At 68.8% G+C, this 43481-nt stretch carries 42 protein-coding genes and 1 pseudogene; 13 read left to right on the forward strand and 30 right to left on the reverse strand.

Annotation, left to right across the window (positions count from 1 at the left end):
* Positions 1–323: hypothetical protein (locus tag AB0C84_RS40090; protein WP_361076645.1), on the forward strand; the 323-nt coding region annotated here is incomplete at its 5' end.
* Here AB0C84_RS40090 and AB0C84_RS40095 read toward each other — a convergent pair.
* The 23 genes from AB0C84_RS40095 to AB0C84_RS40205 form a co-directional block, all read right to left on the reverse strand.
* On the reverse strand, positions 205–1188 hold the full coding sequence (locus AB0C84_RS40095; RefSeq protein ID WP_361076533.1) for a site-specific integrase: 984 nt from the start codon (positions 1186–1188) through the stop codon (positions 205–207). The two genes, AB0C84_RS40090 and AB0C84_RS40095, sit on opposite strands and share 119 nt — an antisense overlap.
* Positions 1189–1356: 168 nt before the next feature.
* Positions 1357–1929 (reverse strand): hypothetical protein, encoded by a 573-nt coding sequence (locus AB0C84_RS40100; RefSeq protein ID WP_361076536.1) that lies wholly within the window; start codon positions 1927–1929, stop codon positions 1357–1359.
* 127 nt (positions 1930–2056) lie between these two features.
* Entirely contained in the window at positions 2057–2614 is a 558-nt protein-coding gene (locus AB0C84_RS40105; protein ID WP_361076539.1) for a hypothetical protein, read from the reverse strand.
* Positions 2611–2964, reverse strand: a complete 354-nt coding sequence (locus AB0C84_RS40110) for an SAM-dependent methyltransferase (RefSeq protein ID WP_361076542.1) — start codon at positions 2962–2964, stop codon at positions 2611–2613. Before AB0C84_RS40110 ends, AB0C84_RS40105 begins: the two co-directional genes overlap by 4 nt.
* 297 nt (positions 2965–3261) lie before the next feature.
* Positions 3262–3912 carry a hypothetical protein gene (locus AB0C84_RS40115; RefSeq protein WP_361076545.1) on the reverse strand — a complete coding sequence of 217 codons (651 nt, stop codon included), beginning with the start codon at positions 3910–3912 and terminating at the stop codon, positions 3262–3264.
* Complete coding sequence (locus AB0C84_RS40120; RefSeq protein WP_361076548.1) at positions 3909–4481, reverse strand: hypothetical protein; 573 nt, start codon at positions 4479–4481, stop codon at positions 3909–3911. The genes AB0C84_RS40115 and AB0C84_RS40120 overlap by 4 nt, the downstream gene beginning before the upstream one ends.
* A 161-nt stretch (positions 4482–4642) precedes the next feature.
* On the reverse strand, positions 4643–5914 hold the full coding sequence (locus tag AB0C84_RS40125) for a tetratricopeptide repeat protein (RefSeq protein WP_361076550.1): 1272 nt from the start codon (positions 5912–5914) through the stop codon (positions 4643–4645).
* Positions 5915–6118: 204 nt separating this feature from the next.
* Complete coding sequence (locus AB0C84_RS40130; protein WP_361076553.1) at positions 6119–6547, reverse strand: hypothetical protein; 429 nt, start codon at positions 6545–6547, stop codon at positions 6119–6121.
* A complete protein-coding gene (locus AB0C84_RS40135) occupies positions 6544–7437 on the reverse strand; it encodes a hypothetical protein (RefSeq protein WP_361076556.1) in 894 nt (297 codons plus the stop codon). The genes AB0C84_RS40130 and AB0C84_RS40135 overlap by 4 nt, the downstream gene beginning before the upstream one ends.
* 20 nt (positions 7438–7457) lie before the next feature.
* Positions 7458–8159, reverse strand: coding sequence for a hypothetical protein (locus AB0C84_RS40140; protein ID WP_361076559.1), 702 nt, complete (start codon positions 8157–8159; stop codon positions 7458–7460).
* Positions 8153–8404, reverse strand: coding sequence for a hypothetical protein (locus AB0C84_RS40145; protein WP_361076562.1), 252 nt, complete (start codon positions 8402–8404; stop codon positions 8153–8155). Before AB0C84_RS40145 ends, AB0C84_RS40140 begins: the two co-directional genes overlap by 7 nt.
* A gap of 220 nt (positions 8405–8624) precedes the next feature.
* Positions 8625–9515 carry a hypothetical protein gene (locus tag AB0C84_RS40150; protein WP_361076565.1) on the reverse strand — a complete coding sequence of 297 codons (891 nt, stop codon included), beginning with the start codon at positions 9513–9515 and terminating at the stop codon, positions 8625–8627.
* A 164-nt stretch (positions 9516–9679) separates the two neighbouring features.
* Positions 9680–10495, reverse strand: coding sequence for an SAM-dependent methyltransferase (locus AB0C84_RS40155; protein WP_361076568.1), 816 nt, complete (start codon positions 10493–10495; stop codon positions 9680–9682).
* A gap of 404 nt (positions 10496–10899) precedes the next feature.
* Positions 10900–11118 carry a DUF397 domain-containing protein gene (locus AB0C84_RS40160; protein ID WP_361076571.1) on the reverse strand — a complete coding sequence of 73 codons (219 nt, stop codon included), beginning with the start codon at positions 11116–11118 and terminating at the stop codon, positions 10900–10902.
* Positions 11119–11272: 154 nt separating this feature from the next.
* Positions 11273–12529 carry an acyl-CoA dehydrogenase family protein gene (locus AB0C84_RS40165; RefSeq protein ID WP_361076574.1) on the reverse strand — a complete coding sequence of 419 codons (1257 nt, stop codon included), beginning with the start codon at positions 12527–12529 and terminating at the stop codon, positions 11273–11275.
* Between the two features lie 140 nt (positions 12530–12669).
* Entirely contained in the window at positions 12670–13266 is a 597-nt protein-coding gene (locus tag AB0C84_RS40170; protein ID WP_361076576.1) for a GAF domain-containing protein, read from the reverse strand.
* Positions 13263–13898, reverse strand: a complete 636-nt coding sequence (locus tag AB0C84_RS40175; protein WP_361076579.1) for an ATP/GTP-binding protein — start codon at positions 13896–13898, stop codon at positions 13263–13265. The genes AB0C84_RS40170 and AB0C84_RS40175 overlap by 4 nt, the downstream gene beginning before the upstream one ends.
* Positions 13888–14364: a DUF742 domain-containing protein gene (locus AB0C84_RS40180; RefSeq protein WP_361076582.1), complete on the reverse strand. Its 477-nt coding sequence runs from the start codon at positions 14362–14364 to the stop codon at positions 13888–13890. Before AB0C84_RS40180 ends, AB0C84_RS40175 begins: the two co-directional genes overlap by 11 nt.
* A 1-nt stretch (position 14365) precedes the next feature.
* On the reverse strand, positions 14366–14842 hold the full coding sequence (locus AB0C84_RS40185; RefSeq protein ID WP_361076585.1) for a roadblock/LC7 domain-containing protein: 477 nt from the start codon (positions 14840–14842) through the stop codon (positions 14366–14368).
* A gap of 47 nt (positions 14843–14889) precedes the next feature.
* Complete coding sequence (locus AB0C84_RS40190; protein ID WP_361076588.1) at positions 14890–16701, reverse strand: ATP-binding protein; 1812 nt, start codon at positions 16699–16701, stop codon at positions 14890–14892.
* A gap of 118 nt (positions 16702–16819) precedes the next feature.
* Positions 16820–17674 (reverse strand): SAM-dependent methyltransferase, encoded by an 855-nt coding sequence (locus AB0C84_RS40195; protein ID WP_361076591.1) that lies wholly within the window; start codon positions 17672–17674, stop codon positions 16820–16822.
* Positions 17674–18552: an SAM-dependent methyltransferase gene (locus AB0C84_RS40200; protein WP_361076594.1), complete on the reverse strand. Its 879-nt coding sequence runs from the start codon at positions 18550–18552 to the stop codon at positions 17674–17676. The genes AB0C84_RS40195 and AB0C84_RS40200 overlap by 1 nt, the downstream gene beginning before the upstream one ends.
* Positions 18549–18770 (reverse strand): hypothetical protein, encoded by a 222-nt coding sequence (locus tag AB0C84_RS40205; RefSeq protein WP_361076597.1) that lies wholly within the window; start codon positions 18768–18770, stop codon positions 18549–18551. The genes AB0C84_RS40200 and AB0C84_RS40205 overlap by 4 nt, the downstream gene beginning before the upstream one ends.
* Positions 18771–19439: 669 nt before the next feature.
* On the opposite strand from AB0C84_RS40205, the gene AB0C84_RS40210 reads away from it, so the two are divergent.
* Complete coding sequence (locus AB0C84_RS40210; RefSeq protein WP_361076600.1) at positions 19440–20747, forward strand: helix-turn-helix transcriptional regulator; 1308 nt, start codon at positions 19440–19442, stop codon at positions 20745–20747.
* Here the strand turns inward: AB0C84_RS40210 and AB0C84_RS40215 are convergent.
* The 3 genes and pseudogenes from AB0C84_RS40215 to AB0C84_RS40225 form a co-directional block, all read right to left on the reverse strand.
* Positions 20740–21264: a GNAT family N-acetyltransferase gene (locus AB0C84_RS40215; RefSeq protein ID WP_361076603.1), complete on the reverse strand. Its 525-nt coding sequence runs from the start codon at positions 21262–21264 to the stop codon at positions 20740–20742. The genes AB0C84_RS40210 and AB0C84_RS40215 overlap by 8 nt on opposite strands.
* Positions 21265–21416: 152 nt before the next feature.
* Complete coding sequence (locus AB0C84_RS40220) at positions 21417–22457, reverse strand: hypothetical protein (RefSeq protein WP_361076647.1); 1041 nt, start codon at positions 22455–22457, stop codon at positions 21417–21419.
* A 111-nt stretch (positions 22458–22568) separates the two neighbouring features.
* Positions 22569–22847, reverse strand: a pseudogene (locus AB0C84_RS40225) (helix-turn-helix transcriptional regulator); the annotation flags it as partial.
* A gap of 286 nt (positions 22848–23133) precedes the next feature.
* On the opposite strand from AB0C84_RS40225, the gene fxlM reads away from it, so the two are divergent.
* From fxlM to AB0C84_RS40270, 9 genes are all read left to right on the forward strand, one after another.
* A complete protein-coding gene (gene fxlM / locus AB0C84_RS40230) occupies positions 23134–24399 on the forward strand; it encodes a methyltransferase, FxLD system (protein WP_361076604.1) in 1266 nt (421 codons plus the stop codon).
* Positions 24396–24566 (forward strand): FxLD family lanthipeptide, encoded by a 171-nt coding sequence (locus AB0C84_RS40235; RefSeq protein WP_361076607.1) that lies wholly within the window; start codon positions 24396–24398, stop codon positions 24564–24566. The genes fxlM and AB0C84_RS40235 overlap by 4 nt, the downstream gene beginning before the upstream one ends.
* A gap of 131 nt (positions 24567–24697) precedes the next feature.
* Entirely contained in the window at positions 24698–27622 is a 2925-nt protein-coding gene (locus tag AB0C84_RS40240; protein ID WP_361076609.1) for a lantibiotic dehydratase, read from the forward strand.
* On the forward strand, positions 27619–28695 hold the full coding sequence (locus AB0C84_RS40245) for a lanthionine synthetase C family protein (protein ID WP_361076612.1): 1077 nt from the start codon (positions 27619–27621) through the stop codon (positions 28693–28695). The genes AB0C84_RS40240 and AB0C84_RS40245 overlap by 4 nt, the downstream gene beginning before the upstream one ends.
* A gap of 14 nt (positions 28696–28709) precedes the next feature.
* The gene (locus tag AB0C84_RS40250) at positions 28710–29483 is read left to right on the forward strand and encodes a thiopeptide-type bacteriocin biosynthesis protein (protein WP_361076615.1); all 774 of its coding nucleotides are present in this window, start codon (positions 28710–28712) and stop codon (positions 29481–29483) included.
* A gap of 579 nt (positions 29484–30062) precedes the next feature.
* Positions 30063–31586, forward strand: coding sequence for a DUF3375 family protein (locus AB0C84_RS40255; protein ID WP_361076617.1), 1524 nt, complete (start codon positions 30063–30065; stop codon positions 31584–31586).
* Positions 31583–32368: a DUF4194 domain-containing protein gene (locus AB0C84_RS40260; RefSeq protein WP_361076620.1), complete on the forward strand. Its 786-nt coding sequence runs from the start codon at positions 31583–31585 to the stop codon at positions 32366–32368. The genes AB0C84_RS40255 and AB0C84_RS40260 overlap by 4 nt, the downstream gene beginning before the upstream one ends.
* The gene (locus AB0C84_RS40265; RefSeq protein WP_361076623.1) at positions 32365–35742 is read left to right on the forward strand and encodes an SbcC/MukB-like Walker B domain-containing protein; all 3378 of its coding nucleotides are present in this window, start codon (positions 32365–32367) and stop codon (positions 35740–35742) included. The genes AB0C84_RS40260 and AB0C84_RS40265 overlap by 4 nt, the downstream gene beginning before the upstream one ends.
* Before the next feature lie 43 nt (positions 35743–35785).
* The gene (locus AB0C84_RS40270; RefSeq protein WP_361076626.1) at positions 35786–36961 is read left to right on the forward strand and encodes a Wadjet anti-phage system protein JetD domain-containing protein; all 1176 of its coding nucleotides are present in this window, start codon (positions 35786–35788) and stop codon (positions 36959–36961) included.
* Positions 36962–37010: 49 nt separating this feature from the next.
* Here AB0C84_RS40270 and AB0C84_RS40275 read toward each other — a convergent pair whose 3' ends face one another.
* Positions 37011–37433 carry a phosphotransferase gene (locus AB0C84_RS40275; RefSeq protein ID WP_361076629.1) on the reverse strand — a complete coding sequence of 141 codons (423 nt, stop codon included), beginning with the start codon at positions 37431–37433 and terminating at the stop codon, positions 37011–37013.
* Positions 37434–37585: 152 nt separating this feature from the next.
* The gene (locus tag AB0C84_RS40280; protein ID WP_361076632.1) at positions 37586–37855 is read right to left on the reverse strand and encodes a hypothetical protein; all 270 of its coding nucleotides are present in this window, start codon (positions 37853–37855) and stop codon (positions 37586–37588) included.
* A gap of 1205 nt (positions 37856–39060) precedes the next feature.
* Here AB0C84_RS40280 and AB0C84_RS40285 point away from each other — a divergent pair.
* Both AB0C84_RS40285 and AB0C84_RS40290 read left to right on the forward strand, forming a co-directional pair.
* A complete protein-coding gene (locus tag AB0C84_RS40285) occupies positions 39061–39576 on the forward strand; it encodes a hypothetical protein (protein WP_361076635.1) in 516 nt (171 codons plus the stop codon).
* Positions 39577–39813: 237 nt separating this feature from the next.
* Positions 39814–39969, forward strand: a complete 156-nt coding sequence (locus AB0C84_RS40290; protein WP_361076638.1) for a hypothetical protein — start codon at positions 39814–39816, stop codon at positions 39967–39969.
* 178 nt (positions 39970–40147) lie between these two features.
* On the opposite strand, the gene AB0C84_RS40295 is transcribed toward AB0C84_RS40290, so the two are convergent.
* Positions 40148–41047 carry a septum formation family protein gene (locus AB0C84_RS40295; protein ID WP_361076641.1) on the reverse strand — a complete coding sequence of 300 codons (900 nt, stop codon included), beginning with the start codon at positions 41045–41047 and terminating at the stop codon, positions 40148–40150.
* A gap of 184 nt (positions 41048–41231) precedes the next feature.
* Positions 41232–42938, reverse strand: a complete 1707-nt coding sequence (locus AB0C84_RS40300) for a hypothetical protein (protein WP_361076642.1) — start codon at positions 42936–42938, stop codon at positions 41232–41234.
* Between the last annotated feature and the right edge of the window lie 543 nt (positions 42939–43481).

Raw genomic sequence — 43481 nt, forward strand, 5'->3', positions numbered from 1 at the left:
TGGTAGATCACCTGGACGCCGACACTGGCCCTGATCGTGGTGTGTTTGCACTGCACCACGACCCGGGTGCCGGTAGCGGCGTGTTCGCCGATGACGTCGGCCGCCTGGTCGTCTTCTCTGAACTAGCGTTTTTCCAGTTCAGAATTTGTGCGGGTTCTGGCGGGCTGCCTGCTGACCCTGCGTTTGATCATGGTGACCTGGTGGTCACGATACGGCCGACGATCTCGGGGAAGGCTGGAAGACCGAGGTTGATGGTGGTGCTGCGGCGGCTCCGTCGGTCGAGGTCCGCGAGCTTGTCATGTGCGGCGGCGCGGGTCGCATGAAGGTGTTCGACTTCGCCGAGCCAGCCGTGCTCCTCTGCTTCGGCGATGCGGTCGGTGAGGTTGTCTCGGATCCGTTCAAGGCGGGGACGTTCGTCGGGGTCAACTCGGAAGCGGGCAACGGACGCAAGCGTGCTCGTGTTGGCAACTGGTGCCGTAGGCGCGTCCGCAGTCGCCCAGGGCCAGTTTGCGTCGTTCGAAGTGGCCGAGGAACTCGTTCCACTCCTCGTCGGTGGGGGTGCGGTATTCCCTCGCTGGGCCGCAAGGCCCGACGGCGGGCGATGAAGGCGCGGTGACCGTTGATGGCCTCCTCGGGATAGATCGCCTTGTAGCCCATCGTCGTGTTTATGTCTTTGTGTCCGAGTAGCAGTTGAGCGATGTGCGGAGGCATCCCGTTCTGGATGGCTTCGGTCGTGAAGAACCTTCGGAAATCGTGGGGCGTGTGACGCAGCGACTGCCCTGAGGCATCGGTCAGACCCGAGGCCAGCAAGATCTCGTTGATCGCTTTGCGGATCGTGTTCACCGAGACGGCCCGACGCTGCCCGCCGCTGGTCCACTGGAAGAGCAGCGGAGCGGGGGCGCTCCAGATCTTCTCGAGACCGTCGTAGAAGGGGACCAGAGGGACTGCTCCGTCGGCGCCCCGGATGCGGTTGACGACCGCGCTGAGGACATCGGCGAGTTCGGGGCTGATGACCAGAAGTCGTTCTTCGTCGGTCTTGGAGGGTGCGATGTGCAGGAGAGGATGAACTCGCCGGTGGTCGGCAGCGTGTATTGGGTGATGCTGTGGTGGCTGGCCTCGAGCATCTCCTCGATCCGGACCCCGGTGTGGCGGAGGAACTCGATCGCGGCCCAGCCCCAGAACGCACAATTCTCGTCAAGGGTGAGGTTGCGGCGGACGCCAGCTTCGTCGAAAGCGCAGGTCGCGCCGTCGCTGTCGGGGTGGCCTGGTCATCTCACCCATGGGCTAGGCGCCGAGGAGCAGGTCGTGGCCTGCCCCGGGCGCATCGCGTAGCTCATCAGAAGGCTTCCCCGTTCATCACCGCGGCTCTGGCCGTAGCCGCTGCAGGGCCTCCAGCATCGGGAGGTCACACGGCAGGACGTTGTCGCGGTACTCCGTTATCGCCTCGTCCAGCACGTCGGGCATGTGGTGCGCTTCGGACGCCTTGTCCGCCGCGAGCCGAGGGAGCAGCTCGCCAGCGGAGAGGAAGTCGTCGGCGACCGCGGCGACGTGCGGATGGACGTAAACGCGGACCAAAGCGCCGCGGTACTCCAGTTCGTCGGCCCGGTACTTGGAGTTCGGCGGCGCCACCACGATGATCGTCGTCCCGAACAGGGCGGCGGCCGACATCTCCACGCCGATGCCGATCCCGCGCCTGTCCCGGGCGTCCACGATGGCCGCCGTGGCGACCACGACCTGGTACATGTCGCGGCCGAATTGGCCGAGCGTGTTGCCCGGATCCGTGATCGGATCGTCCGGGTTCAGGAACACCACCTCCGCGGGCGCCGCCCCCTTCGCGACCTCCAGCCGCTCGACGTCCGACCAGCAGAGCTTCTTCTCGTCCGAGGCCCTTTTGGCGATCGAGCCGGAGCAGTACACGGAGATGATCATGGATTGGTTTTCTGTGCAGGGTCGTTGTGGGGCATCGTGCCGGCGGCGCCGTGCGCGTGGTGGCGCCGCCGGGGAGGGAGAACGTCGACGCGACCGGCAGGGACGGTGTGGACAGCCGGGGCGGCCATCACGGAGGGTTGTCACGGTGCCTCGGGCGCACTCTCGGCTGTCCTGCGCGTCGCTGAGGGTTGACGCCGCCGCGGGCGCCTGACGCGGCGCCACCTTGGCGATGCGTCCCCGTGGCGGCGGGGATGGGGGTGGTCCATCCGGCTTCCAGCAGTGCGTATAGCTCGGCGCCGTCGCAGACCAGGTCTTGCACTTGGCGGCCGTGGTGCCGTAGCTGGTCGGAGATACCGTCCGGGGCGCCGGGGTGCCGACTGTAGGCCTGCAGCAGGCCCACGATCGCCACGGCGGCCAGCCGGGGCGTGGTGATGGTCACCTGGTCGTCGGGAGTGTGACCGCGGCCGAACATCCTCGCCAGCCGGGTCCCTTCTGTTTCCAGCAGTGTCCGCATCACCGAGGTGGTGTCGGGAAGGGCGCCCGCAGACCGCAGGCCGTTGCCGACGGCCGCGGCGATGAAGGCGGGGAGGGTGAAGGCGACCGAAGGTTTGCCCACCCACCGCCGCATGCTTTGGTCCAGCAGCGTGTGGGCGTGCGCCGCGGAGGAACCGGCGGCCGGTGTCATCGCCGCCCGCCCTGGGTGCGCGCTATGACCTGTGGGTCGCCGTCGAAGTAGAGGACTCGGGCGGCGGCGTTGGCGCGATGGGCGTTCTGGTGGGTGTTGTTGGTGGTGGGCAGGCCGGTGCCGATGTCGATGAATTGGTCCAGGTGGCGGTTGTGGGTCAAGCAGCGCACCGCGCGGGAAATGAAGTGCCGGGCCGCCGGCGCCACGTCGACCAGCTCGGGGACGGCCTGCTGGAGGTCATCGCCCGCCTGGTGGTCCACCTCGTGGCGGTCTTCTCCGTCGGGCGGGTAGTCCCGTATGCGGGCCGCGTGCGGAACGGTCTGGTCGACATTGCTGTCGGGCGTGCTCACGACAGATTCCTCCTGGGGTGTGTGGGGCGGCCCAGGGCGGGCGACCGGGCCGCCTCGGGCTGATTCGACATGGGTTGCTGGGCGTTGCCCCGGGTGCGGAGTGTCTTCCACTCTGATCAGGCACGCGCCAGGTTCTGGCGTTTGGGCTTTAGTTGTGGACTCTGCCTCCGATGGCGATGTCGGCGTGGACGGGTCGGTTGAAGGACAAAGGTTGGGCTTCTTGGACGACCTTGTATCCGGTCACCCAGCCGGGTGGAAGGTTGGTGTGGATCCGGGCGCTCCGGTATGCCAGCGGGTTCAGTGTGCGGTGCCCCACGGTCGGGCGGCTGTCGCGGTCCGCGCCGATGTCGACAGTCCGGCGGCGGCGAGTTCTTTGGCCGGTCGGTAATCCAGGTGGCGAGTGACCGTAGAGGTGTCGACGCCGGTCACGTCCGGGTGCTCGCCGAGCGCAGGCGCGCTGAAGTCGCAGGCGTAGATGACGGGAAGGTGCTGGTATTCAGCCATCATTTCGGCCTCGGCGAGCCGCATGGTCGGGCTGGACGGTGCGTGGCCGACCATGAAGTGCAGGCGGGGCGGGTGGCAGGGAACCTTCAACTGGATGTGGACATGAGCGTGGACCCAGGGCGGCCCGCCAAGGGCCCGTTGTTTGGTGACCGAGAGCTGGTCGTTTTGGCGGACGAACACCGCGATGTTGCAGCCGTAGAACGGTGAGTGGGCGAGAGTCCAGTAGTTCATGCCGAGTTCCTGCGCGACGTCTTCCACGCGCCTCTTTCGGTTCACACCCCATGTTGCCCCCTGCAGGCCGAGAAGGTCGACGTTGAGGGCTTTGATCAGGTCGATCTGCTTGATCAGCCTGGAGTCGCCGTCGCCGTCGCCGTCGTCGTGGCCGTTGAGTCCGCCGCCGAGGTTGTAGGTGGCCACGCGGATGGTGAGGGAATCGGGTTTCATCTCTGGGGTCCTTTGCGGTTCCGGAGGATGTTCGAAGGCCTGGGGGCTGGCCGCCGTGTAGCGCCGCCGGTGGTGCGGCGAACCGCCAGTCGTGCCGTCAGCACTGCTGCGGGCACGGCGAACAGGGAGTGGAGCGCGAGGTCGAGTTCATAGAGCGCGGTGGCGGGGCCGGAATTATCGGGATCTTGTCCCAGCTTGCGGAGCACGACGCCTTCGGCGAGGAAGTCGGCGTGCCCGGTCTGGGCCGCTAGCGCGATCAGAAACCTGCGGCGATCGACTACCGCGTGGCTGGTCCCGTTGACCACGGCGCCGGCCAGCAGGGCTACGACAGGGACTCGGTAGCCCAGCAAGCGCAGCACGACGGCCGCGGCCGCTACTTGCCCGACCGCGTAGGTCGTAGCGTGGCGGGCGGCGGCGCGGCGGCCGAGCTGGCTGACGGTCAGGTCTTTGGTGTTGGGGCCGCGCGGGACGATCCTCTGGCCGTGCTTCTCCTTGTCGATGGAGTCCTCACGGCGCTGCAGCCACAGGTCGCAAAAGGGATGCAGCAGCGCGAACACGACGGCGGTCACCGAGAACACCCCCATCCTCTCCGCCGTCGGTCCCGCTGCCGCCGTCGTCGGCTTACCAGAGGTCGACGTGCGACCTATAGCGTTCTTGATCAGTAGGGATGCCGTCGTGACAGCCGCCGTCCTCAGCCCCCGCGGATGCTGGCCGTGTGGGTTCCTGCGCCTCACTCCGTGGTCCCAGGCGAGTGGTTGGTCAGGGTCTGGATGAGCAGGGCGATGGGATGGTTGCGGGGGAGTTGTTGAGCCAGGGGGATGGCAGCGGCGCGGGCGCGGGCGGCGGTGTCCTGGTCGCCTGCGAGGGTGTGTGCGGCGGCGCTCAGGTAGAGCAGGCGGGCTCGGTCGGGATCCGACCAGCCCGAGAACCGCTGCTCGGCCTGGGCGAGGTGTCCCAGGGCGCTGGCGGGGTCCTCGGCGTCGAGCGCCACCTGCGCCCGGTCCAGGCCCAGTCGGGCGCACAGGTAGAGCTCGTCGTACGCCCCGAAGACGGTCTCGACGGCGCGGAAGTGTTCTTTGGCTTGGTCGCCTTCCCCTAGCTTGGCCAGAGCGATGGCGAGTTGGCGTTCCAGCAGCGCCTGGCCGCGCTGGTGGGGGATGGTGGCCGCTTGGTACAGGGCGAGCCCGCGCTGCAGAACCTCCAGGGCCTTCTGGGGCTGGTTCAAGCGGAGCAGGGTCGCGCCCTGGTGTTCGGCGGCGGCGGCTTGGGTCAGGGTGTCGCCAGCGTCCAAGACTCGGCGTTCGGTCTGGTTGTGGTGGTCGAGGGCACGCCTGAAGAATCCGCAGTGCCGGCCCAGCAGGCCGGAGAGACTGTGCCAAAGGGCCAGCGCAGTCGGGTCCTTGAGGTAGTGGGCGCTGTGATCTCCCACCCTGCAGACCTTCCGCCAGGCGCGGTAATTGTGCTGGCGGGTCAGGTAGCCCCACAGCGCATCGAGGTACTGCCAGGCCAGGTGGTGGAGGCCGGCGTCTGCGGCCTGGGCTTGAGCGGCGACCAGCGTCGGTGCCCGGGTGTGCAGGAGCGCGAGCGCTTGCTCCGCGGTGGCAGCGGCCGGGGGAGTCTCGGGATGCCAGGTGAAGACGGCGGCGACGCGGCGGCGGCCCGGCGCGATCAGCCGGTCCAGGCCCGCCGCCCAGAGCAGGTAGTGGCGCGCGATACGGGCGACGATCCTCGCTCGTTCGGCCTCCGGGACGTCCTCCAGGAGGGTGTGACCGTAGGTGCGCACGGGTTTCGGCATTCGCCACTGGTCGGGTTCAGGCTGTTCCAGCAGATGCGCGGCCTGAAGTCGATTGAGTGTGGTGCGGGTGATCTCCGGGGCGGCCTGTAGCGTGTCTGCCGCCGCGGCGGTGCTGAAGGCCGGGTCGGGCATCAGCGTCAGATCCTGGCAGGCGCGTTGGAGGGGCTCGGGTAGGGCTCTGAAGGCGGCCAGGTTCACGTTGCTCAAGATGAGGTCCTTGTTGGTGGTCGTCGTGGGTCTGGTGCGTGACCGAGGTCTGCGGCGATGTAAGGCGGCTGAGCGAGCCGGCGGCCGGTCCCGAGGCCGGTCGGTGCACTGGCCCACGCCTGAGTGCGCCCTTCCGATGAGGCTCGAACGGTCCGCAGACAGGTCACCCGCCTACCGGCATCACCCGGACAGCCGCGTCTCCGGTCAGAAGACCGATGACCAGATGGGGGGCGCCGGAAGTCGAGCGGACCTGCAAGTATTCGGCTTGTTCCCAGCCGCACGATTCATCGCTTTCACTCCTGACTCCAGCTGTTTCAGCACCGTCTTCATCGCCTCCCCGGCATGGGTGAGATGGCCTAGTGCGTTGTTCAGCGCGGCCGCAGGCGAGCCGAGTTCGGTCTGGTCCAGGGCCCGCGTCGTCTGAGCGGTCGTGACCCCCAGGAGGCAGTTGAGCCGGCCGGCGATAAACACCAGGGGCTCCAGCGTCCTTGCGATCTCTGCCGGCGTGCCGGTGGCGGGGTATGTGCCGCGTCCCACGAGGTCAGCCAGGTCGGCCAGGCAGTCCAGTGCCACGCTCAAGCTGGTCTGGTCGGCGGCGCACGGCCGAGCGTTCGGAGGAAGTTCCCGCGTCATGGCCGTTCCCTCCGGGCGAGCCGCTCGAGGATCTGTTGGTCGACCGGACCGATAGCCAGGGACGCAGAAGTGCGTGGAAGTCCAGCGTTGATATCCAGGGCCGCTTCGAGCTGGGTGGGCTGGCCTTCGATGAGGCGGGTGGCGCCGCTGGTCAGCAGCGCCCAGGAAGCCAGGACGGTCGCGGTCAGTCCGAAGAGTTGAGCAATGTCGTGGGGGAGCGGTGGCTCATCTGGGGGAACAACTCGCTGTTCCGTGGAGGCGTCGGCGGGTGTGCCGAGGCGGAGGGTCGTAGCGATCCGGGTGGAGGCAAGTGGCCCAAACTCTTGCAGCGCGGTCCGGGCTTGGTGGCGTTCCCACCCGTCCAGGACAACGTCGTTGCGGACCGCGACGCGGTTGTCGGCCCACCAGGCCAGCCATATCCCCTCCGGGATTCTGCCCCAGTGACAAGCGATCAGAGGCACCCCTGCCGGATTGTACCCGACCCCGTCGGCCCACCTCAGGACGCCGACCTCGGCGGGCGGTTCAGCGCGCGGAGTCAGCGCACGGTAGGCGTCCGGTGTGGTGTTCGCAGGAGTGTGGTCGACCATTCGACTTCCGAGGGTCACGGCTGCGGCGGTGACCTCCTCGTCGAACCCGTACAGGGTGGCGGCGGCGAACCGCGCGGCCTCGTCAACCGCCAGCGCCCGGGGCTGACAGTCGGCGGGGAGCCGCAAGATGCAGGGTGGGGCGTTGAGGCTGCCGCATAGGTTTTGTTCTCCTGCGAAGAGCGCTTCTCCGTATTTGACGAGGCAGCGGTGGGTCGCATGACGCAAACCGAACAGCGCCCTAACCCGCTTCGCTGGGTCGGGTACGGCGAATGGGTCCGCTGCAAGAAAGTCGGGTGAGCTCATTTCTCTGGTCCTCGCGGTCATCAAACGGGCTTTTCAACTTCGGTCGAACAATTACGGGGGCTCTTTTTGGTCATCCACCGCGGCGCGATGTCGGGAGTGAGGGCAAGGAGCACGACCGCGAACACGGGAGCGAGCAGTTGCACGGGGAATCCGACCGGCCCCATCAGGGCGAGCTTGAACAGCATGTGGCCGACGATGACCGGGCCGATGCGCCCGGTGGCCCGGTACATCCACCACCCCACGGCGGCGAAGACGGCGGAAGCGAGGCAGGGAAGGCCGAGGTATGCGTGCGGTATCACCCGCGAGGCGCACACGACCATCAAAATCTGCCAGGCGGGGCGGCGGGCGGCAGCCATCACAGCGGCGGGCAGCAGCAGGAGAGGAACCTCCTCCCGTAGCCCGGAAGCCAGTGCCTGGACCGCGAGCAGAACCGGGTCCTGAAGGCCCGTGACGTCGACCTGCTCGGCCCGGCTCCTCAAAGCCGGACCGAACCCGAGGATCCCGGTTTCCAGACGCGCCGCGACAATGTGGCCTCCGAGCACCACGGCACAGGCCACGCTCGTGTTCCGGTTCCAGCGTCGCGTGACCTCGCGAGCCAGTCGCCCCTGCCAGAGTGGAGTGCCGGCGTCCGCTGCGACCTGGTTGCACAGCCACGCGCCCGCCGCCGCCAGCAGCACCGTCGCGACGGTGTCGGCGAACTGCCCCAAGACCGGCATCAGCACGGCCCCACGATCGCGACCCCCGCCGCACGCCACTGCGCGCCGACACGTGCGCGGTGGTGCGCCCGCAAGAGCAGCCAGACCCCGGCAGCGGTGAGGCTGAGGGCCGGGACGTTCAATCTGAGCGGGATCCCGGGCCAGTCGACGCCGACTCCAGTCAGCTCGGCGACATCGTAGAGAGCCGTCACCATGGTGGGCCCGAACAGCACCGCTACGGCGGCCGCGCCGCGCAGTGAGGACTGCGTCATCCTTGGGTCTCAATCCTGGTCGAGGTGGAAAAGGCGTCGCGCCGCAGGCCACCGGGCAGCAGCGAGCCCACTGCGCGGTTTAGCCGGCGGTGGGGTGAGCTCGCCCGGCCGCAGCGCGGAGGTTTGGGCCGGTGGCCGGGGGGCGACGCACCGGCCCGGGGCTGAGGCCGAGCGAGGCCTGGGGAGGGGAGCAGCAGTGCCGGTGGGCGGTGGGGAGGTGTCAGTCGGATCTGACCAGCGTGGCGACAGGGCCGGATGGCCCGTCGTGGTCGGGTGAAGCGGGTCGACTGTGGGTGCGCGCGGCGAGTGCCGCTCGCAGCAGGCCGGGCGGTCGTTGAATTCGCAGCCGGGCGATCATGTGGAGGGACGGCCTGGTGAGATTGCTGTGGTGGATCTGACGCACGCGGCGCCAATGCTGTGGGGCCGCGGCCGGTCCGACCGCCCGGCTGGCGGCGGCGTCGGCTCGGAGTTCATCGACCCAGTACAGGGCCCCAGTGATCAGCAACAAGGCGGGCACGGCCAAGAGCAGGAATCGCGGCGGGACGGCCAGCCCCAGAGCGAGCCACCCGGCCACGAGTGGACCGTTGGGAAGTACGTGCAGGAGCCGTGATGTGAATCCTGTGCGGGAGGCCGCGTGTGACAAGAGAAACGAAAGCGACTTGGGCTGCTCCAAGACTTTGTCGCCGATCGCCAGCACCACCCGGCGCCGACCGGGCATCAGGGTGACCTCAGCCCGCAGCGGCCGACACGAGCAATAACCCGAGTCGAAGGTGCACTGCCTCGCGTGGCCGGGGTCGGGACGCACGACGTAGGGGTGCACCCCCTCCACGCGCGGCATGTGGCCGCGGACCGTGCGCTGGGCGTCCTTCAGCGCAATGCGGACATTGGGGTGCGCGGCCTCAACGAGGTCGCGCTCGTAGTCGTCTGCGGTCGCCCAGTCCACGTTCTTGATCGGGCCCCGGTGGTACGCGGCGAAGCTTTTCAGTAGTTCCCCGACGACGATCGCAAGCGCCGTGGCGAGGGGAAGCCTGGTCGCCAGCGGCGAGGACAGCAGATCCATTCCGGCGCGGGCACCGAGACCGAGTCCGGTGAGCAGCAGCGTCAGGACCACCCCTGGGGGTTTGCGTAGCCTGCTGCGTTTGGTCTCTGCGCGCATGGCGGCCTGGAAGTCACGTGAAGGGCCCGTTCGGAAGGGCGACCGGAGTGGGCGGATTCGCATCGTCGGCTCTTTCGAGGTCAAAGGGGTCCGGTGAGGCAGGGCGCGGCCTGGACGTGTTACGGCTTGCGTCCCACGCCGCAGTACTGGAGCACCGCGGCAGCCCGGTCCGGGGAGGGGATGGGGCGCCAGCGCGAGCAGGTCACGACCCCCGGTTCCAGGAGATCCAGGTCCTGGAAGAACTCGGCGATCTGCTGGGGGGTTCGGGCGGTGGCCGGCGGCCCGCCCATCTCCCCGACGAGGTCTATGGCCTTGCGCAGGGCGTCACCATGCAGCTCGGCGGTGGGGTGGGCGATCACCAGATGGCTGCCCGGCGCCAGTGCGGCCACCAGGCCCCGGACCGTCTCGCGCGCCTCCCTGTCATCGGTGATGTGGTCGAGCAGGCCCAGCATCAGCAGCCCAACAGGCCGGTTGAGGTCGAGGGTCTGAGCCGCCCCGGTCAGGATGCGGGAGGTGTCGCGCGCGTCGGCGTCCACGTGGGCGCACGTGTCCTCGGGCTCGGAGGTGAGCAGGGCGCGGGCGTGCGCCAGAACGAGCGGGTCGTTGTCGACGTACACGGTCCGCGCCTCGGGCGCGGCCTGCTGCGCCAGCTCGTGGGTGTTGTCGACGGTGGGCAGCCCGGTTCCGATGTCCACGAACTGCCGTATCCCTGCGTCACCGGCCAGGTACCGAATGGCGCGGGCCAGGAAGAAGCGGCTCTGGAGGGCCGCGTCGACAATGGGAACGAGTTTGGCCACTTGGTCCCCGGCCCATTGGTCGACACGGTAATGGTCTTTTCCGCCCAGCCAGTAGTTCCACATACGAGCAGAATTGGGGCGATCGATGTTCACCTGCGGTGCTGCGGATGCCTGGGTTTCTATGTAGCGGCGGAGCATGAGGGGCTTTCGTGGTCGAGGGTGGCTGGGCGCGGCTATGGCAGAGGCGGGGCATTTTCGGAGGGCTGGGCGACCCGCGCTGCTCGTGCGGTCAAGACCTCGTCCAGGAGGCCCAAATTTCAACTAAAGTGATCATTTCGTGAAGTTCTGTGGCCGTATCGGCGTCTATCGAAACGAAACGATCAAATCCCCGTAAGGGTCCGATCGTCGCCATTTCGCGCTGGGCCCACCAGCGGCCCTCATCCGACTGAAAGATCGTCCATCTCGGAAAATCCTTCTTGAACTGAGCCTTGATTTGTTGGGGCTCGCAGGGTGTGTTCACGGTGGGCTTCCCTGGTGGGTTTAGGGCGAGACGTGGCGGCGGGAGCCTCGTGCGGGAGTGCAGGCTCGCCGCCGCCACGGCGCTACTTCAACCTGGCGATCAGGTTCTTCAGGGCCCCTGGGTCGAGACGGAGCACGGCTCCCTGCGGGTCGGTGGAGTCGCGGATCGCGTGTCCGGCGTCACCGACCGCGGCGACCTCGACACAGACATGCTTGTCACTGGCGTCCGATCCGGACGAGTAACTGCTTTTCTGCCATTCCGCGTCGGGGAAGTTCGGGTGCGGAGGCTGGGCGGTTCTCATGGTTTCCTTTCTGATTTCTCGATCTGTGGAGGGAGCCGGGTGTCGGCGAGAGCAGCGTCCGCTCGCCGAGGATTTTCAGTGCCACTTGGGACAGCGGGCGGCGGCCATTGCTGCGCCAGCGGGGTGCGCATGGGTGTGGGTGGGGACCTGGCGTTTATGCGGCGGGCTCCTCGGTGGTGGCGGGTTCCTCGGGAGTAGTGGGCGGGTACAGGGCGGTCAGGGGCGCGAGCCGCACCGACCACGGGGGGCCGTGGTTGATGCCCAGGGCGCTTTCGGCGAGGCGGTGAATCTGGATGTCGCCGGTGCCGGCGGGTGCTTCGAGGTGGAACGAGTCCCGCAGCAGGCGTTGTATGGGGCGGTCGCGGCGGAGTCCGGCCGCCGCGTGGATCTTCATCGCAGCCCGAGCCGAGTCCCACACCGCTTCGACGCCGTACTCCTTGGCGCTCATCAGCTCGTCGTCGCAGGGCTGGCCGTGGTCGAGCATGTGGACGGCCTGGTAGGCCAGTGCCCGGGCGGTCATCAGCCGCTGTTTGATCTGCCCGATCCGCTCGCGAACCTTGGGAAGCTCGGCCAGCGGTGCGCCGCGGCGTTGGTGGAGCGGGTCGGTGGTGAAGGCGATGGTCTCCTCGAGGAGGGCCTGGTGGATGCCGAGCGCGACGGCGGTGAGATTGGGACGCCCGTACAGGACCGAGGAGCTGTAGGCGACGTCGAGGCCTTCGCCCAGACCGCCGATCATGTTGGTGGCCGGCACCCGGACGTTGTGCATGACCAGGTCGCCGAAGGAGAAGCCGTGCAGCCCCAGCGGCGCCTCGTACGGGAGGAGGGTCAGGCCTGGCCGGTCGGCCTCGACCAGGAACGCCGACAGGCTCTTGGAGCGGCGGGTGTCGCCGCCGCCGGTGCGGACGACGACGCCGTGCAGATGACCGATATGGGAGTTGCCGACGTAGACTTTGCGGCCGTTGAGCACCCATTCCTCGCCGTCGCGGCGGGCAGTGGCGCGCATGTCCAGCACGTTCCCGCCCGACTCCTGTTCGGTCACCGCGATCGTCGGCAGGCACTGGCCCGCCGCGATCGCCGGCAGCCACCGCTGCTTCTGCCTCTCGGTCCCGAAATGCAGGATCTTGGCGGCACCGAGCGCAGAGGCCTGGAACATGGCGCCCATAGCCCCCGACTTCCGCGCCAGTTCCTCGATCACGATGGTCTTGGCGAGGTGCCCGGCGCCCATCCCGCCCCACTTCTTGGGGATGGTCACCCCGAGCCACCCCTGCCGGGCGATCGACATGGAGGTTTCGACATCGACGGTTTGGGTGAACTCCATCTGCTCCACCTGCGGCGCGATCTCGCGCTCGGCGAAGCGGCGGACGGTCTTGCGCAGATCCTGGTGATCGTCGGTCTCGAACACAGACACCATCCCCTTCTCACTCGGTGGGGCTACTGCTGGGCGGTCGGCTCCCGGCAGACGTCTTTCGCTACGGCATCGACCGACCGTCCCGGCCGACCTGTGCGCAGGTCGGCCGGCAGCCGGTCGGGGGCTGGGGCGTCGGGTGCTGGTCACCCAGTCCGATAGCTGGCGCTGTGTCGGCCGCCGCCCGGGCTGGCGCGGCGGGCGAGCAGTTCCAACAGGTCGTCTCGGGCTTGCTTGATGAGCGTGAGCGAGGTCTGGCGGGTCTCTTTGGGCATGGGGTTGGTGCCGACGACGCAGACGCTGCCGACCACGGTGTGGTCGGGGCCGAGGGTGAGGGGGGCTCCGGCGTAGGTGTGTATGCCGAGCCGGTCGACGACCGGGTTGGATCGGAACTGCGGTTTGCGGAACACGTTGTCCAAGACCAACGCCTTGGTGCGGTCGAGCATCTCCGGGCAGAACCCGTGGTCGGGTGGCATGGTCCGGGGCGCCGGCCGGGCGCCCGGCGGATTGTGCAGACCGGCGAACGTCTGCTCCCGGGGCAGGAACAGGTTCACCATCGAGTACAACCCTTCACCGGGGCTGCCGAGCCTGGCGGCGAAGCGGAACGACACCTCGGTGGCCAACCGGTCGAGTTCGGGGAGCGGAGAGCCGTCGAGCCCGATCTCGGTCAGCAGTTTCTTGCGCTGCTCGGCGGTGTCGTGCCAGTTGTTGATGGGCAGGCCGGACTCGTCGTCATACCTCATGCGGGTGCTCCATGGGCGCGTGTTTCCTGGAGGATGGGGGCGCGGGGCCGCTGGCGTTCGCGGGCGAGAGCGTGGTTGACCAGGGTGAGCAGCACGGTGACGGCCGAGCGCTCATCGCGGGCGTCGCAGCACACAACCGGGACATGGGCGGGGACTTCGAGGGCGTCGCGGACCTCGCCGGGGGAGTAGCGGTAGGCGGCGCCGGCGAATTCGTTGACCGCCACGATGAACGGCATCTGGGCCCGCTCGAAGTAGCCGACCGCGGTGAACGCGTCGGCCAAGCGGCGGGTGTCGACCAGCACCACGGCGCCGACCGCGCCGACGATCAGGTCGTCCCAGGTGAACCAGAACCGGTCCTGGCCGGGCGTCCCGAACAGGTACAGCCGCTGCTGGCTGAAGGTGAGGCGGCCGAAGTCCAGAGCGACGGTGGTGGTGGTTTTGCCCTCCACACCTGCGAGGGAGTCGACGCCGTCGCTGGCCACGGTCAGGTGCTCCTCGGTGTTCAGCGGTTCGATCTCGCTGGCCGCGCTGATCAGGGTGGTTTTACCGACGCCGAACCCGCCGCTGACGATGATCTTCACCGCGGTCCGCGCCGAGTTGCCGTGCTCGACGGCCAGGAAGTCAGGCGACACCGGACAGCCTCGTTTCCAGGCCGGCCAGAAGCCCTTCCAGCAGTTGCAGATGGTCGCCGGTACCGGGTGCCGGACGCGCCATGACCAGCGCCTCGCAGTCGATGAGATCACTGAGGATGATCTTTGTGACGTGGACCGGCTGGCCGATCAGCGCGGCGATCTCGACGACCGAGCACGGCTGGAGACGGCAGGCCTCCACCGCCTGGGCGGCTTCGGGCGCCAGACTCTGCGCGCGGGCGACGCCGGTGGTGCCGACGGCCTCCAGCAGGGTGACCAGCCGCATCGGATACTTCGGTCGGGTCCGCCCCCGGGTGAGCGCGTAGGGGCGGATCTCCTCGACGTCGTAGGCCGCCCATGCCTCGTCCTGCTGCGGGTGATCTACTGGGTGTCCTGCCGGATCGCCTGCGGGTTGGCCTGTGCAGGCCTGGGGCGGCCGTCGCGGGTCCCGGCTGGATGCGCCCGCCATGTCACTGGCCGCCGCGCGTCGGGGTGGTCAGGTGGTCACAGACGCTCTTGACCAGCAGGCCCATCTGGAACCCGATGGTGTCGGGGTCGGCGTCCGGGGTGGCCAGGACGCCCAGCACACTGCCAACCAGGCGGGACTCGGCTGGTGGTCCGGTGCCCGCGCCCATGGCGTGGTCGGCGCCGGTCACGAACACCAGGACGGCAGCGTCCTCAACGATGACCTGCCGGAACCCGCCGGACGGCGACCCGCTGATGGAGGCGGCGGCCCGCGCCAGCGAATGCAGGCTGCCCATCCAGGCCGCCGCCTGGTCCGCCTGGTCGGTGCCCAGCCCCGACACCGCTATCTTGATGCCGTCCCGCGACACCAGCAAAGCGCCGGTGACTCCGGTCGTCGTCCGCACGAACCTGTCCAGCAGCCAGTCCAGCCTTTCATCGACCAAGACCGAAGCGGCCGGGAACGGCGTCGTGGGGTGGGTCATGTCTGCCTCTACTTCGTATGTGGTGGACACCGCGGGGCGAGCCGTGCTCAGTTCGCCGCAGGATCGTCGGGGCGGTCCCGGCCGGTCAGCTCTGGACCGGGGAGACCTGCGCTGGGAGTGCCTGGGTCGGTCAGATCCGAGCGGGGGGTTTGACCGGGCCGGTCGTGTCGCTGGTCGTCCCTCACGCTGCGCGCGTCGCGCAGTCCGGAGGTGAACTTCGACAGCAGGCCGGTGGTCGGCGGCTGCCCCTGCTGCGGCGCCGGGCTCGCCGGTTCAGCGGCCGGGACCTGGGGGCCCTCGCTCTGGCTGCGGCGCGGCAGCGGCGGCCTTCCCGCGCTTCCCTCAGGCGGTGGCGTGGCCGGCCCGGGTGCCGCCGTCGATGCGGAGGTCGGCGCAGCCGAGGGAAGATCGACCGGGGGAGGCGTGGCTGGACCAGGGGCAGCCGCGGCGGCCGTGTCCGAGCCGTCGAGGCCGCAGGTGTCGAAGGCCGACCCGTCCAGTACGGCACTGGCCGGAACGGCAACCGACTGACTGGCCGGAGCGACGGCCGAGACGGCGGCGGGGGGACCGGCGGGGGTCGTCGCGCGGCGGCGCGGCAACTCGGGCACCGAGGTCATCGGCGCGCCCAGCGTCGCGGCTGAGGCCGACAGGAGCGTGTGTGGCACCACGACCACAGCCCGCGTCCCGGAACCGTCCGGATGCAATCCGATCCGCAGGTTGTGCCGGGCGGCCAGCCGCGCGGCCACCAGAATGCCGATCTGCCCCCGCCGGACCTGTTCTCGCGGGCTGATCAGCTCCGGGGCGGCCAGGATCCGCCGCAACTCCTCCAGCTTCTCCCCCTTCAGTCCCAGGCCCTCGTCACGGATCTCCACGGCCAAGCCGCCAGCCATCGAGCGCGTGGACATCAGCACGGCCGTGCCCGGGCGGGAGAACTTGGTCGCGTTCTCCAGGAGCTCGGCCAGCACATGGATGACGTCCGGACCCGCCAACCCCGCGACCCTGGGATCGTCATCGGGAAGCGTCAGCTGGACCCGGTCGTAGTCCTCGATCTCAGTCACCGCCTGGCGCAGCAGCGTGGAGACCGGCACCGGCTCATGGGCCCGCCGGGCGGTGCGGCCGCCCAGCACCGCCAGCCGCGCCGCCGCGCGACGCAACTGAACCGCCAGATGATCCAGCTCATACAGCGCATCGAGGCGGTCGGGGTCCTCCTCCTCCCGCTCGGCGGCTTTGAACCCCGCCAGCTGCCGGCTCACCAGCGAATGCACCCGATGCCCGACGTAGACCAGCACTTCCCGGTCAGGCTCGTCACCGGCCCCCCGCTCACCAGCGTCGACGCCGCCCGAAGCGAGCGCCGGCGGCAGGTGCGCCGGTTGCAGGTGCGTCAGCTGCTCCAGGTGCCTGGCGATGGCGCCCAGGTGCTCATCGGTCCGGCCCAGGCACCCGGCCAACTCGCCCGTCCCCGGATGGGCTCCGGATCCCTCCAGATGGCTGATCAATCGGGCGAAACCGCTGTCGATGTGTTGGCGCCACGAGGACATCTGCTCGATCGCGGTGGCGTGACCGGCGACCTGGTGCCGCAGCAACTGATCGGCCACGGCCCGGCGGTGCCGGTGATACCGGTCGGACTCGTGCCGACGCATCACAATGCCCATCACCACCAGCGCCGCCCCGGCCAGCGACACCGCCACGGTGGTCAGCTGCAGGCCCTGCGCATCGGAGCGATCGATGAGGGCGTAGACCACGACGGGATAAATGACCATGCAGGCCAGCAACAACGCCCCGACCCACCACGGCCACCTGCCCGGGGCAGAGGGCGCCGCATGCGCCGGACCCGGCGGCGTCGGGTTCGAGGAGGTCATATCTCGGCCTTCGTCACGGTGAGGAGGGAAAGGCAGATGGCGGTCCGTCGCCACTGAGGTCCAGGTCTGGGCCACAGCCAGGAACGCAGCCCGGGCGAGGGTGTCGGGGATGTCCGCTTCACAACGCTCGCCGCCGCCGCTGCTGGCCGCAGACCTCGCCGACGCCGCACCGCAGGTCCACGTCGGTGGGGACCGGCCACGGGCCGGGGTCTGGACGCCACGCCGGCGCCGACACCAACCCGGGCGGGACCATCACCATCCCGGCGCACAATCTCTCAAGACTTGCGAGGTCACGGACGCGCGGCGGGCCGGGGCTGGTATCAGCGCACACGTCCCCGAGCGCGGCCAGGCCACGGTCGTGCTCGGCGGTCAGATGGCAGAACGCGACGTAACTGCCGGCTGCCAGGATGGCCCGGAAGGCGGCCAGGGCCGCGACCGCCTGGGGCTCGGGCAGAAGGTCCAAGCTGTTGATCAACAGCACCGCGACCGGCCGATCCAGGTCCAGGGTCTCGGCGGCCCCCTCCAGCATCGCGCCGGGATCGTCCAGCCCCGCCCTGACGAAACCACAGGCGCCGGGGGACTCGCCGGCGAACATGGCCTCGGCGTAAGTCATCACCAGAACATCGGCGTCGCAGTACACCACGCGGGCACGCGGGTTGATCGACTGGGCGACGGCGTGCACCTCGTCGATTTGCGGCATGTCGACACCGGCGACCAGGAACTGGTCGATCCCGTGCCCGCCGGCCAGGGCCCGAACCACCCGGCTGCGGAACGCCAGCCGCTGCCGGGCGATCGAGGTGACCTGCGGGAAATGCGCCTTGACCTTGTCGCCGAGAGCCTTGTCGGCGGGGTTGTAGTCCTTCCCACCGCCCCACCGGACCCAAAGCCGCGCCATTGCCGGCCGGGAGTGGTCGTAGGCGACAGGGTCGCACTCGGCGGTGCACGAGCCGGCCGCCATGTCACCGCCGGTCATCAGCAACCCCCCGCCGTGTGGTCTCGCTCCGGCTGGTGGTCGGGCAGGACCGCGGCCATTCCCACGACACGGACCGTCTCGTGGACCTCGCCCTCATAGCTGCCGTCCGGCGACCACAACTGCACATCGACCAGACCAGGCGGCGCCAGGTCCCAGCCGTCCGCCAAAGCGGCGATCTCTTCCTCGTCGCGGAAGATGATGGGACGGCTGGCCCGGTCGTAGGCCCGGGTCATCCCGCTCACGCGTTCCTGGCTGGTGCGGGACTTGGTCGCGTGGGACACGACGACCACGCTGCCCGGAGCCAGACGGTCCCGCAGACCTGCCATCACGGCGGCGGGATCGTCAACGAAGTGCAGGACCGCGGCCAACACGACCACTGCGGGCTTGCTCAGGTCGATACGACCGGCCAGTTTGGGATGGCTGTGAAGGTCGGGGTGGTCGAAGATGCTGTCCAGGTCGGTGACGTCGCCGCGCAACACGTGGCCGTAGTTCTCGCGCAGCGCACGGGCGTGGGCGAGCACCACCTCGTCGTTGTCATAAGCGATCACGACGGCTCCAGGGTCGACGTTGCGGACGCAGGTCTCCACCGAGTCGAGCGGGACGCTGCCGACGACGCCGTCAATGCCGATGCCGACGACCAGCCCGACACCGATGTCGAACACCTGCCGGATGCCGTACTCGGCCACCGCCCACGCGGCGACGCGTCCGGCGAACCTGAAGTTCTCCTTGGCGACCTCCGGCGCTTGCGGCGAGGTCCCGATGACCGCCAGGGCGGCCTCCCGGTCGATCGCCGTCCAGTTCTTCCCGCCCAGCAGGAAGTTGTAGACGCCGGCAGCGGAGGCCTTGGTGAAGGCGAGGCCCTGACCAGGCCGGGTCATGATTCCGCCGCCGTGAGCAGCTCGTGCAGCCGCTCGGCCGTATCGGCGTCCACGTCGGTGGTCCGGGCGACCGACCCGTCCTTCGTGCGCGCTCTCGTATCGAGGAACCCCCACCACCGGTCCTGATCGGAGTGCACGATGCTCCAGCTCGGGTGAGCAGCTTTCAGCCAGGCCTTGGCCTGCTCGGTGGGGTCGGCGGCGCCGGTCGTTGCTTCCATGGCGGGGTTTTCCTCGTGTGTTTCGCGCGGGTTCATTAGCCAAAACCGGGTCGTCTGCCGCAGGCCGAGAGGGCACCGGGGGATCACAGGCCGTGTCCCCCGGGAACATCGGGATGGGGAAGGTGGGTGACCTCCGTGACCACTGACGACGCGCGGCGTCCGTGGGGGCCGGGCCGCCGGCGGTGAGAGCGGACACGGCGGCCGCAGGCTCCGGGAGGTTGCGGTGCGGTACCCCCCATCAGGAAGGCGAGTCGATCGGCGATTGCATCCTGGTCTTCGACCTGGGCGAGCAGGTTCGGGGTGGACGCCCAGAAATCTCGGACGCGCCCGCCGCACCAGGCGATGAGGCCTTTGGGCGAGTGGGCGGTGGGCTCCCCGCATCGCGTCAGGGTTCTCCAGCCATGAAGGCGCGTCGATCGAAAATGCTGATTGCCCGGCTGCTCCTGTCTTACGCTACTCACTGCCAGGACTCCTACTCCTGGAGGGCACCGGAGTTCCCTATCTATCCGTACAGAGGAACCGGAGCCGATCTGTTTCTGACGTGTCGATCAATTGTTTCCCGATCGAGGGTTACTGTGGAACTATTGAGATGATGGGGAGGTGTTGGGGAGGTGTTGAGTCAACATCTCCGCGATGCTCCGCAGGGATAAGAATGTTCAAGGAGGGGCGATGACCTCAACGACCTTCGGCGATCGGCTGCGCCACATGCTGCGCGAGCGCGGCATGTCTCAGAACGCGCTGGCAAGAGAAACCAACTACGGCCCCAGCTACCTGTCGAAAGTCGTCAACGGCCATTCGTCGCTTACACTGGAGATGGCCCAGAAGATCGATGCCGTACTCAAGACAGGCGGTGAGTTCGCCGACACCTACTGCCGCCCTGCTCCGATCGACCTCACCGACCCTCCAAGGGGTGAGGAGCATGAGGACGCCGAGGAAATGGAACGACGCCGACTTTTCCAAGCGCTAGCCGTGCTGGGCATCGCCATGACGCCCGCCGCCACCGCGCTCGAACACATACGTGATGCGGCGGACCGCACGCTTGGCCGCGACGACTCCCTCCATGTCGAAGACTGGGAGAACACCCTGGTCGAGTACGGCTACGCCTACATGGAGCACTCGCCGTCCCGCCTGCTGCGCGACCTTGCGCTGGATCTGGTCCTCGTGCAGCAGGCCACCCGGGTGGCCCGTTCCAACGGACGCAGCTACAACGCCTGGTGCCGTATTACTGGAGGCCTCGCCGTTCTTATCGCCAAGACGCTGTGCAACCTCGGTGAACACCGCCAGGCTCGTGGCTGGTGGAACACCGCCTCTCGCGCTACCGCACGTGCGGGTGACCACGACCTCGAACTGTGGGTGCGTGGCGAGCAACTAATCCATGGCCTCTACCAGGGCCGCCCTACTCAGATCCTGCTGCGCGAGGCCGACCTAGTCCGCCGAGCCGCCAGCACACACCGCCCAAGTCGTGGCATGGCCAAGGTCCACACCGCCAGCGCCCAACTACACGCGCTCAGCGGCGATGTCGACAGCGCCAACAGTGAACTGGCCGCGTGCCGCACTGTTTACGAAATGCTCCCAACGGCTGTCACCGAAGACGTGTCTTCAGTCAACGGCTGGGCGAGGGACCGCCTGACCTACACCGAAACCTGGGTGCATGCCTATCTCGGCGCCGCCGCAGAGATGGAACGTGCCGCCGCTCAGACTCTCAGCCTGTTGCCTCCCGGACCCGTGAGCGTGCGTGCGCATACCCAGATCGCCCTCATGCGGGGGGTCGGCCACGTCCGCGCCGGCGACGTCGCCACGGGCATCTCGCTAGCCGAACGCGCCTATGCCAATCACCCCGCCGACCAGCGCACCACGCTCATCACCGCGCTCGCCTCACAAGTCCTGACCGATGTCCCCATCCGGGAAGCGCAACGCCCGGCCGTCGGTGCCTATCGGGAACTCCTCGGGCCGTCAGGGTTGCCCGCGCTCACCTGAGGTCCAGCACGTACAGGTCGAACTCGGTCTGCGTCTCGCCGGGAGTCCCGGGCACCCGACCGATCTTTCGCCATCCCCATCGCTCATACATCTGCTGCACGTCCCGTTTGGCCGGGCTAGTCGCCAACGTCGCCCGCTGCTCGGCCCGCCTTTCGAGCAGGTCGTTCACGAGCCGCCGACCAAGTCCCTGGCCCCCCGCTTCTGGGAGGACGGCCAGGTCGATTAGCGCGAACGTCCGCCATCCGTCCTCGACGGTGAACGCCGGGTCGGATGGCACCGGGTCCAGTCCGGACCACCACCCAGCGCTGTGGAGCGGCAACCCGTAGACAAAGCCCACCAATCGGTCATCATCCTCCGCCAAGAGCGCCTCAAAACCAGGCACAGTTGCCTGGCGAGCCGTTCGGTCGCGATGGTCGCCAAGGTCGTAACCTGGGAACGCCACCGCGTACACCTCCTGGATTTCTCGCAGCCGTGCCACAGTCTGCTCACCGTCGAGACGGATGACCCTCAACACCATGCGGGAAGGGTACGTCCCCTCGCAGGTGCAGGCCGACCGCTTCGGCAGCTGAGATAATCGCCTGGACCTGGTGCCGAAGCGTGTTCGGGACGGCCCAGTGGGTTCACGCTTTGGTGACCCCAGCGCCTCAATTAAGAGATCACGCCTGGATGTCAGTTGGCGGTGTTGAGCCATTGGGCGGCCAGAGCGTCGGTGCGCGCGAGGGCAGCGCCGCCGCGGTGGCGATGTGGTGTGAGCATTCCGCGACATTGGGCGACGGCTTTGCGGGCGCGCGCGGATGTGATGCCTTGGAGGAGTTCGAGCGCCTCTATCACCGCCTCGCATGCGGGTTCGGTGGCGCCGCGTTTGGCGTGGTAGCCGGCGAGGTCGCACAGGTTGAGTGCGCGGACGCGGGGGTAGAGGTCGGGGTCCCATCGGCTGACGGCAGCGGCGAGGTGTCGTTCGGCGGCTGGGTCGCCGAGGTCGGCGAGGACTTTGGCTGTGTGGGTGGTCAGCAGGGGTTGTGGGGCGCCCATGGCCGAGGCCCACCAGGGCCGGTCAGCGCCGGTGGTGTGGGTGTTGATGGAGCGTTCTGCGTTGTTGAGTGCCGTGCGGGCGGCGCGGGCGTTGCCGGCGGCGGCGTGGGCGCGGGCTTCGGCGAGGTGCAGTTGCCCGAGGGTGGTGGTGTCGGTTCGGCCGCGGGCTGCGGCTCGGGCGGATTCGGCGATGTGGACGGCGTGGCGGCCGTGTTCAAGGTCGATTGCCTGGTGGGCCATCAGCCGCAGGATGAAGGCGCCGTGCGCGGGGTCGGCTTCGCGGGCGAGCTGCCAGGCGTGCAGGTAGTACCGCTGCGCGAGGCCGTCGCGCCCCTGGTCGTGTGCCTTCCATCCGCACAGGCGGGCTACTTCGGCGACGGCTCCGTACATCTGTGCGCGTACGCGGGAGTTGGCTGGGCGGGCCTGGAGGTAGGCGGTGGCGTCGGTTGCCAGGTATTCGGCGATGGCGGTTCGTCCGGAGCCGCCGCCGAGGCGTTCGTCGGCACGCGTGAACGCGTTGATGACCTCGCGGACCGTGGTGACCTCGGCGTGGCCGACGGTGCCGATACGGCCGGCGTCCACGGGTCGGTGCGGGGGCGGGGCCGCGCTTGCGTGGGTGGGGAGGGCGACGGCGAGCGGTAGGGAGAAGGCGGAGGTGATGAATCCTCTGCGGTCCACGTCGCTCCTCCCCAGGTGTGCCAGGTCCGTCACCGGGTCGCCCGTGGGGTCCGGAACGTGTTCCGGCGAGCCTAGCCCCAGCAGTTGCGGTGGAATCCCCCCGAGCGCAGCGGCGAAGCACCGGCGGGCGTCCAGGCTCAACTCCGATAAGCCCCGCTCGTACCGGGACACCTGGGAGGGGGAATAGCGGCACCTGGCGGCTAGATCCGACAGCGTCCATCCCCGGGCGTTGCGGACCGCGCGGATGACGGCCCCGGCGTCGCCGCGGGCGGCGGCGTCGCGCACCGCGGGGGAGTCCCATACCGCAGAAGTGCCCATGGCCTGTTCCGCTCTCACGTGCCGAGTGCCAGCCTTCCACAGTAACAAAACCCCATCGGGCAACTCCATCATGGTTGCATGAAATGCAAACGGTTTGCACGAATTGCAAGAGACCTGGCCCCGGCGCAGCGGGCGCGCTTTTGTGGGCGGTGAACTCCCGAATCGCTGGAGTCGTTGACATCACCGGTGTCGGCCGCACCAATCCGCCAGACTGAACCGGCCGCCCGGCCCAGCTCCCCGAAGCCATTCTGAGCGGCCGAAATGCGACGAATCAGACATCTCAAGGAGGCTTTCCCTCGATGACACCGCACAGTGACCGGCTCACCGCCCTGGCCGCGCGTATCGCAGGAGGCGCGTCTTGAGCGTCGACACTGCGAGCCGTGCCGACCGGGCCGAGGAACTCCGCAACGCCCTGGTCGACATCATCGTCGCCGACCACGAGGACAAGGGCCTGAGGATGCCCGCCGAGGTGGAGCGGGCGATGCGGACCGTTCCCCGCGAGGCCTTCACCCCGGGCGTGTCGTTGGAGGAGGCGTACGAGAACACGGCGGTCATCACCAACCGGCGCGGCGCGGAGGCCACCAGTTCGGTGTCGGCGCCGTACCTGATCGCCGAGATGCTCGGCCAGGCGTTCGACGCGCTCGGCGGCCTGGCGGGCCGCGATGTCCTGGAGATCGGAAGCGGCGGCTACAACGCCTCGCTGCTGCGCGAGCTCGTGGGCTCGGCGGGGTCGGTCACGACCGTCGACATCGACCCCCAGGTGACCGACCGGGCCAGCTCCTGCCTGGAGAAGGCGGGCTACGACGATGTCACGGTCGTGTGCGCGGACGCCGAGCACCCGGTCGAGCCGGGCCGCCGCTTCGACCTGGTCATCGTCACAGCGGGGGCGTGGGACATCTCGCCGGCCTGGCGTGAGCAGCTCATCGACTCCGGTGTGATCGTCGTCCCGCTGCGCACGTTCGGGATGACCCGGTCGTGGGCGCTGCGGCGCTGCGGGGACCGGCTGGTCAGCCACAGCCATCGCCAGTGCGGCTTCGTCTCGATGCAGGGCGACGGTGCCCACCAGATGCGGTACGTCGACATCGCCGATGGTGTCCACCTGCGGCTCGACGAGGACCAGCGGACCGCCCCCGACGTCCTGGCCGGTCTGGTCGCCGACATCCTCGCCAGCCCCCGCGATGAGGCCTGGGCGGGGGTGAGCCTGCCGCCCCCCACCGTGCTGGCCGACCTGGACCTGTGGCTGGCGACCCGCCTCAGCCGCGAGGCGGGCGAATTCGTGATCCTCACGGCGCAGGAGGCGGCCGTCGAGTCCGGCACCGTCGCTCCCTCATGGCGGTTCGGAGCCCCCGCCACCCTCGATGAGGGCACGTTCTCCTACCGGTCGGCGCTGCGCTGGACCGGCAGGAAGTTTGATCTCGGCGCATACGCCCACGGGCCCGAGGCCGCCGCGGCGGCCGGGCGGATGGTCGAGCACATGCGCGCGTGGCTGGAGGCCGGCAGTCCGGCGCCGGCCCTGCAGATCCTGCCCGCGCGCACCCCCGACGGCGACCTGCCGGACGGGACCGTCCTGGACAAGCGGCACAGCCGCATCGTCCTCACCTTCCCCACCATCACCTCTCGATGAAAGGACCCCTCCTGATGGACAACGGCGACTACGAGCTGGACGTCCGCCTGGTCGACTCCGGGGACACCGCGAGCGGCCACGCCACCAGCACCGACGACAACTGCGGCTCGGGCAACACCGGCTCGAGCGCCTGCACCACCAACGCCAACATCGGCGCCGTGCACTAGCACCCCGCCCGCCGGGCCCGGCACTTTCCCTCCTCACGGTGAGCCGGTGCCGGGCCCGGCACCCGGTTCCACGGCCACCATTCCCCCTCCTGCCTGGGCGGTGAGCGATGTTCCACGCGACAAGTGCGGCGTTGATCAGAGCCGCCGCCTACCCCGAAGGCCTGGTCCTGCCGCCTTGGCCCGACCTCACCACCGACCGGCCAGGGGAGTGGGTGCAGTGGCTGCGGCAGGCCTGGACGCTGCCGGAGTTCGCGGCTACCCTCACCCCCGCCGCCCCCGACTTGGCCGCCCAGATCACCCGCGCATTGGACGGAGAACCGTTCCAGACGCGACGGCTCCGGCGCCTGGTGGAAGCCACGATCCGGTATCTGCTGCGATGGACGACCCGCGCAACACCGTTCGGCCACTTCGCCGGTGTCGCGCCGGTCGAACTCGGCGCGCACGCGGCGGTCAACTGGAGCGGGCGGCACGAGGCCGCGGAGCGTCCCGACGACCGCTTCGTCGCCGAGCACACCGCACAGGCGGAACAGGATCTCGCGGTATTGCGCACGGTCTCGGTGATGACCAACACCCTCGGATACGCTCGCGGCGGCCGGTGGGTACTGCCGTGCGCCCGCACCGAACACGACCGGATCTGCGACGTCGAAATCACCCTGACCGATCCGGTGCGGGTGGCGGTCGAGACGGCCGCCACCCCGATCGCGTTCGGAGACCTCGCCGCCAAGGTCGCCGGCACCTTCACCGGCCGCGCCGCCCACCGCGACGCAGGCAGGGGGGCTGAGGTCGAGCAGGAGGCCGAACAACTGCTGGTCGCGCTGGTGAAGGCGGGTGCGCTGCTGTCGGCGCTCCGGCCGCCGATGACCGTGACCGACCCGGCCGCCCACCTGGCCCGCCACCTGAAGCATCACCCAGACCAGCACGTCGGCGCCCCGGGCCAGCGCCGCGGCCTGCCCGACCCGGCCGACCACATCGCCGTCGACCTGCGGGTCGGATGCTCGGTGACGCTGCCCCCGGCGGTGGTCGCCGCAGCCGAGGACGCGGCCGCCACACTGACGGCTGTGGCGCCGCACCTGCCCGGCTGGGCCGCCTACCATCGCGCGTTCATCGAACGATGGGGCCCCGGCGCCGCCGTGCCCATCCGCGAGGTGGTGAACGTCCTTGGATTCCCCGCCGGGTACCGGGGCTCACCTCACCGCGACCCGGCGGGCTTCACCACCCGCGACGCGCTGCTGGCCGAGCTCGCCCAACGGTCGACCCTGGACGGCTGCGCCGAAATCGTGCTCGATGACGCACTGATCGCCGCGCTGCGCGGCGACGATGACCGGCCCCCGATCCCACACACTGAACTGCGGTTCACCCTCGCCGCACACACACCACGCGACCTGGACCGGGGCGCGTTCACGTTGACCGTGACCAGTGGCTCCCGCCACGCGGGCGTTGCCGCCGCACGGTTCCTGCACCTGCTCACCCCCGGCGAACTGGACCGCTTCCGCGACGTCTACGAGAGCCTTCCGACCGCGATGCCCGGCGCTGACACCGTGCAGTTGTCCGCGCCCCCGCTTCAGACCCGCCTGGCCACTCTGGCCCGCGGACCCGAACTGCTGCCCGTGCTGCCGGTCGGCGACTTCCACCCCGATCCCCAGTGGCGCATCGCGGACCTGACCGTGGCCGGCGACGGCGAGCGGCTGTGGCTGGTCTCGGCCAGCACCGGACGGCCGGTCGAGCCGCTGCTGCTCAACTGCGTGCTCCTGCCGACCGCCCAGCAGCCGCTCGCGCGGTTCCTCGCCGAGATCTGGACGGCGTGGACGGCCCCGTGTTCCCGGTTCAGCTGGGGGCATGCCGCAGGTCTACCGTTCCTGCCCAGGGTCCGGCGGGGCCGTACCGTCCTACACCCGGCCCGCTGGATCATCTCCGCCGATACGTTGCCCGGCCGCGCCGGGTCGTGGCCGCAGTGGCGAGACGCCTGGCAGCGGCACCAAGAACGGCACCGGGTGCCGCGTGAGGTACTGATCAGCCAGGGCCGCGGGTTCGACGATGTGCGGTTGCGTCTGGACCTTGACGAGCCCACCCACCTGGCGGTGCTGCGCAGCCACCTCGACCGGTTCGGCGCCGCCACTGTCACCGAGGCCGACGGCCCGTCCGGCTGGATCGGCGGCAGGCCCGCTGAACTTCTGCTCACTCTCACCGCCCCGCCCCAGCACCCGCAGCGCCCGGCCCTGCCAGCCCGCCCCGTCTGCACTGTGCAGCACCGGCCCGGACGGTCACGGTGGCTGGACGCCCGCCTGTTCGGCCGCTCCCCGGGCATCCTCACCGACATCCTCACCCGCCTTCCCGAGCTCCCCGCCGGCTGGTGGTTCCTTCGCTACCCCGACCCCCACCACCACCTTCGGCTTCGGATCCCGCTGCGCGATCCCGCCGAGTTCGCCGACGCCGCCCACGACCTCGCGGGGTGGGCGGAAAGGCTGCACGACGACGGCCTGGTGACCGACTGCACCCTGGCGACCTACCAGCCTGAGACCCGCCACGGAATCGGCCCGACCCTGACCGCAGCAGAGGAGGTCTTCGCCGCCGACTCCCGCGCCGCCCTCGGGCGACCGGCGGGCGACCGGGAGGCCGCCACAGCCGCCGGGATGATCGCCATCGCCGACGGGTTCACCCGCGGCGACGGTCTGCGGTGGCTCATCGTCCACGTGCCGCACCGCAGCGGACCGCGCCTGGATCCCGCGCAGCTCGCCCGCGCCCGAGCTCAAGCCGACACCCGCAACCCGGGCAGCAGCTCGGGCGCCACCCCAGCGTGGACGGGGGACCTGGCCGAAGCGCTGGCCACGTACCGGGCCCTGGCCGACCAGGACGGGTTGGACACTGATCAGGTCCTGGCGGACCTGCTGCACCTGCACCACGCCCGCATGATCGGTGTCGACACCGCATCCGAAAGGCACTGCCTACGCCTGGCCCGCACCATCGCCCACACCCACCTGCACGCCCGCCCCGGGTCTCGCCGCAGAAGCCAAGACCGAGCCGCCCTCGCCAAGAGCCCCTCAAGCGGGACACCATGACCAGGGAGCAGAACCTCGCCGAAGGAGCCGCCGGCATCGCCCTGCTCCACCTGGAGACCGGCAACTCCCAGGCCGCGCACACCGCACTTCGGGCAGCCGCCTCCGAAGGTGTCAGCGTCGCCAGCGGGGCCAGCCTCTACTACGGGGCTCCCGCGCTCGCGTTCGTCCTGGCCGCAGCCGACCACCCAGGGCTCGACCGCGCCAAGGCCGTCACCGCCGCAGGGACCATGGCCGTGACGCGCCAACGCCTGCAGGCCGCGCACCGGCGTATCGACCAACACCGACGCCCGGCCTACGCCGAGTTCGATCTCATCCGCGGGCTGACCGGCCTCGGCGTCGCCCTGCGCCGCATCGGCGCCGTCGATCTGCTCCGCGACGTGCTGACCTACCTGGTCCGGCTCACCGAACCGCTCGACGGTCTCCCCGGCTGGTGGTGCCCGACCAGTCCACACTGGAACGAGCCCAGCCTCGCTGGAGGCCATAGCAACCACGGAATGGCCCACGGGATCACCGGGCCCCTCGCCCTGCTGGCGGTGACGATGAACGACGGCGTCAGCACCGACGGGCAACCAGCGGCGATCGCCCGCATCTGCCAGTGGCTCGACCACTGGGAACGCCGGACCGACGACGGCCACGCATGGTGGCCGCAGATCATCACACTGAACGAGCTGCACCTGAGGGGCGAAGGGCAGTCCGAACCGTGGCGGCCGTCCTGGTGCTACGGGACCCCAGGCATCGCCCGCGCGCAACAGCTCGCCGCCCGCGCCCTCGGCGACCCCACTCGCCAGATGAAGGCCGAGGCGGCGTTCGCGGCATGCGCGAGCGACCCTCAGCAGTTGGCGCGCCTCACCTGCCGCGGCCTGTGCCACGGAACCGGCGGTCTCCTGGCCGCCGGACGCAGGATCGCCGCCGACGCCCTCACCCCCATCCCCGTCCCGGAACTGCTGCGCCTGCACGACAAAGCCCCCGCCGCTCCCAATGAGCCGCCCGGCCTCCTTGACGGAACCGCTGGCGCAACCCTGACCGCCACCGGGGTCGCCACCTCCTGGGACGCCTGCCTCCTGCTGTGCTGACGAAAGGCCAGAGCATGGACGAAACCTCCCCGGCGGCCCCTTGGGCGCAGGTGAACATCGACTTCCCCGGTCCAGACCCCCGAGCGCGCGAACGGCGAGCCATCGCCCACCTCGCCCCCCTGCCCGCCGCCGAGGCCAACAGCCTCATCACCTCATGGTTCTTCATCCGCAAGGGCCGCTGGCGCGTCCGCTACCTGCCCACCGAACCGAGCGCCCGCGACCGCTGCACCCTCCACTCCCAACTCACCCAAGACGTCGCCTGGACCGGCGACATCTACGAGCCCGAAGTCCATGCCTTCGGCGGCCACGCCGGCATGAACACCGCACACGAGCTGTTCCACGCCGACAGCCATCACCTGCTCACCTACCTCAATGGCGCCGCCACCGACCGCAGAGAACGTTCACTGGTCCTGTGCGCGGCACTCATGCGCGCCGCCGGTCTGGAACTCGAAGAGCAAGGCGACGTATGGGCCCAAGTCGCCGAAAAGCGCGCCGCTCTCCGCCGTGAACCACCCGACCCCGCAACATGGAGGTCCTTCACCGACGACGTGCGCAGGCTCCTGCTCGGCGCAGCCCGGCCGGACGACATCGGAAACACCTGGCTCACCGCGTTCGAGCAAGCGGGCGCCCAGCTGAAGACTCTGCGCGAAAGTGGCCGCCTCACACGGGGGATCCGCGCCGTGACCGCCCTTCACGTGATCTTCCACTGGAACCGAGTCGGCATCACCGGCTCTACACAGGCCACACTCGCCTACGCCGCCAGAGAAGCGATCTTCGCTTCCGCCTGATCGAGACGGCGGCGCCGCGGCGGTCTCAAGGTTGGTTCCGGCACGAACGTGTGGCGTGGAGTGTTCGCGGACCGCCCGGGTGATCGAAGGGTGCGGCGGAGGTGACCGGCCTAGATGAGCCGTGGTCATCACGGCGGCGCGCAGTTCTACGGGCTCGGCGGTTGCGGGGACGGCGGATTCTGTGGTGGCGAGGTTGGAAATGGCGGGGCGGATGTGACCGGTGTACGCGACCGCCGACCGGTCTTGGTGAACACGCCTGCTGCTCGCGGACTGAAATGATCTTCCAGTTGTGGCGCTGATCGCGAGGCCGAGGCATTCGGCCTTACGAAATGCTGGACTACTTCTCGGCCTGCGGGTGGAGGATCTTCAAGGCTGGCGAGAACGTCGTCCAAGAGCGCATGGAATGCGGCGATGTTGCGGACGAAGGGTTCGGCGTAGGTGTCCGGGTGGAATGCCTGTGGTTTCGTCGAACAGGGGGCGCTGGACGACGCAGCGCACGGTGCGATCAGAGGCCGCGAAATGTCGCCGCGGCGTTGTACCTTCATCCCGCGACAGCACCGGACGTTAGGGCGCATTGCTGTGAGTGACATCGCTGGGGAGCTTGCCCGGGTGCAGGAGGCGTTCGAGAAGCCGACGCTGAGACTGCTGGAGCGCAGGTGGGCGCCGTTCATCATCGCCGTGTTCAACTCGTCTTTCGGCCGGGACCAGCAGAGCGTTCCCGCCGAGCGGCTGCACATGCGGGTGGACGGTTTCCTGGCCGAGCTGCGGTCCATCGGCCGCGACGTCCCCGACGGCAGCGGCCGGGACCTGTGCCTGAAATGGACGCACAGCAGCTGGCTGGCGCGCTCCGACAATCCCGCGGGGGGATACGAGTATTCGCTCACCTCGAACGCTATGGAGGCGATGGCGCTGGTCGACAGCCTGACCCGCGACCGTGCGCTCATCAGCGAGTCGAGACTGAAGATGATTCTGCAGACTGTGCGGCAGTGGGCGGCAGAGGCGAACGCTGTCCGCGAAGACCGCATCCGCCGTCTCGACGAGCAGATCGACACCTTGTCCAAGGAGCGGGACCGTCTCGCTGCCGGCGGAGAGATCTACGCCGCCTCCGACGACCGGATGATCGACGGCTACTCCAACCTCATCGACCTGATCTCCCAGCTGCCAAGCGACTTTCGACGTGTCGAAGAAGCTGTCGGCGCGATGCATCGCGCGATCGTCGCCGATTTCCGGGACGATCTGCGGCCGATCGGGCAAGTGCTGGACGAGTACCTGGCGCGCTCGGACGACCTCATGACCTCCACCGCTGAAGGCCGCGCGTTCGAAGGAGCTCTGGAGTTGCTGCGTGACGATGCGCTTTTGCTTGATCTGCGCAACGACCTGCAGACGATCCTCGATCATCCGTTCGCCGCCGCTCTGACGCCCAGCGAGCAGCGCGACTTTCGGGCAACCGTCACCGTCATCCGCCAGGGCACCTATGAGGTGCTCGAACGGCGGGCCCACCTGACCACGACGCTGCGGGAGCACATCGTCAACCACGACCGGGTGAAGGAGCGCGAACTCGAAGAACTGCTGCGCGGTCTGCAGCGGGAAGTCGGCGTGTGGATGCAGACGGCGCGGCCGCGCACCACCGTGCCGATCGAGCTGATCCCGCCCGGTCTGGACATCAGTCACCTGCGGGAACGCTTCTACGATCCCGGCGGTGAGGTCGCGCTTCCCCCAGTTCGGGACGTGTCGCAGGCAGCACCGCCCCCGCCCAGCCTGGACGAGCTGCGCCGCCAAGGCGGCCCCCGGCTCCAGGAGACCAGACAGGCGGTCGTCGACGCGGCGACCGGCGAGCAGGCCGGTTCGCTGGGGGAGGCGTTCAACACCTTGGAGACCTCGTTGCGGCGCCCGGTGGAGATCCTCGGGCTGCTGCACCTGGCGACCCAGGCAGGCATCCTGCCCGCCGCCGACACATCCGGCGGGTCCCGAACGGGCGATGTTGAGGCCTTCGAGGCGGTGCGGCCCGACGGAACGCGCCGGACCTTCGACACCACGCGAGTCCCGCTCGACGCCGAATCCACCGCCGCGCTCGCGGCCCTGCCGATCGGACCAGAGGCATGAGCGACCAAGACGCGCGCCCCGCACCGACCGGCCACCAGCATCAGGGAACTGGGACGATCCAGGACGCTGGCGCCCACGAGGCTTCCCACGAGGATCTGGAGGAGATCTTCGACGAGACGAGCACATCGCTGTTCGAGGGAGACCAGGGAACGCTCACCTTCGAGCAGCGCAAGACGCTGGTCGCGGTGTTGAAGAACCGCTACATCTCCGCGGCCGAGCAGCCGCGGGACTGGCGAACGCTGCTGGAGGCCAGGGAGAAGATCACCGCGGCGCTGCACAACCTGTTTCTCGACCTGCACATCGACGAGCAGTACCAGGTGGCGTTCAAACGGCAGGCCCAACCCGAGGCAGACGGACGCTTCCCGACGCTGCTGCACGATGTCGCCTACGGTCGCGAGGACACGATCCTGCTGATCTTCCTGCGGCAGCGGTTCAGCAGCGAACGCGCCGCCGGCCGCGACACCGTCGTGGTCGCCCACAGGGAACTGGCCGACGCGATCGCCCAGTTCCGGCCGCCGCACGCGACCGACCACGCCGGCGACGCGCGCAGGGCCGAGCAGGCGATCGAACGGATCCGCAAGGCCGGCCTGCTGGCCCGGACACCCGACCCCGAGCAGTTGCGGATCTCGCCGGTGATCGAGGTGCTGCTGCCGGTCAACCGGCTGGCGGAGCTGATGGACTGGTTCATCGACCAGAACCACCCCCGCGGCGCTGCCCCGGCAACCGATGCGACCCCTGACACCGCGGAGGCCGACAGGGCAGATGCGGGGGAGGAGCAGTGACCCAGGATCCGCTGCTGCACGTCGACGGCGCGACCGAAGGGACCACCCAGTGGCGGGCCGAGACACTCCAGGTACTGAACTGGGGCGGGTTCGAAGGCCATCACACCATCGACCTGTCCGCCGGTGCCACCCTGCTGTCGGGCGCGTCCGGCACCGGCAAAAGCACACTGCTGGACAGCTACATCGCGTTGATGATGCCCTCCGACACCCCGTTCAACGGCGCCTCCAACGACGCGACCGTCGGCCGAGCCCGCGGCGAAGCGCAGCGCAACCTGCTGTCGTATGTGCGGGGCAAGACCGACACCGGCCGCGACGCCAGCACCAACACCCGGCGTGACGCCGTCCTGCGCGGCGGCGACGGCCCCACCTGGTCCGCCCTGGCCATGACGTTCGTCGACGACAACAACCGGCGCCTGACGGTCCTGCGGACCTACCGCGCACCCCGGGGCGCCACCAAGACCGGCGACATGATCATGAAGATGGCCACCGTCGACGGCGCCTTGGACCTGCGGGACCTGCAGCCGCTCGCGGCCAAGGACTTCGACCAAGCCGACCTGAAGGCGCGCTTTCCCGGGCTGACCCCGCACGGCACCTACACCGAACTGGCCGAGACGCTGTACGCCAGGCTCGGTATCGGTGCCGGCGGCGACGGTGAGAAGGCGCTGCGGCTGCTGGCCCGCATCCAGACCGGCGAGCAGGTGAAAACGGTCGACCAGCTGTACAAGACCGCAGTGCTCGAGCGGCCCGCCACCTACATGCACGCCGACCGGGCCAGCGACCACTTCGCGGACCTGGACCTGGCGTATGAGGCGATGGTCACCGAAGGGCACAAGGCCGACGTGCTGCGCCCGATCGTCGGCCTCCACGATGACCTGCAGGCCGCGCAGGGCACCGTCGCTCGGATCGATCAACTGGGCCTCGACCGGGCAGGCGCCTCCCCGTTCCGTCGGTGGCAGCTCACCACCCAGACCTCCCTGCTCAGCCAAGCGATCGACGCCAATCGGGTCGAGCACACGGCCAAGGCAGCCGACGCCGAGGACGCGCGCCTGCAGGTGAACGACCTGGAACAGCGTCGCGACGACCTCAGCCGACAGATCGGCCAGAGCGGCGGCGACACCCTCATCCAGCTTGAGAAGAAGATCAACGAACTTCGCCGCGACCTCGACGAGGCCCACCGGGCGCGCAGCCGATTCGATGAGCACACCGCGATGATCGATGGCCCCGCCGCCCGCGACAAGGCCGCGTTCGACCAGCTGGTGACCGACGCAGAAAAGTTCCTCACCGGCTCCGACGAAGCTGAGGAACAAATCGAAGCCGACAAACGCAAGCTCTACAAGCAAGGAGCCCCCCTCCAGGACAAGATCGACAGCCTTGTCAAGGAGAAGACCTACCTGGCCGGCCGTGATGGGCTCATCCCTCAGCACCTACATCTGGCTCGCCTGCAGATGGCCCAAGCCGCCGGGATCGCGCCCACCGATCTGCCGTTCGTCGCCGAGCTGATCGACCTGGCACCGAACGAGGAGGCCTGGCGAAAAGCCGCCGAGGTCACCCTCGCCTCCATCACCCGCGTCCTTCTCGTCGACGACGAGAAACTGGAGCAGCTCAGCCGCAGCATCGACGCCCTGCACCTTCCGATCCGGGTCAACTTCCAAGGCGTCCCGCTCAAACCCCACGAGCCCACCCGGGGGCACGGTGACCCGCGCTGGATCTCCGGCAAGCTCGTGCACAAGCCGTCGCCGTTCACCCACTGGATCCGCGACCGGGTTCAGGCCAACGGCATCGACGCGCTCTGCGTCGACACACCACACGACCTGTCCGGCGGCGGCCGCCGCGTCACCCGCAACGGGCAGACCAGGCAGGGCCGGCGCGGCGCCCACGGCGACCTCGGCGACCGCAACGTCATCGGTTTCTCCAACCAGGCCCGCATCAACGAGATCAAAATCGAGCTCGCTGAGCTGCACGGCCGGCTCGCCGACCTTCGCGAACTGGAAGGCAAGCTCAGCGACCGAACCCGCGACCTGAACAAACGCCGCAGCGCCTACCAGTACCTGAGCAGCATCGCCTGGCGGTCGATCGACACCGGCGGCATCCAGACCCTGATCGACACCACGCAGGGCCGGATCGACGAGATCCTCCAAGACAACGACCAGCTCCAGACCCTCCAGGCCGCCGCCGCGGCCGTTGACACCGAACTGAAGAAGACGCGGCGAACCCAGTTCGCAGCCGAGAACGACCGCGACGCCCTCCAGACCGAGCACGAGCACCTCACCAAGCAACTCGGCAAGGTCACCGCGGAACTGACCGCGACCGGCGACACCGACACGGTCGCCAACGACGTCGCCGCCTGGCTGAACAAGGAGTTCGCGGCCGTCGGCGACCCCACCGACCTCAAACGCTTCCCAGCCGGCATCGAACGGCTGCGCGGGCAGCTCATCCGCGCACGCGAGGACGCCCGCGGGAAGACCAACAAAGCGACCACCGGCATCGAGGGGATCTTCCGCACCTACAAGAACCAGTGGGACGACCCGAACCTGGGCACCACCCTGCGGTCTTACCAGGCCTACCGAGACATCTACGACAACATCGTCCAGACGGGCCTGCACGAGCGGCGCGACGAGTGGAAGAGGCGCCTGGCCAGATGGAGCGGCGAGGACCTGGTGCCGCTGAACGGCGCCTTCGACACCGCGATCGACCTGATCGAAGAACGACTGCAGCCGGTCAACGCCATCATCGCGTCCCTTCCGTTCGGTTCTCGCCGGGAACGCCTGGAAATACGCCTCGACCGCAAGCACAGCGACCCCAACGTCGCCGCGTTCCGCCGAGAACTCAAACAGCTGTCCTCCGGCCTCACCCAGCAGATGTCCGACGACGAGGCCGAGCAGCGGTTCACGCGCCTACGCGCCTTCATGCAGCGGATCGGCAAACCAGACGACCCCTCCAGGTCAACCGCGCAACGCGACCGTCTCCTCGACGTCCGCAAGCACATCGAGATCACCGCGGTGTGCCTCACACCCGACGGCGTCGAACGCTGCATCTACAGAGAACTCGGAGGCAAGAGCGGCGGCGAGTCCCAAGAACTCGTCGCGTTCATCGTCGGCGCCGCGCTGCGATTCCAACTCGGTGACGAAAGCCGCACCCGACCACGGTTCGCTCCCGTCGTCCTGGACGAGGCGTTCATCAAGTCCGACAGCGAGTACGCCGGCCGCGGAGTCCGAGCATGGAAGGCACTGGGCTTCCAACTGATCGTCGGCGCACCCTTCGACAAGGTCACAGCCCTCGAACCACACATGGACCGGCTGCTCGCCACCACCAAGGACCCGGCGACGGAGTACTCCTACGTCACCACCCTGACCGACCGGCAGGACCAACCATGACCCGCCCGCGACGCCGGACCGACACCAGGCCAGGGACGGGCCAGTGCTGAAGGACATCAACGAGATCGTCACGGCCGTGACCGCACGCCTCACGCGAACCTGGCATACCGAGATCGCCGACGCCGAACGGTCATGGCCCCGCACCTTCCCGCTCGGCTCGGTCACCCGAACCGAACTCGAAACCCGGTTCCCCGCGCTCCAACAGCAGGCCCTGGCCTGGCAGGAATGGGCACAGGCCAACCACCTCGACCTGACGTGGACCTCACGCCGCGTCCACGCAAGCACGCAGCAGATCCCCACCCACGTGACCGTCGCCGACGTCGACACCGCCGCCGCCCTCGCGGGCGGAGACTGGCCAGCACGGCTGCGGCGCGGACGGCAGCGCGCCCACCGCCTGCACGACACCTTCCCGACCGGGCCCACCCCGAAGATCCTGCGGGAGACCGACCACTACACACCGACGGACTTCGACCTCCTGGTCGCCGCCGCCTGCTGGTTCCGTGACCACGACGCCGCCGGCCTCACCCCCAGACAGGTGCCCATCCCCGGCCTTCACGCCAAATGGCTCAACACCAGCAGGCACCTGATCGCCTCACTCACCGAACGCGCCGACCTGGGGCTGCTGCCCCCGCACCCGCCCAGAATCCACTTCACCTACCTCGACCCCGACCACCGCTCAGCCGGAGGCCGCCGACACGACTCCGCCACCGTCGGCGACACCATGACGCCCGCCTACCCACCACACGTGATCGTCATCTCCGAAAACAAGGACACCGCCATCCACTTCCCGCCCCTGCCCAACGCGGTCTCGGTCGAGGGAGAGGGGTTCGGAGCCGCGGCACTCGCCCGCATCCCCTGGATCGCCGCAACACCGCACCTGATCTACTGGGGCGACATGGACGCCTACGGGCTCGAGATCGTCGACAACTTCCGACGCGAAGGCCTCCCGGTCCGCACCATCCTCATGGACGAAACCGCCTACCAGCAGTACGAGAAATACGGCTCATCCACCGACGCGCAGGGAAAACCCCTCAAACACGCCCCCCGCAAACCCCTGCAACACCTCACAGCCTCCGAAAGAACCCTGTACGAACGCCTGACCGACCCCGACTGGACGGGGTTCCTGCGCATCGAACAAGAACGGATCCCGCTGCAGATCGCCGCCGAAGCCGTCGGTCGAGCGATCACCCAGGCAGACATCTATCGATGTCCGGCTTGAGGATGGCTGGAGCATGGAGATCTCCAGGACGTCCAGGCGCCGCAGTCGGTCAGACGCGAGCGCGTGCGAGGTGGCCGAGGGCGTCGCGGCCGCGGTCGATGAGGACTGGTTCGCCTCGGGCGATGCCGGAGTTCAGGTAGGAGACGGCCAAGCGGGTGGTGAGCAGGAGCAGTGCCCGGTGTTCGTCGGCGGTGAGCGCGCGGCCGTATCCGGCCAGGAACACTTCCCGCAGGTCGGGGCGGATGGGCCAGATCGCGCCGAACAGCCAGACCAGGTCCTGGACCGCGGGGGCGTGGGTGGCGCTCTCGAAATCGATCAGCCCGAGGGTTCGGCGCTGGGGGTCCCACACCCAGTTGCGTGGGGAGAAGTCACCGTGGGTGCAGATCCCGCGGCTGATCGCCGCCGACGCAGCCCTGCGCGCCGTCCTGACCACGGCCCTGCCCGGAACCGTCGTCAGGAGCCTGCACCTCACCCCGACGACGGCGAACCGCGTTCACCGGCTCGCCGGGAACCTGCTGCGTTGCTGGCACGACCACCCTGCACCCGCTCCCCCACAGGCCAGGGCCGCCGTGGCGACCGCCCTGGCCGGGCAGGCCCGTGAAGCCGCCGAATGCCTGGCCAGCCTCAGCGGCCACTTGACCGCCGGCGCGCGTGGCCCGGCCCCAGGGCGGTGGCCGCCTGCCGGTAGGCGCGGGTCTCGCGCCCGTAGCTGGGCTGCGAGGGGCTGACCTTGAGGTAGGCGGTCCCGGTGGGGGGTTTGGTCTCCAGGCGCCAGACTCTTGATTCTTTGCGCGGCCAGGACGCGTCGGTGATGGCTGCGACGTCGGGCAGCTGGCCTGCCAGCCATCGGCGCAGGCCGGCAGGCAGAAATGCGGTATCGGCATCGGGTGTCATGACGCTTTCCCAGTATCACATGTGAGCTGTTGGAGGGACGGTCACGGGGCTATCGCGGAGAATGGCCGCTTCGGAGGATGGCCGCTTCGGTCGGTGAGGGTGGCGGGTCAGAAGTGCTGGGGAAGCCAGGGTTCGCGTTCCGCGGTGGCGTTCAGGGGCATGCCGATCGTCGCCGGGTCTGCGGCCCGCCAGCTTCGCGGCACCTTACCCCGCGTTATACTGGAAAGCGCGTAAGCCTCTCTTAATCGCGGCGGACTAGTCACCCGTCGGCAGGGGCGCGCGGGAAACGGCGGATCGGCCTTAGTGGCGAAGGTGTCCATTGAGGACTCCCCAACCCGGTGCACGGGCTGCTCCGTCGTTTCCCATTGCGCGAACGGCAGAGATATTGCCTCAGTGTCAGGCGATGGAGGCCAACACCTTCCAGATCATGCCGGGCGGGACTCCCACATCACGACCAGGTGGTCTCTCTACCGGGCCGGCGAACGTGGCCGCTATCACCGGGACGGGCCTTTCAGGGCAGTGAAGGGATGTCGGCGTAGGTGGTGGTGTCCGGCCAGATCAAGACGGTGTGGTCAATGGGTTGGCCGGCCCGGGTGTGAAGGGTGGTCGCGCGGACGAGGACGCTGGCGCCGGGCGGCAGGTGAAGGGCGGCCCCTTCCCAGCAGGTGGGGGATCGCGCGTTGATCCGGATGGTTGAGGTCGCGGGCCGGCGCCCGGTGTAGGCGGCGATGTTCCTCAGCCAAGCGCCCGGTACGCCGGTGGGGGATGTCCGCAAGCTGCTCAAGGCTGGCCAAGCGCAGTGGAGTTATGTCCGAATGGCCCGGCGATGGCGGCACGCAGTCCAGGCCGACGTGTGCCACGAGCCGCACTGATCATGGGCGTCGCCCCTCGCCCCGGCGCGTTTGCGCTGGTCAAGTGGCACCTGGCCACTCAACTGAGTGGAATTCGCAGGAAGCTGCCGGGTCGGCACCCCACACAGCAGTCGGAACTGGTTTTTAGCAGCATCACTGGGTGACATCTCCACTGACATTCTCTTCTCTAGAATGACGGAAGTCTCACCAGGAGAAGGTTGAAGCCGGACGAGTCGACAACTCATCCCTTCCTGAGATCTATAAAGCCAGCTCTTTTTAGCGAATAACTGACACCGAACGTGAAGGGGTAATGTGTTGCGGCTTCGCACCGCCGTCATCGCTCGACTGGCCGCCATGACCGCTGTCGCCCTGGCGACGACGACAGTCACCGCGGTCTCCTCCAGCGCTTGCCCCTCGCCCGACCAGGTGTTCGGGCAGCCTGACGGACTGGGCTTCGTCGTCACAGATCCTGCGCCCGTGCGCGAGCAACTACGGGACGCGGTCGGGCTGGATCTGCAGCCCCCGAAGACGGTGTCCGTCTCCGTCCGACTCACCGACGGGATAACTCGGACGGTCAGGCTGAGCGCGTCCACCACGCGAGCTGACCAACCCTCGACGGAGATCGTGCAGGCCCAGCCGAGCATCGGCCCCTGGACCACCGCGCCTGACCACGCGACCCCGTTCCTGTCGTACTCGGTCAGCGACATGGCCAGAGCGGGAATGCTACTGCGCCGGGCTGGTTTCAACCGCATAGCGGAAAGCGCTCAATTCGTCTTCTGGCAGGGACTGGGGGCGTCCTCATCCGACTGGTGGATGAAGGGACGCCCACGGGATCGCCCAACGACGATGCGCCACGTCCTGCGGCGCTGACCCTGTACCCATGTGATGTTGTTGGAATGCAGAAGCAGCTCGCCGACGGGCTCGGGGTGGCGTGGTCGGGCCCGCAGACGTTCACGCTGCCGTGGACGCTCGCCGACGGCAGCGTGCGGCTACACACCTCCACGTCAACGACCACGCAGGACGGCCAGCCGTTCCTGGCGATCGAGGCGCCTCATGGATTCCCGGGGGAGGACCCCTGCTCCGAGCAGCTATACCCCCTACTATTTGGTGGCCGCTGCACAGAATGTCGCCCAGGCCGAGGACCGAGCCGCCGGCGCCGGAATGCACCTGATCGCACGCGTCCCCGACCAGATCGCCGCCTACCACGGGGCCAATGGCCTGTCCCTGGAGATCGTCAACCCCGCCTTCCTGCCGCAGCAGTAGCCGCGCCCGCCCAAGGCGGTTGCGCGCCGGATTGCCGTTCAATCGGAACAGTGGGACACCGGCCGACCCGACCCCTGGTGCTCCGTCTCGTTGACCAGCGCTCTAACAGAAGATTGCCCGGGGGCCAGGAAGGCGACCAGCAGCACGGCCAGTGCCAGGCCGGCCCCCTTCTCTGCGGTCACGATCGCTTGAGCTCGGGCACCAGTGAGCGGGACAGTCGTCCCTTCCGGCTGGTGACCAGGCAGACGGCATCCCGTTGGCCGCGCGCCCATTCCAGCTCGTCCGGCCCCGCGTAACGCAGCAGGAGGTCCTTCGGCGGGGCAGTGCCGAAGACCTTCCGCGCCCGGTCCGCGCAGAGGGTGAGCACCTGGGCGTCGTTCGGGTATTTCTCCTGCTTCAGCGTTACTCTCGCGAACACCTGGACCTCGTGCTTCTGATCGCAGTCGACGAGTTCCACGCTGCCGGAGTCACTCCATGTCCCGACGCAGTCACCGGCGGCGAGTTCCGAGGTCATTCGCGGAGCGTTAGACAGGATGTACATCTTGGCTCCGTCCGAGTAGCGCAGAAGGCACCTCACCGCATGATCGCCGCCCTCCCACGCCCTCCGGTCGGGGCGGTCGACCACCAGCGTGAACTCCTCGCCGCGTCCGGCCTCGTACAGGGGCGCGGCCTCGCGCCGGCAGGCGCCTTGCGCATCGGCCGCCAGGCGCTCCTCACCGGGGTACCGAACAGCGGGCAGAACGGGCACGGCCAGGACCTCGCCCTGGTGGAGCTTCTCGCACGGTGCCGCCTGCGCGAAGACCTTCGCTCCCTCTCGCCGGAAATTGATGAAGCAGTCTCCCGCCGACAACGCGGACGCCCGCGGCCCTCCGGTCTCCGGGCCGCGGTTTTCCCCGTTCCCCGCCGCCACACTCAGAAGCACTGCGCCCGCCGTGAGCCAGGCACCGGACATCACCAGAGCGGCGACCGCCAGACCCCGGCCCTTCCCGCCGCGTCGGCGCGTCTGGACCAGAGCGGCGACGGCCAGCCCGATCGCGGGCACCGCCAGCCCCACCGCTCCGGCGATCAGTGCGGTCACGGCCCACCGGTTCGTGCGGCCCCGGTCGGGCCGGGAGGGGACCGGGGGCTCTGCAACGTTCTCACTCTCCGGCGGCTGCGTCACGGGAGGAACCTACGGCAGCAAGATCACAAAAAGGGCGCACCGTATCGAACTCGACGGCGCTCCGGAGAAAGGAGCCGCTGAGCGGCCAGACGGGCTGGTGTTATTGCAGGTCAGCGCGGGCAACGGCCGTGACGGTCATTGCTGGGTCCGAGCCGGGGATGAGTGTGATGGTGTCGCCGCGGGGTGCGGTGCCGGCGGCGCTGGAGTCTTGGACGCGGGCGCTCTTGCGGATGACGTACTGGTCCATGTCGAGCCGGATCTTCCTGCCGTTGATGTCGATCAGCAGGGGGAGAGTCATGGTGACGGCGAACTCGTCGTCGGCGGGAAGCAGATTCCTCGGCACCGGGAGCCTCGTCCAGGTGCCGGTGAGTTGTTCGCCGTTCAGGATCCGCGCGATGTCCAACGTCCGGCCCCACCACTGGGCGAAGGACGGTCCCGCAGGCAGGTGGGGGACTTCGATGCGTTCGTAGGTGTGGGCCTGGATGGTCTGCAGCGATTCCAGCGCCTGGACGTGCACTTTGGCCTGGGATGTCAGCGGGGACTTCAGGTCCTGCCACACCGGGCCGATGGGTTTTCCTCCGCCGCGGACCGCCAGCACGAGGGCATTGCCGTCCTCCAGGGAGGCGAGCAGCCTCATCGCGGGCAGTACCTCGGCCGGGGCGCGCCCCGCCAGGTGCATCGGAGTGATATCCAGCGTGTCTCTGTCGGACCCGTTGAGGCGCAGCTCCAGCCGGAACGCCCCACCCTGGTCCTGCGCGGCGATCCAGACGCCGGGACCGGCGGTAGCGCGGCCGTTCTCCACCTCGACCATGTCGAGGGTCTGAGGAATCGAGCCGTCGGGAGCCAGCGCCCGTACTTCGAGGTCGGGCATGTTTTGCACCGGCCGCGGCCAGATGCTGATGCGGCCCTCCCCGGGCAGCGCGGTGATTCCCGGTGGTCCGGTGACGTCGGTGATCCTGGCCGGCATGGCCTGCAAGGGCGCCCCGAATTCGCGGAAGTCGGCGAGTGCTTGGGCCTGGGGGGTGCCGGGAGTGGCGGTCAACTCGCTGGACATCACGATCGGGCGCAGCCGGGTGGATTCGGCGCTCAACGCGATCAGCCTCATCACCAGGTAGGTGACGGCATCGAGCTGCTGATACTGCACGAGCACGATCATGGGATCGCTTTGGGTGTCGGCATCCCACGGCTGGTCACTGACCTTGCCGGTCCGGACTTCGACTTCATAGCGATAGAAGGGGTCGAGTTCGTTGAGAGCAGCGGTGAGCGCCTGATGCCGCCCGATCACGGCGGCAAGCAGGTCGTCCCCCGCCTTCTGCGCGGGGACCTCCGTGCCCGCGTGCAAGGCCGCGGTCATAAGGCGCTGCAGACGCTCACCACCGTCGCCGAAGAAGTACTCCACCAGTGACGGCCGTCGCGCCGCCATCCCGTCCAGGATGCGGCCCCCCATCCACTCGACGCGGATGCCGTGGCCGGCGGTGAGCTCGGCCAGCCATTCCAACCGCTCGTGGGTGGGTTCCCAGGGCATGACCAACGTCCACGACCGCACCGGAAGGACGCGAAGGGTCTTGTCGACGAAGGTGCGCCAGGAGCGTTCGATGTCGTTGGCCTGCTTGGCGGTCAACTTCCCGGCGTATCGTTTGACCTGGTAGACGTCGAAACCGTCGGGATGTCGCACACAGATGTCCACTCCCCGATCCCCCCGGGAGGGGGTGATCTGGTTCCCGTGAGGGTGATCGAGCAGCAGCATCGCGGCGACGAACTCCTCAACGATCTCACCCGGCTCCCGTTCCCAGTTCACCTTCGCCATACGGCAATCTGAGCACGGACAAGCCGCACGAAAACGCCGCCACGTTGCCATCCACAGGGCCGGATCCGGTCGCCGACCACACCGCCCCACCCATCAACCACTCAGTTGACCGATCCCGCGGGGCACCGCCGCGTACCGACCTGCGGCGGGCACACCCGCCGCGCGCCCCGGATGGAAACAACTCCCCGCGCAAGCTGCGCGACAGCCTGGTCAACCGCCAACGCCGCATCGAGGCACTGAAGAGGGAGACGGGAGGCTCACGCCCAGCATGGCCGCCCGCCTCCAGCTCCGATGACGTCGGCGAGGTACCCGTAAGGTCGGACAACTCCACACTGCCAAGCACGGCGCGAGCCTGGGCTGGACACCGCCACTCCTGCAGGTCGCCCGGAACATCCCTCATTGCGGCACCGGCAACAGTTGCTCCCACCTGCCGAGCGGTCAGATGACGCCGGCTTCGGTCAGCCAGCGCCACAGTTCGTCTTGCTGCACGACCGTGACGCCGAGCTTCTCGGCCTTGCCGGTCTTGGCGGCTCCGACGTTGTC

The sequence above is a fragment of the Actinomadura sp. NPDC048955 genome (assembly GCF_040649435.1).
In the GTDB taxonomy this organism is placed as follows: domain Bacteria; phylum Actinomycetota; class Actinomycetes; order Streptosporangiales; family Streptosporangiaceae; genus Spirillospora; species Spirillospora luteofluorescens.

Excerpts from the sequence above, each read along its gene's own strand:
- AB0C84_RS40190 (WP_361076588.1), bottom strand. The coding sequence starts at position 16,701 with ATGACCTCCTCGAACCCGACGCCGCCGGGTCCGGCGCATGCGGCGCCC.
- AB0C84_RS40210 (WP_361076600.1), top strand. The coding sequence starts at position 19,440 with ATGACCTCAACGACCTTCGGCGATCGGCTGCGCCACATGCTGCGCGAG.
- AB0C84_RS40195 (WP_361076591.1), bottom strand. The coding sequence starts at position 17,674 with ATGACCGGCGGTGACATGGCGGCCGGCTCGTGCACCGCCGAGTGCGAC.
- AB0C84_RS40135 (WP_361076556.1), bottom strand. The coding sequence starts at position 7,437 with ATGAGCTCACCCGACTTTCTTGCAGCGGACCCATTCGCCGTACCCGAC.
- AB0C84_RS40165 (WP_361076574.1), bottom strand. The coding sequence starts at position 12,529 with ATGGTGTCTGTGTTCGAGACCGACGATCACCAGGATCTGCGCAAGACC.
- AB0C84_RS40185 (WP_361076585.1), bottom strand. The coding sequence starts at position 14,842 with ATGACCCACCCCACGACGCCGTTCCCGGCCGCTTCGGTCTTGGTCGAT.
- AB0C84_RS40250 (WP_361076615.1), top strand. The coding sequence starts at position 28,710 with ATGGACGAAACCTCCCCGGCGGCCCCTTGGGCGCAGGTGAACATCGAC.
- AB0C84_RS40145 (WP_361076562.1), bottom strand. The coding sequence starts at position 8,404 with ATGACGCAGTCCTCACTGCGCGGCGCGGCCGCCGTAGCGGTGCTGTTC.
- AB0C84_RS40170 (WP_361076576.1), bottom strand. The coding sequence starts at position 13,266 with ATGAGGTATGACGACGAGTCCGGCCTGCCCATCAACAACTGGCACGAC.
- AB0C84_RS40200 (WP_361076594.1), bottom strand. The coding sequence starts at position 18,552 with ATGACCCGGCCTGGTCAGGGCCTCGCCTTCACCAAGGCCTCCGCTGCC.
- AB0C84_RS40235 (WP_361076607.1), top strand. The coding sequence starts at position 24,396 with ATGAAAGGACCCCTCCTGATGGACAACGGCGACTACGAGCTGGACGTC.
- AB0C84_RS40260 (WP_361076620.1), top strand. The coding sequence starts at position 31,583 with ATGAGCGACCAAGACGCGCGCCCCGCACCGACCGGCCACCAGCATCAG.
- AB0C84_RS40115 (WP_361076545.1), bottom strand. The coding sequence starts at position 3,912 with ATGAAACCCGATTCCCTCACCATCCGCGTGGCCACCTACAACCTCGGC.
- AB0C84_RS40160 (WP_361076571.1), bottom strand. The coding sequence starts at position 11,118 with ATGAGAACCGCCCAGCCTCCGCACCCGAACTTCCCCGACGCGGAATGG.
- AB0C84_RS40300 (WP_361076642.1), bottom strand. The coding sequence starts at position 42,938 with ATGGCGAAGGTGAACTGGGAACGGGAGCCGGGTGAGATCGTTGAGGAG.
- AB0C84_RS40130 (WP_361076553.1), bottom strand. The coding sequence starts at position 6,547 with ATGACGCGGGAACTTCCTCCGAACGCTCGGCCGTGCGCCGCCGACCAG.
- AB0C84_RS40215 (WP_361076603.1), bottom strand. The coding sequence starts at position 21,264 with ATGGTGTTGAGGGTCATCCGTCTCGACGGTGAGCAGACTGTGGCACGG.
- AB0C84_RS40245 (WP_361076612.1), top strand. The coding sequence starts at position 27,619 with ATGACCAGGGAGCAGAACCTCGCCGAAGGAGCCGCCGGCATCGCCCTG.
- AB0C84_RS40205 (WP_361076597.1), bottom strand. The coding sequence starts at position 18,770 with ATGGAAGCAACGACCGGCGCCGCCGACCCCACCGAGCAGGCCAAGGCC.
- AB0C84_RS40285 (WP_361076635.1), top strand. The coding sequence starts at position 39,061 with ATGACCGCTGTCGCCCTGGCGACGACGACAGTCACCGCGGTCTCCTCC.
- AB0C84_RS40100 (WP_361076536.1), bottom strand. The coding sequence starts at position 1,929 with ATGATCATCTCCGTGTACTGCTCCGGCTCGATCGCCAAAAGGGCCTCG.
- AB0C84_RS40280 (WP_361076632.1), bottom strand. The coding sequence starts at position 37,855 with ATGACACCCGATGCCGATACCGCATTTCTGCCTGCCGGCCTGCGCCGA.
- AB0C84_RS40180 (WP_361076582.1), bottom strand. The coding sequence starts at position 14,364 with ATGGCGGGCGCATCCAGCCGGGACCCGCGACGGCCGCCCCAGGCCTGC.
- AB0C84_RS40105 (WP_361076539.1), bottom strand. The coding sequence starts at position 2,614 with ATGACACCGGCCGCCGGTTCCTCCGCGGCGCACGCCCACACGCTGCTG.
- AB0C84_RS40155 (WP_361076568.1), bottom strand. The coding sequence starts at position 10,495 with ATGCTCCGCCGCTACATAGAAACCCAGGCATCCGCAGCACCGCAGGTG.